The 52,764-nt window shown below is 71.8% G+C and carries 46 protein-coding genes, 2 tRNA genes, 1 pseudogene and 1 riboswitch (1 of these 50 running past the window's edge); of the genes and pseudogenes, 39 read left to right on the top strand and 10 right to left on the bottom strand.

The features are described 5' to 3' along the window. Positions 1-158: 158 nt before the first annotated feature. The 4 genes from ACVCAG_RS19045 to ACVCAG_RS19030 all read left to right on the top strand — a co-directional run bounded on the left by ACVCAG_RS19045 (position 159) and on the right by ACVCAG_RS19030 (position 5,256). On the top strand, positions 159-944 hold the full coding sequence (locus ACVCAG_RS19045; protein ID WP_440084217.1) for a TIM barrel protein: 786 nt from the start codon (positions 159-161) through the stop codon (positions 942-944). A 141-nt stretch (positions 945-1,085) separates the two neighbouring features. Beyond that, positions 1,086-1,955 carry a 2-hydroxy-3-oxopropionate reductase gene (locus ACVCAG_RS19040; RefSeq protein ID WP_440084219.1) on the top strand — a complete coding sequence of 290 codons (870 nt, stop codon included), beginning with the start codon at positions 1,086-1,088 and terminating at the stop codon, positions 1,953-1,955. Continuing rightward, positions 1,952-3,682 (top strand): glyoxylate carboligase, encoded by a 1,731-nt coding sequence (gene gcl / locus ACVCAG_RS19035; protein ID WP_440084220.1) that lies wholly within the window; start codon positions 1,952-1,954, stop codon positions 3,680-3,682. The genes ACVCAG_RS19040 and gcl overlap by 4 nt, the downstream gene beginning before the upstream one ends. Before the next feature lie 29 nt (positions 3,683-3,711). Continuing rightward, positions 3,712-5,256, top strand: a complete 1,545-nt coding sequence (locus ACVCAG_RS19030) for an aldehyde dehydrogenase family protein (protein WP_447190092.1) — start codon at positions 3,712-3,714, stop codon at positions 5,254-5,256. 63 nt (positions 5,257-5,319) lie between these two features. Here ACVCAG_RS19030 and ACVCAG_RS19025 read toward each other — a convergent pair whose 3' ends face one another. Next, positions 5,320-5,709: a DUF6703 family protein gene (locus ACVCAG_RS19025; protein WP_362846538.1), complete on the bottom strand. Its 390-nt coding sequence runs from the start codon at positions 5,707-5,709 to the stop codon at positions 5,320-5,322. A 234-nt stretch (positions 5,710-5,943) separates the two neighbouring features. Between ACVCAG_RS19025 and ACVCAG_RS19020 the strand changes: the two genes are divergently transcribed. The 11 genes from ACVCAG_RS19020 to ACVCAG_RS18970 all read left to right on the top strand — a co-directional run bounded on the left by ACVCAG_RS19020 (position 5,944) and on the right by ACVCAG_RS18970 (position 18,352). Next, entirely contained in the window at positions 5,944-6,222 is a 279-nt protein-coding gene (locus tag ACVCAG_RS19020; protein ID WP_344748919.1) for an antibiotic biosynthesis monooxygenase family protein, read from the top strand. Positions 6,223-6,377: 155 nt separating this feature from the next. Continuing rightward, positions 6,378-7,763, top strand: a complete 1,386-nt coding sequence (locus ACVCAG_RS19015) for a glycine--tRNA ligase (protein WP_447190091.1) — start codon at positions 6,378-6,380, stop codon at positions 7,761-7,763. 196 nt (positions 7,764-7,959) lie between these two features. Further along, entirely contained in the window at positions 7,960-8,133 is a 174-nt protein-coding gene (locus ACVCAG_RS19010; RefSeq protein ID WP_329092155.1) for a hypothetical protein, read from the top strand. A 35-nt stretch (positions 8,134-8,168) separates the two neighbouring features. Beyond that, entirely contained in the window at positions 8,169-9,191 is a 1,023-nt protein-coding gene (locus ACVCAG_RS19005; RefSeq protein ID WP_440084436.1) for an AAA family ATPase, read from the top strand. After that, a complete protein-coding gene (locus tag ACVCAG_RS19000; RefSeq protein ID WP_440084224.1) occupies positions 9,191-10,120 on the top strand; it encodes a DUF58 domain-containing protein in 930 nt (309 codons plus the stop codon). Before ACVCAG_RS19005 ends, ACVCAG_RS19000 begins: the two co-directional genes overlap by 1 nt. Beyond that, positions 10,117-11,064 (top strand): VWA domain-containing protein, encoded by a 948-nt coding sequence (locus tag ACVCAG_RS18995; protein ID WP_440084226.1) that lies wholly within the window; start codon positions 10,117-10,119, stop codon positions 11,062-11,064. Before ACVCAG_RS19000 ends, ACVCAG_RS18995 begins: the two co-directional genes overlap by 4 nt. A gap of 10 nt (positions 11,065-11,074) precedes the next feature. Then, positions 11,075-11,965, top strand: a complete 891-nt coding sequence (locus ACVCAG_RS18990; protein WP_447190090.1) for a S1C family serine protease — start codon at positions 11,075-11,077, stop codon at positions 11,963-11,965. 131 nt (positions 11,966-12,096) lie between these two features. Further along, positions 12,097-12,768 (top strand): response regulator, encoded by a 672-nt coding sequence (locus ACVCAG_RS18985; RefSeq protein ID WP_440084229.1) that lies wholly within the window; start codon positions 12,097-12,099, stop codon positions 12,766-12,768. After that, a complete protein-coding gene (locus ACVCAG_RS18980) occupies positions 12,765-13,976 on the top strand; it encodes an ATP-binding protein (protein ID WP_440084230.1) in 1,212 nt (403 codons plus the stop codon). The genes ACVCAG_RS18985 and ACVCAG_RS18980 overlap by 4 nt, the downstream gene beginning before the upstream one ends. 245 nt (positions 13,977-14,221) lie before the next feature. After that, positions 14,222-16,864: a pyruvate, phosphate dikinase gene (ppdK, locus tag ACVCAG_RS18975; protein WP_447190089.1), complete on the top strand. Its 2,643-nt coding sequence runs from the start codon at positions 14,222-14,224 to the stop codon at positions 16,862-16,864. A gap of 255 nt (positions 16,865-17,119) precedes the next feature. Next, on the top strand, positions 17,120-18,352 hold the full coding sequence (locus ACVCAG_RS18970) for a deoxyguanosinetriphosphate triphosphohydrolase (RefSeq protein WP_440084234.1): 1,233 nt from the start codon (positions 17,120-17,122) through the stop codon (positions 18,350-18,352). A 102-nt stretch (positions 18,353-18,454) separates the two neighbouring features. Here the strand turns inward: ACVCAG_RS18970 and ACVCAG_RS18965 are convergent, their stop codons facing one another. Beyond that, the gene (locus ACVCAG_RS18965; protein WP_440084235.1) at positions 18,455-19,309 is read right to left on the bottom strand and encodes a peptidoglycan DD-metalloendopeptidase family protein; all 855 of its coding nucleotides are present in this window, start codon (positions 19,307-19,309) and stop codon (positions 18,455-18,457) included. A 235-nt stretch (positions 19,310-19,544) separates the two neighbouring features. On the opposite strand from ACVCAG_RS18965, the gene dnaG reads away from it, so the two are divergent. The 4 genes from dnaG to ACVCAG_RS18945 all read left to right on the top strand — a co-directional run bounded on the left by dnaG (position 19,545) and on the right by ACVCAG_RS18945 (position 24,652). Continuing rightward, positions 19,545-21,398: a DNA primase gene (dnaG, locus tag ACVCAG_RS18960; RefSeq protein ID WP_447190088.1), complete on the top strand. Its 1,854-nt coding sequence runs from the start codon at positions 19,545-19,547 to the stop codon at positions 21,396-21,398. 152 nt (positions 21,399-21,550) lie between these two features. After that, on the top strand, positions 21,551-22,687 hold the full coding sequence (rpoD, locus tag ACVCAG_RS18955) for an RNA polymerase sigma factor RpoD (protein WP_362677942.1): 1,137 nt from the start codon (positions 21,551-21,553) through the stop codon (positions 22,685-22,687). A 205-nt stretch (positions 22,688-22,892) separates the two neighbouring features. Beyond that, complete coding sequence (locus tag ACVCAG_RS18950; RefSeq protein ID WP_447190087.1) at positions 22,893-24,194, top strand: MGH1-like glycoside hydrolase domain-containing protein; 1,302 nt, start codon at positions 22,893-22,895, stop codon at positions 24,192-24,194. Continuing rightward, the gene (locus tag ACVCAG_RS18945) at positions 24,191-24,652 is read left to right on the top strand and encodes a hypothetical protein (RefSeq protein WP_440084238.1); all 462 of its coding nucleotides are present in this window, start codon (positions 24,191-24,193) and stop codon (positions 24,650-24,652) included. The genes ACVCAG_RS18950 and ACVCAG_RS18945 overlap by 4 nt, the downstream gene beginning before the upstream one ends. A gap of 265 nt (positions 24,653-24,917) precedes the next feature. Here the strand turns inward: ACVCAG_RS18945 and ACVCAG_RS18940 are convergent, their stop codons facing one another. Continuing rightward, positions 24,918-25,229 (bottom strand): YtxH domain-containing protein, encoded by a 312-nt coding sequence (locus ACVCAG_RS18940; RefSeq protein ID WP_440084239.1) that lies wholly within the window; start codon positions 25,227-25,229, stop codon positions 24,918-24,920. 170 nt (positions 25,230-25,399) lie between these two features. On the opposite strand from ACVCAG_RS18940, the gene ACVCAG_RS18935 reads away from it, so the two are divergent. The 7 genes from ACVCAG_RS18935 (at position 25,400) to ACVCAG_RS18905 (ending at position 32,250) form a co-directional block, all read left to right on the top strand. Then, positions 25,400-25,475 (top strand) — tRNA-Asn (locus ACVCAG_RS18935). 273 nt (positions 25,476-25,748) lie between these two features. Beyond that, entirely contained in the window at positions 25,749-26,978 is a 1,230-nt protein-coding gene (locus tag ACVCAG_RS18930; RefSeq protein WP_447190086.1) for a nitric oxide synthase oxygenase, read from the top strand. A gap of 235 nt (positions 26,979-27,213) precedes the next feature. Then, positions 27,214-28,389, top strand: a complete 1,176-nt coding sequence (locus ACVCAG_RS18925) for an agmatinase family protein (RefSeq protein ID WP_362846562.1) — start codon at positions 27,214-27,216, stop codon at positions 28,387-28,389. Then, complete coding sequence (locus ACVCAG_RS18920; RefSeq protein ID WP_447190085.1) at positions 28,389-29,519, top strand: ABC transporter substrate-binding protein; 1,131 nt, start codon at positions 28,389-28,391, stop codon at positions 29,517-29,519. Before ACVCAG_RS18925 ends, ACVCAG_RS18920 begins: the two co-directional genes overlap by 1 nt. Before the next feature lie 49 nt (positions 29,520-29,568). Further along, positions 29,569-30,603, top strand: a complete 1,035-nt coding sequence (locus ACVCAG_RS18915) for an ABC transporter permease (RefSeq protein ID WP_447190084.1) — start codon at positions 29,569-29,571, stop codon at positions 30,601-30,603. Between the two features lie 46 nt (positions 30,604-30,649). Further along, the gene (locus tag ACVCAG_RS18910; RefSeq protein ID WP_440084243.1) at positions 30,650-31,417 is read left to right on the top strand and encodes an ATP-binding cassette domain-containing protein; all 768 of its coding nucleotides are present in this window, start codon (positions 30,650-30,652) and stop codon (positions 31,415-31,417) included. A 59-nt stretch (positions 31,418-31,476) separates the two neighbouring features. Next, positions 31,477-32,250, top strand: a complete 774-nt coding sequence (locus tag ACVCAG_RS18905; protein WP_440084244.1) for an enoyl-CoA hydratase-related protein — start codon at positions 31,477-31,479, stop codon at positions 32,248-32,250. 152 nt (positions 32,251-32,402) lie between these two features. On the opposite strand, the gene ACVCAG_RS18900 is transcribed toward ACVCAG_RS18905, so the two are convergent. After that, positions 32,403-33,140: a TetR/AcrR family transcriptional regulator C-terminal domain-containing protein gene (locus ACVCAG_RS18900; protein WP_440084245.1), complete on the bottom strand. Its 738-nt coding sequence runs from the start codon at positions 33,138-33,140 to the stop codon at positions 32,403-32,405. A 100-nt stretch (positions 33,141-33,240) separates the two neighbouring features. Here ACVCAG_RS18900 and ACVCAG_RS18895 point away from each other — a divergent pair, with 100 nt between their 5' ends. Beyond that, complete coding sequence (locus ACVCAG_RS18895; RefSeq protein ID WP_440084246.1) at positions 33,241-34,179, top strand: ATP-binding cassette domain-containing protein; 939 nt, start codon at positions 33,241-33,243, stop codon at positions 34,177-34,179. After that, positions 34,172-34,924 (top strand): ABC transporter permease, encoded by a 753-nt coding sequence (locus tag ACVCAG_RS18890; RefSeq protein ID WP_440084247.1) that lies wholly within the window; start codon positions 34,172-34,174, stop codon positions 34,922-34,924. Before ACVCAG_RS18895 ends, ACVCAG_RS18890 begins: the two co-directional genes overlap by 8 nt. Positions 34,925-34,981: 57 nt before the next feature. Here ACVCAG_RS18890 and ACVCAG_RS18885 read toward each other — a convergent pair whose 3' ends face one another. Next, the gene (locus ACVCAG_RS18885) at positions 34,982-35,503 is read right to left on the bottom strand and encodes a DUF402 domain-containing protein (RefSeq protein ID WP_440084248.1); all 522 of its coding nucleotides are present in this window, start codon (positions 35,501-35,503) and stop codon (positions 34,982-34,984) included. Positions 35,504-35,555: 52 nt separating this feature from the next. Continuing rightward, positions 35,556-35,668, top strand: a riboswitch (SAM riboswitch). 39 nt (positions 35,669-35,707) lie between these two features. Between ACVCAG_RS18885 and ACVCAG_RS18880 the strand changes: the two genes are divergently transcribed. The 6 genes from ACVCAG_RS18880 (at position 35,708) to ACVCAG_RS18855 (ending at position 43,789) form a co-directional block, all read left to right on the top strand. Then, entirely contained in the window at positions 35,708-36,643 is a 936-nt protein-coding gene (locus ACVCAG_RS18880; protein WP_447190083.1) for a glutathione S-transferase C-terminal domain-containing protein, read from the top strand. After that, positions 36,640-38,397, top strand: a complete 1,758-nt coding sequence (locus ACVCAG_RS18875) for an FAD/NAD(P)-binding protein (protein ID WP_447190082.1) — start codon at positions 36,640-36,642, stop codon at positions 38,395-38,397. Before ACVCAG_RS18880 ends, ACVCAG_RS18875 begins: the two co-directional genes overlap by 4 nt. Then, the gene (locus ACVCAG_RS18870) at positions 38,394-40,169 is read left to right on the top strand and encodes an ABC transporter substrate-binding protein (protein ID WP_447190081.1); all 1,776 of its coding nucleotides are present in this window, start codon (positions 38,394-38,396) and stop codon (positions 40,167-40,169) included. Before ACVCAG_RS18875 ends, ACVCAG_RS18870 begins: the two co-directional genes overlap by 4 nt. Continuing rightward, positions 40,166-41,137: an ABC transporter permease gene (locus ACVCAG_RS18865; protein ID WP_447190080.1), complete on the top strand. Its 972-nt coding sequence runs from the start codon at positions 40,166-40,168 to the stop codon at positions 41,135-41,137. The genes ACVCAG_RS18870 and ACVCAG_RS18865 overlap by 4 nt, the downstream gene beginning before the upstream one ends. Before the next feature lie 76 nt (positions 41,138-41,213). Next, positions 41,214-42,074, top strand: coding sequence for an ABC transporter permease (locus ACVCAG_RS18860; RefSeq protein WP_447190079.1), 861 nt, complete (start codon positions 41,214-41,216; stop codon positions 42,072-42,074). After that, positions 42,071-43,789 (top strand): dipeptide ABC transporter ATP-binding protein, encoded by a 1,719-nt coding sequence (locus ACVCAG_RS18855; RefSeq protein ID WP_447190078.1) that lies wholly within the window; start codon positions 42,071-42,073, stop codon positions 43,787-43,789. Before ACVCAG_RS18860 ends, ACVCAG_RS18855 begins: the two co-directional genes overlap by 4 nt. Here the strand turns inward: ACVCAG_RS18855 and ACVCAG_RS18850 are convergent. After that, positions 43,735-44,991 (bottom strand): MFS transporter, encoded by a 1,257-nt coding sequence (locus ACVCAG_RS18850; RefSeq protein WP_447190077.1) that lies wholly within the window; start codon positions 44,989-44,991, stop codon positions 43,735-43,737. The two genes, ACVCAG_RS18855 and ACVCAG_RS18850, sit on opposite strands and share 55 nt — an antisense overlap. A gap of 98 nt (positions 44,992-45,089) precedes the next feature. Between ACVCAG_RS18850 and ACVCAG_RS18845 the strand changes: the two genes are divergently transcribed. Then, positions 45,090-45,728, top strand: a complete 639-nt coding sequence (locus tag ACVCAG_RS18845) for a MarR family transcriptional regulator (protein WP_440084256.1) — start codon at positions 45,090-45,092, stop codon at positions 45,726-45,728. 100 nt (positions 45,729-45,828) lie between these two features. Here the strand turns inward: ACVCAG_RS18845 and galK are convergent. Continuing rightward, positions 45,829-46,940: pseudogene (gene galK / locus ACVCAG_RS18840) on the bottom strand (galactokinase). Positions 46,941-47,089: 149 nt separating this feature from the next. Between galK and ACVCAG_RS18835 the strand changes: the two are divergent. Continuing rightward, positions 47,090-47,163: transfer RNA gene (locus ACVCAG_RS18835), tRNA-Ile, on the top strand. Between the two features lie 176 nt (positions 47,164-47,339). On the opposite strand, the gene ACVCAG_RS18830 is transcribed toward ACVCAG_RS18835, so the two are convergent. Both ACVCAG_RS18830 and ACVCAG_RS18825 read right to left on the bottom strand, forming a co-directional pair. Next, on the bottom strand, positions 47,340-48,107 hold the full coding sequence (locus tag ACVCAG_RS18830; protein WP_440084257.1) for a TSUP family transporter: 768 nt from the start codon (positions 48,105-48,107) through the stop codon (positions 47,340-47,342). A gap of 149 nt (positions 48,108-48,256) precedes the next feature. Continuing rightward, positions 48,257-48,829 carry an NADAR domain-containing protein gene (locus ACVCAG_RS18825; protein ID WP_440084258.1) on the bottom strand — a complete coding sequence of 191 codons (573 nt, stop codon included), beginning with the start codon at positions 48,827-48,829 and terminating at the stop codon, positions 48,257-48,259. A 168-nt stretch (positions 48,830-48,997) separates the two neighbouring features. Here ACVCAG_RS18825 and ACVCAG_RS18820 point away from each other — a divergent pair, with 168 nt between their 5' ends. The 3 genes from ACVCAG_RS18820 to ACVCAG_RS18810 all read left to right on the top strand — a co-directional run bounded on the left by ACVCAG_RS18820 (position 48,998) and on the right by ACVCAG_RS18810 (position 52,352). Then, positions 48,998-49,774 (top strand): DUF4184 family protein, encoded by a 777-nt coding sequence (locus tag ACVCAG_RS18820; RefSeq protein WP_440084259.1) that lies wholly within the window; start codon positions 48,998-49,000, stop codon positions 49,772-49,774. Between the two features lie 193 nt (positions 49,775-49,967). Further along, positions 49,968-51,398, top strand: coding sequence for a glutamate decarboxylase (locus tag ACVCAG_RS18815; protein WP_440084260.1), 1,431 nt, complete (start codon positions 49,968-49,970; stop codon positions 51,396-51,398). 84 nt (positions 51,399-51,482) lie between these two features. Next, a complete protein-coding gene (locus ACVCAG_RS18810; protein WP_440084261.1) occupies positions 51,483-52,352 on the top strand; it encodes a class II glutamine amidotransferase in 870 nt (289 codons plus the stop codon). A gap of 277 nt (positions 52,353-52,629) precedes the next feature. Here ACVCAG_RS18810 and ACVCAG_RS18805 read toward each other — a convergent pair whose 3' ends face one another. Then, a protein-coding gene (locus tag ACVCAG_RS18805; protein WP_440084262.1) for an SAV_915 family protein crosses the window boundary here: on the bottom strand, positions 52,630-52,764 show its 3' portion. 129 nt of this gene lie beyond the right edge of the window; the window shows 135 of its 264 coding nt (coding positions 130-264); the start codon falls outside the window, past its right edge — the gene reads right to left on this strand; its stop codon occupies positions 52,630-52,632.

The raw sequence follows: 52,764 nt of genomic DNA, 5'->3' as shown, positions 1-52,764 counted from the left end.
CAGGCCAAGAAGGACGCCCTGGAGAAGGTCGGCGTCCGCGTCGGCAGGACCCCGAGCGAGACCGCCCGCCTGATGCGGTCGGTGCTGGCCGCGCTGGGTACGCCGCCCGTGCCGCCCGTGCCGCCCGTGAAGGTCTCCCTGGGAGCGGGGGAGGCGCCGTGAAGTTCGACGTCAACCTCTCCATCCTCTTCACCGAGCTGCCGCTGCTGGAGCGCCCCGCCGCGGCGGCCAAGGCGGGCTTCGACGCGGTCGAGCTCTGGTGGCCCTTCGCCGTCCCCTGCCCGGCCGACCGCGAGATCGACGCCCTGCGGCGGGCGATCGAGGAGGCCGGGGTGCGCCTGGTCGGCCTCAACTTCGACGCCGGGGACATGGCGGCGGGGGAGCGGGGCCTGCTGTCGCGGCCCGACGGCTCGGCCAGGTTCCAGGCCAACGTCGAGGTCGCGGCGGGCCTGGCCGGAGCGCTCGGCTGCCGGGTGCTCAACGCCCTCTACGGCAACAGCGTGGCGGGGCTGACCCCGCGGGCCCAGCGCGAGCTGGCGCTGTCCAACCTGTCCCTGGCGGCGAGGGCGGCGGCCGGGGTCGGCGCCACGGTCGTGGTTGAGGCGCTCAACTCCTACGAGAGCCCCGACTACCCGATCACCTCCTCGGCCGCGGCCTTCGAGGTGATCGACCAGGTGGACGCGGGCAACGTGGCCTTCCTCGCCGACCTCTACCACCTGCACCGGATGGGCGAGGACGTGCTCACCCTCATCGACACGAGCGTCCACCGGTTCGGCCACGTCCAGATCGCCGACGCCCCCGGCCGGGGGCAGCCGGGCTCCGGCGCCATGCCGTACGACCAGATCCTCGAGCGCCTGGAGACCTCGGGATACCGGGGCCACATCGGGCTCGAGTACCGCCCCACCGGCCCCAGCGCCGAGAGCTTCGGCTGGAGGGACGCTTGACCTCCCGCACGGGCCGTACGGGGCACACCACCGGATCGCGCGCGGTGACCGGCCGCGCCCCCACCCCCGGGCCGAGGCCCGGGGTCTCCACCTTGGAGGTATTCGATGAACGCTGAGCGAGGGAGGAGCGGTGAGCCGCTCATGAACATCGGATTCATCGGCCTGGGGATCATGGGCAGTCCGATGGCGGCGAACCTGGTCAGGGCCGGGCACACCGTCGTCGGCTACGACATGAGCGCCGAGCGGATGGACGCCCTCGCCGTGGCCGGCGGCAAGTCCGCGGGCAGCGTGGCGGAGGCCGTCGCGCAGGCGGAGGTCGTGATCACCATGCTGCCCGACTCGCCCCAGGTGGAGGAGGTGGCCTTCGGCGACGACGGGCTGCTCCAGCAGGGCAGGCGGGGCCTGATCCACATCGACATGAGCACCGTGCGGCCCGAGACCTCCCGCAGGGTCGCGCAGGCCGCTGCCGTCAAGGGCATCAGGGCACTGGACGCCCCGGTGAGCGGCGGTGAGCGCGGCGCGGTCGACGGCACCCTCTCGATCATGGTCGGTGGCGCCGCCGCCGACTTCGCGGCCGTACGCCCGCTCCTGGCGGTCGTCGGCACGACGATCGTGCACGTGGGTCCCGCCGGGGCGGGGCAGACCGTGAAGGCCGCCAACCAGCTCGTCGTCGGGGGCATCTACGGCCTGGTCGCCGAGGCGATCGTGCTGCTCGAAGCCTCGGGGGTCGACCCCGCGGGCGGACTCGACGTCCTGGCCGGCGGGCTGGCGGGCTCCCGCATCCTCGACCTCAAGCGGCACTCCATGATCAGGCGCGAGTTCGCGCCGGGGTTCCGGATCGACCTGCACCACAAGGACATGGGCATCGCCATCGCCGCGGCGCGGGAGGCGGGCGTCTCGCTCCCGCTCACCGGGCTGGTCGCCCAGCTCGTCGCCGCGGCCCGTGCCCAGGGGCACGGCTCCCTCGACCACTCCGCCCTGCTCAAGGTGATCGAAAGGATCAACCAGTGAAGCGGATCCCCTGCATGGAGGCCGTGGTGGCCGTCCTGGAGTCCGAAGGCGTCGACACCGTCTTCGGCATCCCGGGCGCGGCGATCCTCCCTCTCTACGCGGCGCTCCAGCACAGCGACATACGCAACGTCACCGTCCGCCACGAGGAGGGCGGCACGCACGCCGCCGACGGCTGGGCCCGGGTCACCGGCAACGTCGGCGTCTGCATCGGCACCTCTGGCCCGGCCGGCACCAACATGATCACCGGCCTCTACACCGCCCTCGCCGACTCCATCCCCATGATCTGCATCACCGGGCAGGCGGCGCGCGACAAGCTCCACCAGGAGGCGTTCCAGGCGGTCGACATCGTGGAGATCGCCAAGCCCGTCACCAAGTGGGCGGTCCAGCTGAAGGAGCCGGCCCAGGCCCCCTGGGTGTTCAGGGAGGCCTTCAGGATCGCCAGGTCCGGCCGGCCGGGCCCCGTCCTGATCGACCTGCCGATCGACGTGCAGCGCGGCACCTGCCTGTACGACGCGGAGATCGACACCCCGCTCCCCATCGACGTCCCGCAGCCCACGGCCCCGGCGGTCCGGGCGGCGATCGACATGCTCATGGGCGCCCGGCGGCCCCTCATCCTGGCCGGCGGCGGGGTGGTCATCGCCGACGCCGCCGCCGAGCTGCGCGCGCTCGCCGAGCACCTGCAGGTTCCCGTCCAGGTGACGCTGATGGGCAAGGGGGCCTTCCCCGAGGACCACCCCCTGTTCGCCGGCATGGCGGGCATCCAGACCCAGACGCGCTGGGGCAACGCGGCGCTGCTGGAGAGCGACCTGGTGCTGGCGGTGGGCGCCAGGTTCGGCGACCGGCACACCGGCGACCTCGACACCTACCGCCGGGGGCGCAGATTCATCCACGTCGACATCGAGCCCACCCAGATCGGCAAGGTCTTCGAGCCCGACCTGGGCGTGGTCGGCCACGCCCGGCCCACGCTGGCGGCCCTGGCGAAGGAGGCGCGCGGCCGTACCGAGGCCCGCCGTCCCGGACGGTGGCCCGCGCGGGTCACCGAGCTGCGCAGCACGCTGCTGCGGCGCGACGACTTCGACGACGTGCCGATCAAGCCGCCGAGGGTCTTCCGGGAGCTGAACGACTTCTACGGGCCCGACACGACGTTCGTCACCGCGATCGGCCTCTACCAGATCTGGTCGGGACAGTTCCAGAAGACCTACCTCCCGCGCCGATACCTCGTCTGCGGGCAGGCCGGGCCGCTGGGCTGGGAGGTGCCCGCCGCGATGGGCGTCAAGTGCGCCTACCCGGAGCGGCAGGTGGTGGCCGTGGCGGGCGACTACTCCTTCCAGTTCCTGATGGAGGAGATCGCGGTCGCCGCCCAGTACCGTATCCCGTTCGTCATCGTGATGATCAACAACGAGTATCTCGGGCTGATCCGCCAGGCCGAGATCCCCTACGACATGAACTACGCCGTCGACCTCCACTACGGCGAGGGCGGTGTCGACCACGTGAAGCTCATGGAGGCGTTCGGCTGCCCGGCCCGGCGCGTCGAGCTGCCCGGTGAGATCGGCGACGCGCTGGCCTGGGCGAGCGCGGAGTCGGACCGCCTGCAGCTCCCGGTGCTGGTCGAGGTCATGGTCGAGAGAGAGGCCAACGCGGCCATGGGCCCCGCACTCGACGCGATCAAGGAGTTCGAGCCGCTGCCCGAGCAGGAGCTCGCCCTGGCCATCGACTGGTCCGACTGAATCGACCGGTCCAACCGAGGAGACCACCCATGTCACTCATGCTCAAGCCGGGGTCGGCCTGGTCCGACGCCTACGACCGGTGCGTGGCGGCGGCGCCCCAGGCCTTTCACGACGACCGGGTGCTCAACCACTGGGGCGGCTTCTGGCAGCGCGACGGCCGCCCGGAGCCGGCCGCCTCGCCGGTGGACGGCACCGCCATCGCCGGGCCGCCCCGCCTCGACAGGGCCACCGCCCTGCGCGCGGTACGGGCCGGTCTCGACGAGCACCGCCTCTGGCGCCACGTGCCGCTCGCCGAGCGCAAGGCCCGCGTCACGGCGGCGCTGGAGGCGATGACCGCCCACCGCGACCTGCTGACCCTGCTGCTGGTCTGGGAGATCGGCAAGCCGTGGAAGCTCGCCGCGGCCGACGTCGACCGGTGCATCGAGGGGGTGCACTGGTACGTCGGCGAGATCGACCGGATGGTCGCCGGCCGCGTCCCCCTGGCCGGCCCGGTCAGCAACATCGCCAGCTGGAACTACCCGATGAGCGTGCTGATGCACGCCATGCTCGTGCAGGCCCTCGCGGGCAACGCGGTCATCGCCAAGGCGCCCACCGACGGCGGGCTCGCCTGCCTCACCCTCGCGACCGCGCTCGCCGCCCAGGAGGGGCTGCCGTTCACCCTTGTCAGCGGGGGAGGCGCCGAGCTCTCCCCGGCGCTGGTGCGCGGCAAGGAACTGGGCTGCGTCTCCTTCGTCGGCGGGCGCGACGCGGGCGGGCAGGTGGCCACCTCGCTCGCCGACCTCGGCCACCGGCACGTCCTGGAGCAGGAGGGGCTCAACTGCTGGGGGGTGTGGGAGTACGGCAACTGGGAGCTGCTGACCGGGCAGATCCGCAAGAGCTTCGACTACGCCAAGCAGCGCTGCACGGCCTACCCGCGCTTCGTGGTGCAGCGCTCGCTGTTCCACGACTTCCTGGCCGCCTACCTGCCGGCGGTCCGGTCGGTGCGCTTCGGCCACCCGCTGGCCGTGCAGGGGCCCGACGACCCGCCGCCCGACCTCGACTTCGGCCCGCTGATCACCAACGCCAAGGTCAAGGAGCTCGCCGACCAGGTGGACGAGGCGGTGGCCAAGGGCGGGGTCCCCCTGTACCGGGGCTCCCTCGACGACGGGCTGTTCCTGCCCGGCCAGGACACCTCGGGCTATCTGGCGCCCGTCGCCGTCCTCGGCCCGCCGCGCTCGTCCCCGCTCTTCCACGCCGAGCCCTTCGGGCCGGTCGACACCATCGTGCTGGTCGACACCGAGGCCGAGTTGCTGGCCGCGATGAACGCCAGCAACGGCGCGCTGGTCGCCACGGTCTCCTGTGACGACGAGGAGACCGTCAGGCGGCTGGCCCCGGAGGTGCGGGCGTTCAAGGTGGGGATCAACGCGCCCCGCTCACGCGGCGACCGGGAGGAGCTGTTCGGCGGGCTCGGCGCCTCCTGGCGGGGTGCCTTCGTCGGTGGCGAGCTGCTCGTCCGGGCCGTCACCCAGGGGCCGGAGACCGAGCGCCTGCCGGGAAACTTCCCCGGCTACACCCTCCTGCCCACCTCCCGCTGAAGGCAGGGGGAGCTGAGGGGGCGTCAGAAGGCGCCGAAGAAAGCCGGGGAGCCGAGGGAGGTGTCAGAAGGCGCCGAAGCGATCGGCGGCGAGCAGGATGAGGAAGGTGAGCAGCGCGACGCGCAGGAGACGCCCCCCGTTTCCCAGGGACGGCCACGACATGTAGGCGAGCCAGCCGACGAACCCGATCACCGGAAGCACGGCGACGCCGCCCCAGAAGGACGGCACCGCGAATCCGGCCAGGAGGAGGACCACCAGCGCCACCGGGGCGATCCACCGGGGGAGCTGGAACAGGAAGACGAGCGGGGCCGCGCTGCGTCGCTCGACCTTCCGCCGCAGCCCGGTCGCCCCCGGCGTGAAGAACTGCTCACCCGGGGGCAGCGGGCGCTTGCCCTGCCTGGGGCGGGGCTGTGCCAGCGGGTGTGCGGGGCGTTCCTGACGCTTGTCGGCCACAGGCCGAGCCTAACGCCACCGCGCCCGCCGCGACATGCCCGGAGCCGGGGACCATCCGCTGCCCGCTGCCCGCTGCCCGTTGCCCGTTGCCCGCTGCCCGCCGCCCATCCCGTACCCGGGAACGGGCGGGGCGGCGCGGCAGCGCCAAGCCCCCAGGGGCTTGGCGTCTCAGGGCACGGCCTCTCAGGGCACGGCGTGGCCGGGACCGGGAGCGGGCTCTGTCATGCTGGGCGGATGCTTGCTCTCATCCGCTACTCGGTGCCGCCGGGCCAGACCGAGGAGTTCACGCTCCGGGCTCACGAGATCGTCGACACCCTGGCCGGACAGCCGGGCTACGTGCGCGGCCGGGTGTCGAGGTCGGTGGACGAGCCGGAGCTGTGGGCGCTGGTCAGCGAGTGGGAGGGCGCGGGGTTCTACCGCAGGGCACTGGGCGCGGCGCGGATGGCGATGTATCCGCTGATGACCCTCATGATCAACGAACCGAGCGCGTTCGAGGACGTCGAGCGCCCCTGACGCCCCGCCCGTCGTCCCGCCGTCATCCCCTGGGAAGCTTTGCCCGGACGAGGCGGGCGTCGTGGTTTATCCGCACGTCCCGGGGGTTCGTCTCCCCTAAGCTGGGAGCTCAATCAATTCCTCGCCGACCTCCAGCCGGATGGAGATTCTCCCTTATGGCACGCCGTACGGACATCATGGACACCATCGTCAGCCTCGCCAAGCGGCGCGGTCTTGTGTATCCCTCCAGCGAGATCTACGGCGGCCTGCGCGCGTCGTGGGACTACGGTCCACTGGGCGTGGAGCTCAAGAACAACGTGAAGCGGCAGTGGTGGAAGACCGTGGTGCAGGGGCGTGACGACGTGGTCGGCCTCGACTCCTCGGTGATCCTGGCTCGCGAGGTGTGGCAGGCCAGTGGCCACGTGGAGACCTTCACGGACCCGTTGACCGAGTGCCAGTCGTGCCACAAGCGCTACCGGGCCGACCACCTCGAAGAGGCCTACACCGAGAAACACGGAAAGCAGCCCGTCAACGGTCTGGTCGACATCACCTGCCCCAACTGCGGCACCAAGGGCGCCTTCACCTCGCCGAAGCAGTTCAGCGGCCTGCTGAAGACCTACCTCGGCGCGGTCGAGGACGAGTCGGGCCTCGCCTACCTGCGTCCCGAGACCGCCCAGGGCATCTTCATCAACTACCTCAACGTGCAGCAGTCGGCGCGCAGGAAGGTCCCGTTCGGCATCGGCCAGATCGGCAAGTCGTTCCGCAACGAGATCACCCCGGGCAACTTCATCTTCCGCACCCGCGAGTTCGAGCAGATGGAGATGGAGTTCTTCGTCAAGCCGGGCAGCGACGAGGAGTGGCACCAGTACTGGATCGACGAGCGGTTCCGCTGGTACACCGACCTGGGCATCAACAAGGACAACCTGCGCATCTACGAGCACCCGAAGGACAAGCTCTCCCACTACTCCAAGCGGACCGTCGACATCGAGTACCGCTTCAACTTCACCGGCACCGAGTGGGGCGAGCTCGAGGGCATCGCCAACCGCACCGACTTCGACCTGACCGCGCACGGCAAGGCCTCCGGCACCGACCTGAGCTTCTTCGAGCAGGACACCGGCGAGCGCTACGTCCCGTACGTGATCGAGCCGGCCGCCGGTGTCGACCGGGCCACGCTCACCTTCCTGATCGACGCCTACACCGAGGACGAGGCGCCCAACGCCAAGGGCGTCATGGAGAAGCGCACGGTCATGCGCCTCGACCACCGGCTCGCGCCGGTCAAGGTCGCGGTGCTCCCGCTGTCGCGCAACGCCGACCTGTCGCCCAAGGCCAAGGACCTGGCGGCCCAGCTCCGCCGCCGGTGGAACGTCGAGTTCGACGACGCGGGCGCGATCGGCCGCCGCTACCGCCGTCAGGACGAGATCGGCACGCCGTTCTGCATCACCGTCGACTTCGACACGCTCGACGACCAGGCGGTGACCATCCGCGAGCGCGACTCGATGGCCCAGGAGCGGGTGGCTCTCGACCAGGTCGACGCCTACCTCCGCCGGCACCTCAACGACTGAGGTACGCCCCGCCCGACCGGTCACGGCCGGCGCCCCCCGCACCCGGGGGTCGCCGGCCGTCGCTGTTCTCCCAGCCTCGGCGGTCCCTCCACCGGGCGGCCCGGGGCGAAAGACGAGATAAAAAGCAGGCTTACGGCGGTTTTCGGAGGCTTTTGATGACATCAGGGTGATCGTTCGTTCAACGAAGGGGAGAACGATGGCACGCGTATCACCTTGGAAGGCCGTTCCGGGGGTCGTGGCCCTCGGCGGGGTCGTCTTCCTGCTCACGGGAAGTGCGGCTCACGCCGATCCGCGACCCGCCCACGACGCGATCGAGCTGCGGCTGCTCGTCGACGACTGCCCGGCCTCGACCTCCGCGATCGCCCCGTGAACGAGTACACCGAGCACGTCGAGCACACGGACCACGTGAGGGAGATCCCGTCAGGTACGGACGGCGGGGCGGAGAGAGCGCCGGAGAGTGCCGTGCTCGGGCGGGCGCTGTTCGAGGTCAAGCGGGTGATCGTCGGCCAGGACCGCATGGTCGAGCGCCTGCTCGTCGCGGTCCTCGCCCGGGGGCACTGCCTGCTCGAGGGGGTTCCCGGCATCGCCAAGACGCTGGCCGCCGAGACGCTCGCGGGTGTCGTGGGCGGCTCGTTCGCCCGGATCCAGTTCACTCCCGACCTGGTGCCCGCCGACATCGTCGGCACCCGCCTCTACCGGCCGTCCACGGAGAGCTTCGACATCGAGCTGGGCCCGGTGATGGCCAACTTCGTGCTCGCCGACGAGATCAACAGGGCTCCGGCCAAGGTCCAGTCGGCGCTGCTGGAGGTGATGGCCGAGCGCCAGGTGAGCATCGGCGGGCGCACCCACCCGGTGCCCGCTCCGTTCCTGGTCCTGGCGACCCAGAACCCGATCGAGTCGGAGGGCGTCTACCACCTGCCCGAGGCCCAGCGGGACCGCTTCCTGATGAAGATCGACGTGGGGTATCCGAGCGAGTCGGAGGAACTCGCGATCCTCTACCGGATGAGCACCGGCCGGCCGGTCTCCCGGCGGGTGCTCGACTCCCGGCGGCTGCTGGCGCTCCAGTCGGCCGCGGACGACGTCTTCGTCCACCACGCCGTCGCCGAGTACGCGGTCCGGCTGGTGTACGCGACCCGGGAGCCCGCGCGGTTCGGGCTGGAGGAGGTCGCCCCTCTGCTGGCCTTCGGCGCGAGTCCGCGGGCGACGCTCGGCCTGGTCGCCGCGGCCCGTGCGCTGGCGTTGCTGCGCGGGCGCGACTACGTGCTGCCCGAGGACGTCGCGGACCTGGCCGGTGACGTGATCGCGCACCGGCTGGTGCCGTCGTTCGACGCGCTGGCCGACGACGTCTCCCCCCGGCGGATCGTGGACCGGGTGGCCGCGGCGATCCCGATGCCCAGGATCGCCCCCGGCCAGGGAGAGGCGGCCTGATGCGGCACCTGCTGTCCGAGCGGGTGCTCCGGCGGCTGGAGCTGACCGTGGTCAGGCGTCTCGACGGGCTGCTGCAGGGCGACCACCAGGGGCTGACCCCCGGTCCCGGTGGCGAGCTCGCCGAGGCGAGGCCGTACACGCCGGGTGACGACGTGCGCCGGATGGACTGGAACGTCACCGCCCGCACGGCGGAGCCGCACGTGCGGGACCTGATCGCCGACCGGGAACTGGAGACCTGGGTGCTGCTCGACGCCAGCGCCAGCATGGACTTCGGCACCGCGCTGATGGAGAAGAGGGAACTCGCGCTCGCCGCCGTCGCGGCGGTCGGTTTCCTCACCGAGCGGACCGGTAACCGCGTCGGGGCGCACATCCTGCACGGCGGCGAGGTCCGGCGGTTCCCCGCCAGGAGCGGGCGCCCGCATCTCATGGCGCTGCTGGGCGCGGTGTTCTCGCTGCCGCGTACCGAGCCGGGTGTCGCGACGCCGCGCGTCGGACCGGCCGCCGACGACCTGCGCCGCGTCGTGCGCCGCCGCGGGCTCGTGGTCGTCGTCTCGGACTTCCTCGATCCCCCGGAGAGCTGGGAGAGGCCGTTGCGCCATCTCGCGCTCCGCCACCAGCTCCTCGCGGTGGAAGTCGTCGACCCCAGGGAGCTGACCCTGCCCGACGTGGGGGTGCTCACCCTCGTCGACCCGGAGACCGGCCGGCGCAGGGAGGTCTCCACGGCCGGCGCCCGTCTCCGCGAGCGCTACGCCGAGGCCGCCGCGGGACGGCGGGCGGCCATCGCGACCGCCCTGCGCCGGTGCGGGGCCGCGCACCTGCGCCTGGACACCGACCGCGACTGGGTCCGCGACCTGGTCCGTCACGTCGTGCTCCAGCGCCGCCTGGCGCGGGCCCGCGGCGCGCAAGGTACGAGAGGCGGTGTGGCGTGACGTTCCTGTCTCCCGTCTGGTTGTGGCTGCTGGTGCCCGCCCTGATGCTCGCGGTTCTCTACGTCGTCATGTATCTGCGGCGCAGCCGGTACGCCCTGCGGTTCACCAATCTGGACCTGCTGGACAAGCTGGCGCCCAAGGGGCCCGGGTGGCGCAGGCACGTGCCCGCCGCGGCGTTCATGGGGATGCTGGTGCTCCTCGTCGTCGGGTTCGCGCGGCCGACGGCCGAGGTGCGGGTCCCGAGAGAGCGGGCGACGATCGTCGTGGCGTTCGACGTCTCCGCGTCGATGCAGGCCACGGATGTGGCGCCCAACCGGTTCGCGGCGGCGCGGGAGGCCGCGCGGCGGTTCGTCGCGGACCTGCCCTCCCGGTTCGACCTGGGCCTGGTCACGTTCTCGTCCTCGGCCTCGGTGAGCGTGCCGCCCACCGCCGACAGGGCGGCGGTGCTGTCCGCGATCGACCGGCTCACCACGGACTCGGGTACGGCCATCGGCGAGGCGGTGTTCTCGTCCCTGGACGCGATCGACGCCCTGGAGGGCGGTGAGCGCGGTGAGCGGCCGCCCGCCCACATCGTGCTGATGTCCGACGGGTCGAGCACCATGGGCCGGACGCCGGAGCTGGCGGCGCGGGAGGCGGCCTCCCGGCGCGTGCCGGTCTCGACCATCGCGTACGGCACGCCGGACGGCACGATCCAGATGGGCGGCAGGGAGACGCGGGTGCCGGTGGACGGCCCGGCGCTGCGCGAGCTGGCGGAGAGCACCGGCGGGGGTTTCTACGAGGCGGCCTCCGGCGGCGAGTTGCGGGCGGTCTACGACGACATCGGCAGCTCGGTGGGCTACCGGACCGAGCGGCAGGAGGTCTGGCCGTGGTTCGTCGGGGTGGCCCTGATCGGCGCGGTCGTGGCGGCCGGAACCTCCCTGTTCTGGTTCTCGAGGATCCTGTGAGGAGGCGGCCATGGTGACGTCACACGATCGGCCCCCGGGGCTCGGGCGGCCCCGCGGGCCGGGTTTCACGCCGGGGGCCCCGCCCGCGGCCGCACCGCGGCGGGAGACCGGCCCGTCACCGGGCACGGTGACCGCCGCGCGGAAGGCGGGGGCGGGACGCGTCCTGGTCGCCGCGGCGCTCGTCGCCATGGTCACCGGTGGAGCAGCGGGCGTCGCGACGGCCCGGCTGGCGGGAGAGGAGCGGGCCGCTCCCGTGGCGCTGCCCCGGTCCACCGCCGTCCCGGCCGTCCCGTCCGGGCCGGCGGGTGTCACGGGCGGCCTGCGCGGCACGGCGGCCAGGGTGCTGCCGAGTGTCGTGTCGGTCGAGTCGGGCCGGGGCTCGGGCTCCGGCTTCGTGATCGACGGCGCCGGGCACCTGCTCACCAACGCGCACGTCCTGGCCGGCGGCGCGGGCGTCACCGTCGTGCTCGGTGACGGGCGGCGGCTGCCCGCCACCGTCGTGGGCACCGACGAGGCGTACGACCTCGCGGTGCTCAGGGTGGACGACGCCCGCGGGCTGGTCCCCGCGGAGCTGGGCAGGTCCGCGGACCTCGCGGTGGGGGACCAGGTGCTCGCCGTCGGCTCCCCGCTGGGACTGGCGGGTACGGTCACCGGCGGCATCGTCAGCGCCCTCGACCGACAGGTGAGGCTGGGCGGGCGCGGGCAGACCGCGTTGCAGACCGACGCCTCCATCAATCCCGGCAACTCCGGAGGCCCGCTGGTCAACGCCCGGGGCGAGGTGATCGGGGTCAACACCGCGATCGCGACGCTCTCGCGGCGCGGGGCCGGATCGATCGGCATCGGTTTCGCGATCCCGATCGACAGGGCGGCGCCCGTCGCCGAACGGATCATCCGGGAGTGAACGGAGGCGGACGGACCTTCTGGGAGCGGATGGAAGCGGACGGAAGTGGAGGGAAGGGAATGCAGGGGAACAGGGGCGCGGTATGGCGGTGGCATCCGCGTTTCCGGCCGCACACGACCTAGGTTCGTACCATGCGACTGCTCGTTGTCGAAGATGAGGAAGACCTGGTCGACGCCCTGCGCGTGGGGCTCGTCCGGGCCGGATACGCGGTGGACGTCGCCTGCGACGTGGCCCAGGCGCGGGAGAAGCTCCAGGTCAACTCGTACGACCTGGTCCTTCTCGACCTCAACCTGCCCGGAGGGGACGGCTTCGAGGTCTGCCGGGCACTGCGCGGGACCGACCAGGGCCAGGCCGTGCGGATCATCATGGTGACCGCGCGGGACCGGCTGGACGACCGGGTCAGGGGGCTGGACGAGGGCGCCGACGACTACCTGGTCAAACCGTTCGCCTTCCCCGAGCTCCTGGCCCGGGTCCGCGCGCTGCTCCGCAGGGAGCCGGGCGGCGGTACCGCGATCCTGCAGGTCGGCTCGCTGCGGCTGGACACCTCCCGGGTGGAGGCCCACTCGACCGGGCGCGAGCTGGGGCTGACCCCCAAGGAGTTCGGTGTCCTGCACTACCTGATGACCCGCCCCGGGCACGTCGTCTCCGCCGAGGAGCTTCTGGAGCACGTCTGGGACGAGCACACCGACCCGTTCACCAACACCGTGCGGGTGACGGTGGGGAACCTGCGGCGCAAGCTCGGCGCCGACGCCGTGATCGAGACCGTGGTCAGCAAGGGCTACCGGCTGCGGGAGGACGTGTGAGGTTCTCCTTCGTGCAGACGATCCGCTTCCGGCTGACCGTGCTCTACTCCAGCCTGCTGTTCCTGCTCTCCGCGCTGGTCGTCGGCCTGCTGTACGTCGCGGTGGCCAGGAGCGCCGAGGAGCGGCCCTACACCGTCCAGCAGGCCAAGCTCTACAGCGTCGACACCGAGCGCTACGTCGGCAAGGCTCCCGTCGTCGAGCTCGCCGAGGTCGAGAACGCGGTCAACCTGCTCACCCTGCGGACCCTGCGCGACTACTCGCTCCTCACCCTGGGCGGGCTCTTCCTGGCGAGCTTCGGCATCGGCTGGGTCCTCTCGGGCCGGGTGCTGCGTCCGGTGCGCTCGATCACCAGGGCCGCCGCCGAGATCCAGGGCACCGACCTGTCGCGGCGGATCCTGCTCACCGGCCCGAAGGACGAGCTGCGCGACCTCGCCGACACCGTCGACACCATGCTCGGCCGCCTGGAAGGAGCCTTCCTGGCGCAGCGGCAGCTGATCGACGACGCCTCCCACGAGCTGCGCAGCCCGCTGGCCATCATCCGGGCCAACGTGGACGCCGTCCTCGCCTCGCCCGACAGCACCGAGGAGGAGCGGATGCGCGCGGTGGCCATCGTGGACCGGGCCACCACCCGGATGACCCGCCTGGTCGAGGACCTGCTGGCGACCGCGCGCCGGTCCGCGCCCGCGCTGGCCGACGCCGAGGTGGACGTGGGGACGCTGGCCGCCGAGGCGGCCGAGGAGTTCACCGCGCTCGCGGCCGGGCGCGGGCTGTCGATCCGCAGGGCGCTGCCCGCCGGGCTGCGCGGGGTGGGGGACCACGACGCGCTGCGCCGGGCGGTGGGCAACCTGCTCTCCAACGCGGTGCGGCTCGCGCCGGGCGGGAGCGAGGTCGTGGTGGCGGCGGGCCGTACCGGGGGCTGGATCTGGGTGGCGGTGCGCGACGCCGGGCCCGGGGTGCCCGAGGACGACCACGCGCGGGTGTTCGACCGGTTCTGGCGCGGCCAGACCAGCCGCCGCGACCGGCACAGCGGGCTGGGCCTGGCGATCGTCCGCCAGATCGTGGAGTCGCACGGCGGGCACGTGCGCCTGTTCTCCCGGCTGGGCGAGGGAAGCGTGTTCGTGCTGTGGCTGCCGTCCGGCGAGGGCCCGGCGGAGGGGGAGGTTCCCGACCTGAACCCTCTCGCCGGAGCCGGCCTGGCGGGTCGCTGAACCGGTCGTGAACGGGTTTGAATGGGCGGGAAATTGGTTTATACCAATTGGTGTAAACCAATTTTTGAGGTGATCGATATCCTCGCGTATTTGATCTGGATTTGAATTGGATTAGACCGGTTTGCCTGCTTTGAGCTGCGATGATGCTGTTCTGTGTGGTGAGTGCCGTTTCATCGTCTTGTTCGTCGGTAGAGTCCGGAGAGAGGCGGAACCAGACGCCGATTGAAGTCGCAGAAGGAGCAACCGTGCCGAAGTACGTTTACGACTTCACCGAGGGCAACAAAGATCTCAGGGACCTGCTCGGCGGCAAGGGAGCGAACCTCGCCGAGATGACCAACCTCGGGCTGCCGGTGCCCCCCGGCTTCACCATCACCACCGAGGCGTGCCGGAGCTTCCTCGCCGACGGGGTCCTTCCCGAGGGGATGCAGGAGGAGGTCTCCGAGCACCTGTCCGCCCTGGAGGCCGCGATGGGCCGACGGCTGGGCCAGGCCGACGACCCGCTCCTGGTGAGCGTGCGCTCCGGAGCCGCGTTCTCCATGCCCGGCATGATGGAGACCGTCCTCAACATCGGGCTCAACGACGACTCGGTCCACGGGCTGGCCAAGCAGGCGGGCGGCAACGAGCGCTTCGCCTGGGACTCCTACCGGCGCCTCATCCAGATGTTCGGCAAGACCGTCCAGGACATCGACGGCGAGCTCTTCGACAACGCCCTGGAGGAGCTCAAGGACGGCCGCGACGACCTGGAGCTGGAGGCGGCCGACTTCAGGCGCCTGGTCGCGACGTACAAGGAGATCGTGCGCGCCAAGACGGGCGAGGACTTCCCCGCCGACCCGTACCGGCAGATGCGCATGGCGGTGGAGGCCGTGTTCGCGTCGTGGAACGCCCCGCGCGCGGTCCTGTACCGCCGCCAGGAGCGCATCCCGGCCGACCTGGGCACGGCGGTCAGCGTCTGCTCGATGGTCTTCGGCAACTGCGGCATGGACTCCGGCACCGGGGTGGCCTTCACCCGCGACCCCGGCACCGGCCAGCAGGGCGTGTACGGCGACTACCTGCAGAACGCCCAGGGCGAGGACGTGGTCGCGGGCATCCGCAACACCATGCGGCTGCAGGAGCTGGAGGGCATCGACAAGCCCGTCTACGACGAGCTCATGCGGACCATGAAGACGCTGGAGGACCACTACCGCGACCTGTGCGACATCGAGTTCACGGTCGAGCGCGGCAAGCTCTGGATGCTCCAGACCCGGGTGGGCAAGCGGACCCCGGGCGCCGCGTTCCGTATCGCCGTGCAGCTCGTCGACCAGGGCGTGATCGACCTCGACGAGGCCGTGACCCGGGTGACCGGCGACCAGCTCGCCCAGCTCATGTTCCCCAGGTTCGCCGAGGACGCCGGCAGCAAGGTGATCGCCAGGGGGATGAACGCCTCGCCGGGCGCGGCCGTCGGCAAGGCCGTCTTCTCCACGCCCAGGGCCGTCGAGCTCGCCGAAAGCGGAGAGGCCGTCATCCTGGTCCGCCGCGAGACCAACCCCGACGACCTGGCCGGGATGATCGCCGCCCAGGGCGTGCTGACGAGCCGCGGGGGCAAGACCTCGCACGCCGCCGTGGTCGCCAGGGGCATGGGCAAGACCTGTGTCTGCGGCGCCGAGGAGCTGGAGGTCTCCGCCGCGGACCGCGCGTTCACCACGGCCTCCGGCCTCGTGGTCTCCGAGGGCGACGTCATCTCCATCGACGGCACCAGCGGAGCCGTATATCTCGGCGAGGTGCCCGTGGTCCCCTCCCCGGTCGTGGAGTACTTCGAGGGCTCGGGCGACCGGGACGACGAGCTCGTCCGCGCCGTGCACCGGATCATGTCCCACGCCGACGGGGTACGCCGGATGGCCGTGCGCGCCAACGCCGACACCGCCGAGGACTCCGCCAGGGCGCGCAGGTTCGGCGCCCAGGGCATCGGGCTCTGCCGCACCGAGCACATGTTCCTCGGCGACCGTCGCGGCCTGGTCGAGGACCTGGTGCTGGCCACCTCCGCCGAGGAGCGCGAGCGGGCGCTGGCCGCGCTGGAGCCGCTGCAGCGGGCGGACTTCACGAAGATCTTCCAGGCGATGGAGGGCATGCCCGTCACGATCCGCCTGATCGACCCGCCGCTGCACGAGTTCCTGCCCGACTACACCGAACTGTCGGTGCGGGTCGCCCTCGCCGGTGACGCGGCGGAGGAGAAGGACCGCAGGCTCCTGGTCGCGCTCAAGCGGCTCCACGAGGAGAACCCGATGCTGGGCCTGCGCGGCGTCCGGCTCGGCCTGGTCATCCCCGGCGTGTTCGCCATGCAGGTCCGGGCGATCGCGGCGGCGGCCAAGGCGGTGCCCGGCAGCCGTCCGGAGATCATGATCCCGCTGGTGGCCGCCGTCCAGGAGCTGGAGCACGTCAAGGACGAGGCGCGGCGGATCCTGGAGGAGACCGGCGTCGACGCGCTGATCGGCACGATGATCGAGGTGCCCCGCGCGGCGCTGACCGCCGGGCAGATCGCCGAGGCCGCCCAGTTCTTCTCCTTCGGCACCAACGACCTGACCCAGATGACCTGGGGCTTCTCCAGGGACGACGTCGAGGCGGCCTTCTTCGCCAAGTATCTGGAGCTCGGCGTCTTCGGCGTCTCTCCGTTCGAGACCCTGGACCGCGACGGCGTCGGCAGGCTCGTCGAGATCGCCGTCGAGCAGGGCCGCGCGACCCGTCCCGACCTGAAGCTGGGCATCTGCGGCGAGCACGGCGGCGACCCGGACTCGATCCACTTCTGTCACCAGGCCGGTCTCGACTACGTGTCCTGCTCGCCGTTCCGCATCCCGGTCGCCCGGCTGGAGGCCGCCCGCGCCACCCTGGTGTGCGGCGGTTCCGACACCCGCTGACCCCCGCCCACTTCGCGAGGCGCTCCGGCACCACCGGAGACGACGCCCCGCGGAGCCGGTCCCCGCGGCCCGCCCCACCCTCACCGGGGCGGCCGCGGGCCCGGTACGCGCCACGCCAGCGCGGTCGCGCTCCTGGCGGGCCTCCCCCGACGGGCCGCTCGTACGGGTGGGGAACGGCGGCACGCGCCCGGTGACCAGGTGTTTTCCCGCCGTTCGGCATGGCAGGGCCCTTTCGCGGATAAAATCAGTGCACTTATGCATGGCTATGACGAACACGATCAGGCCAGGTGGGTGCCGGAACCGCCCGGCAACCCCGGCCGAAGCCCGTTCGAGCGCGATCGGGCACGGGTGCTGCACAGCGCCGGGCTCCGCAGGCTCGCCGCCAAGACCCAGGTCGTCGGCCCGGGGGAGACCTTCGGCAGTGGCCAGCACATCCCCCGCACCCGCCTGACCCACTCCCTGGAGTGCGCGCAGATCGGCCGCGAGATGGGGGAGACCCTCGGCCGCAACCCCGACCTGGTGGAGACCGCCTGCCTGGCCCACGACCTCGGCCACCCGCCGTTCGGCCACAACGGGGAGACGGCGCTCAACGAGCTCGCCGCCGGGTGCGGAGGCTTCGAGGGCAACGCGCAGAGCCTGCGCCTGCTGACCCGGCTGGAGGCCAAGGTCGTCACCGAGGACGGCCGCAGTGCCGGGCTCAACCTCACCCGCGCCTCCCTGGACGCCGCCGTCAAATACCCGTGGACCCGCGAGAGAGGCGCCAAGTACTGCGTCTACGACGACGACACGACGGTCTTCGAGTGGATCAGGGAGGGCGCGCCGGAGGGACAGGTCAGCTTCGAGGCCCAGATCATGGACTGGGCCGACGACGTCGCCTACTCCGTACACGACCTGGAGGACGCCCTGCACTCCGGCGGCGTGGTCCTGGAGGCGATGCGCGATCCCGCCGAGCGCCGCGACGTCTGCGCGACCACCCGCGAGTGGTACGCCCCCGACGCCGAGCCCGGCGAGCTGGAGGACCTCTTCGGACGCCTGATCACCCAGCCGCTCTGGCCCCGCCACTTCGACCGCTCACTCGCCGACCTCGCCGCGATCAAGGGGCTGACCAGCTCGCTCATCGGCCACTTCTGCAAGTCCGCGGAGGTCGCCACCCGCGAGGCGTACGGGCCGGCGGCCGGCCGCTACAGCGCCGACCTGATCGTGCCCAGGGCCACCCGGCTGGAGTGCGCGCTGCTCAAGGGGGTCACGGCCCACTACGTGATGGCGAGCGACGCGCACAACGCCAACCAGGCCAGGCAGCGCGAGCTGATCCACGACCTGGCCCACCACATCATGCTGGGCGCCCCCGGCACCCTGGAGCCCGCGTTCAGGCCCGCCTTCGCCAGGGCCGGCGGCGACGGCGGCCGGCTCCGTGTGGTCGTCGACCAGATCGCCTCGCTCACCGACACCTCCGCCGTCGCCTGGCACCGCGCCCTGGCGGCCCGCTGACCGGGCCGTGTCACGTTCCCTGGGCCGGCCCGGCGCCCCTCCACGAGGCCCGGTGCCCCGTACCGGGCGGTGTCGTGGACGAGCCCGTCGCGGGCCGCCGTGTCACGTTCCCGGGGCCAGGGTGCCGGTGCCGCCCAGCGGGATCTGCTCCGGCTCCGGCGGCTTCGGCTTCCTGGTGGGCTTCTTCGTCGGCTGCGGTTTCGACGCGCACAGGGTGAAGCACCGGGGAGCCGCGCCGGTCTGGTTCATCACGGCCTGCATCTCCTCCCTGGGGGAGAGCGTGGGGTTGCCCTTCAGCCAGGCGTCCAGGTAGTTCCAGGGCTTGACCATGCCCCGGCGCACCCACCACATCGAGGGGGAGGTCTTCCAGGAGATCGCGAAGTAGAGGTTGCTGGCGGTCGAGCGGGCGTTGCCCGAGTTGCCGATCTGGCCCAGGACCTGACCGGCGCTGACGCGCAGTCCCGGCCTGATCCCCAGGGCGACCTTGTCCAGGTGGCCGCCGAGGTAGCGCACGCCGTCGTCGCCGATGACCGTGACGAACCGGCCCTCCCGGTCGGCGCCGCGGTCGGTGGAGGGCTTCCACCGGTTCTTGGTGTTGACCTCGTCGACCACGCCGTTCACCGGCGAGACGAACGAGCAGCCCTTGCCGGCCCAGATCGTGGTCTTGGGCAGCACCAGGAGCCTGCTCTCGTAGGTGACCGAGCAGCCCTTCACCGGGAAGGCGTAGGTGTGCTTGGAGACCTTCGGCGGCGGGACCCGAACCGGCGGGTCGGCCTTGGGGCGGTCGACCGCGGTCCGGGGGGCCGGGGTCGGGGTCGCCTCGGGTATGGTCGCGGTGACCGACGAGGCCGGTGACCCGGCCGCGGACTCCGTCCCGGGGGTCGGAGCCGCCGTGCCGATGCCCGCAACCCCGCCGGGCGACGCGCAGGCTCCGGTGACGAGCACCGCGCCGGTCACAGCGGCCAATCGTGCTATATGCCCCGATCGCATGATCTCCACCCGCGTACATTATCGAGAATCCGCCTTTACCTTTGTAACCGACGTCCTGGTTGGTCACGACCACTTCGGGAAAGTCATCGTTCCTCCTGTCCCTCCCGTCTCGGCAGTAGCGCCCCGGCCTGCCGGAAGATCGCGGCGAGGGCGGGCGCACTCGTCGCCCCGACCTGTCGGGGGGCCGGACTAGACTCGCGGCGTGGCAGGCCGGATCAGTGATGAGGACATCGCGCTCGTACGGGAGCGCTCGCCGATCGCCGACATCGTGGGCGAGCACATCCAGCTCCGCAACGCGGGCGGCGGCAACCTGAAAGGGCTCTGCCCCTTCCACGAGGAGAAGAGCCCGTCCTTCAACGTGACCCCCACCCGGGGTTACTGGTACTGCTTCGGCTGCGCCGAGGGCGGTGACGTCATCACCTTCGTCCGGCGCCTGGAGCATCTGTCGTTCGGCGAGGCGGTCGAGCGGCTGGCCAACCGGGCCGGCGTCCAGCTCCGCTACGAGCAGGGCGGCTACGTCCCCGGGCGAGAGCAGGGCGAGCGCATCCGCCTGATCGAGGCCCACCGGGCGGCGGCGGAGTTCTACGTCTCGAAACTGTCCGCCCCCGACGCCGCGATCGGGCGCAGGTTCCTGTCGGAGCGCGGGTTCGAGCGGGTCGACGCCGAGCGCTTCGGCGTCGGATACGCCCCGGCCGAGTGGGAGGCCCTCTCACGGCACCTGATGGCGCGGGGCTTCACCACCGCGGAGCTGATCAAGGGCGGGTTGGCCAAGGAGGGGCGGCGCGGCCCCATCGACCGCTTCAGGGGACGGCTGGTCTGGCCCATCCGCGACATAACCGGCGACGTCATCGGTTTCGGCGCACGGAAATTGAACGATGCCGAAGACGGGCCTAAATACCTGAACACCCCGGAAAGTCCGCTCTACAAGAAGAGCGAGGTCCTCTACGGCGTCGACCTGGCCAAGCGCGAGATCTCCAAGCGCTCCCAGGCCGTGATCGTCGAGGGCTACACCGACGTGATGGCCTGCCACCTGTCGGGCGTGCCGACGGCGGTGGCCACCTGCGGCACCGCGTTCGGCGAGGAGCACATCAAGGTGCTCCGGCGGCTGCTGCTCGACCAGTCGGGGTCGCGCGGCGAGGTGATCTTCACCTTCGACGGTGACGCCGCGGGCCAGAAGGCGGCCCTGCGCGCCTTCGCCGACGAGCAGAAGTTCGTCACCCAGACCTTCGTCGCCGTGCAGGCCGACGGCCTCGACCCGTGCGACCTGCGCATCAGGCACGGCGAGGCGGCCGTGCGCGACCTGATCGCCGGTCGGGAGCCGCTGTTCGCGTTCGCCATCCGCAGCGTGATCTCCCGCTACGACGCGAGCACCAACGAGGGGCGGCTCTCCGCCCTCGACGCCGCCGCCCCGATCGTGGCCGGCATCAAGGACAGGTCCCTGCGCCGGCTGTACGCCGTCGACCTCGACCGGTGGCTGGGCTTCAACAACGAGCAGTTCGTCCTCGACCGGATCACCGAGGTCTCCGCGGCGGCCCAGCCGCGCGCCCAGCAGCGCCCCGCGGGGCCCCGCAAGGTCGCCGACCTCACCGATCCCGGCGTACGGACCGAGGCGGAGGTGCTGCGGCTGGCCGTGCAGCGTCCCGCGCTGCTCGGCCCGGCCTTCGAGGCGCTGGGAGCGGAGGCGTTCACGCTTCCCGAGCACGCGGCCCTCTACCGGCTGATCGTCGGCTCCGGCGGCACCGCCACGGCGGGGCAGGGCGGGCGAGAGTGGGTCGACCTGCTGCTCGGCGGGGCCGAGGACTCCCTGCGCGGGGTCGTCACCCGGTTCGCCGTGGAGGAGCTGCGCGCCGACCTGGCGAGCGAGGAGCGCTACGCCTCGGCCATGCTGGCGGCCCTGGAGCTCGTCTCGGTGGCGCGGGCCATCGAGCGGCTCAAGTCGAGGATGGAGCGGACGAACCCGGTCGACGAGCAGCAGGAGTACAACCGGCTGTTCGGAGAACTGGTCGCGCTGGAACAGCAGCGGCGGGTGCTCAGGGATCGTGCCGCCGGGAGCTGACGGCGTAATTGGCATTAATATCCGCGGGATGTTTCCACCAAACCCGAATAAGGTCTCGATCCGATAATGATCGCGGCCTTACCTCCGGTGACAAAAATAGGTCTGCCATTTAGGGGACCCAATACAGCAGACTGTCTCCCGTGGGTGCATCGGTGCTGCCAAGTGGGCCGCCATCGGTAGACCAGGTGGCCGACCTCGTTACGAAGGGAAGGGAGCGCGGAAGCGTCACGGTCGATGACGTGGCCGCCGCTCTCGACAAGTCCGAGCTGCCGTCCGACGCGCTCGAACGCGTCGTCCGCATGCTCGCCGAGCACGGAGTGGAGGTCCTCGAGCCCCAGGGCGACGAGGAGCCCGTCCGGCCCGATGAGGAGGATGTCGGGAAAAGGGCCCCGACCAGCGATCTTGTCCGCATCTACCTGCGGGAGATCGGTCGCGTGCCCCTGCTCACGGCCGAGGAGGAGGTGGAGCTCGCCAAGTCCATCGAAGCGGGCCTGTTCGCCGAGGACAAGCTGACCAGCGTCGTCTCGCGTCTGGTCTTCCCGGAGTTCAAGGAGCTCGCCTGGCAGGGCACGCGGGCCAAGCAGCGGCTGATCGAGGCCAATCTGCGGCTGGTCGTGTCAATCGCCAAAAGATATGTGGGACGCGGGATGCTGTTCCTGGATCTCATCCAGGAGGGCAACCTCGGCCTCATCCGGGCGGTCGAGAAATTCGACTACACCAAGGGCTACAAGTTCTCCACATATGCCACCTGGTGGATTCGCCAGGCGATCACCAGGGCCATCGCGGACCAGGCGCGCACCATTCGGATTCCGGTGCACATGGTCGAGACGATCAACAAGCTGGTACGGGTCCAGCGCCAGCTCCACCAGGACCTCGGCCGCGAGCCCGCGCCCGAGGAGATCGCGATGGAGATGGACCTGCCGATCGATCGGGTGATCGAGATCCAGCGGATCGCCCAGGAGCCGGTCTCCCTCCAGTCGCCGATCGGCGAGGAGGACTCCGACCTCGGAGACTTCATCGAGGACGCGGACGCGGTGGTGCCGATGGAGGCGGCGGCCTTCATCATGCTGCAGGACCAGCTCGACGACATCCTCGCGACCCTCTCCGATCGCGAGCAGCGCATCATCCAGCTGCGCTTCGGGCTCGCGGACGGGCATCCCCGGACCCTGGAGGAGGTCGGCAGGGAGTTCGGCGTGACGCGCGAGCGCATCCGGCAGATCGAGTCGAAGACCCTCGCCAAGCTCAGGCACCCGACGAGGGCGCAGATGCTTCGCGACTACCTCGACTGAGGAGCCACACGGCGCGGGGCCTGTTGTGATCGTCGTGGAACCTCCGTTCCCGGGGCCCGCGCCGTTGCGCGGGGCCTGTTGTGATCGTCGTGGAACCTCCGTTCCCGGGGCCCGCGCCGTTCCGGGGGCCGTGCCGCGCCCCTCTTCGGCGCATTCGAGGCAGGCCGGGCTGTTCTCCTGACCGATACAGGCGCAGACTGGGCGAATGGAGTCGCGAGCGGCGGTCGACGACGCCGCGCTCGGGCGCGAGGCGTGGTCCGTGCTCGACGCGAACTGGACGGGGTCCGCGACCGTCCCCGCGCCCGGCCTCTACCCCCACCAGTGGAACTGGGACTCCACCTTCGTCGCGATGGGCCTGGCCCGCTGGGACACCCGCAGGGCCGGAACCGAGCTGATCAGCCTGCTGGCGGGGCAGTGGGGCACCGGGATGGTGCCGCACATCGTCTTCCGCCCCGTCCGCGCGGAGGGTTACTTCCCCGGCCCCTCGGTCTGGCGCTCCCCGGACCATCCGGCCTCTCCCAACGCCGTGTGCACCTCCGGGCTGACGCAGCCGCCGCTGCACGCGCTGGCCCTGTGGTGGATATGGCGGCACGCGGCCGACCGGGACACGGCCGTCGCCCTCGTACGGCGGATCTACCCGATGCTGGCCGCCCAGCACGACTACCTCGCCGCGTCCAGGGACCTCGGCGGGGGAGGGCTGGCCGCGATCGTGCACCCGTGGGAGTCCGGGATGGACGACAGTCCCGCCTGGGACGCGCCGCTGGAGGCGCTGCCCCCGGTGCGCCACGCCTACCACCGGCGCGAGGAGCCCCCCGAGTGGCATCCCGACAGCCGCCACGACCGCTACATGGCCCTCGTCCTGGGCTACCGGGACTCCGGCTACGATCCGGCCTACCTGCGGGACGAGCACCCGTTCGCGGTCGAGGACCCGATGTTCAACGGGATCTGGCTCGCCTCCTGCCAGGCCCTCGCCGAGCTGGCCCCGGTGGCGGGCGCGGACGCGGGCCCGTACCGGGAGGCGGCGGAGCGGATCCGTGCGGCGCTGCTGGAACGCCTCTGGGACGACGGCGTCTTCCGCGCCCGCGACCTGCGCGGCGGGCGGCTCAGCCCCGTCTGCACGGTCGGCTGTTTCGGGCCGATGCTCGACCGGGAGATGCCCGCCGACCGGGTCGCGGAGCTGGTGAGGGTGCTGGAGTCGGCTCGCTTCATGGGAGCCGCCGGATACCCGGTGCCGAGCTGCGAGATCCGCGCCCAGCAGTTCGACCGGTCCTGCTACTGGCGCGGGCCGTCCTGGGTGAACACCAACTGGCTGTTGCGGCGGGCGGCGGGCGCGCACGATCTGCCGGGACTGGTGCGGCTGCTCGGCTCGGGCACCCTGCGCCTCGTGCGGCAGGCGGGCTTCCGCGAGTGCTTCGACCCCTTCGACGGCAGCGGGCGGGGCAGCAGGGACTTCTCCTGGTCGGCCGCGCTCACCCTCGACCTGCTGGCGGATACCGTGGAACGGTGAAGCTCTTCAATCGCATGCCCTCCGAGGTCCGCGCGGCCCTCGCTCCGGGTGACCGGGTGCTCGTCTACGCCGAGGGGCCCGACGGCTACGTGATCGCCGCGGACAAGGCCCTCTACCTGGGCGGTGAACGCCTGCCCTGGTTCCAGGTGGATCGCGGGGTGTGGGACGAGGAGGGGCTGACGGTCGGCACCACCGACGGGCGGTCGCACCGGGCGCTGCTGCCCGAGCCCGGCCGGATCCCCGAGGCCGTGCGGGAGCGGGTGACCGCCTCGATCGTGGTCAACCAGTACGTTCCGCTGGACGCGCGAGGAGGGGTGCGGCTGGTGGCGAGGAAGACCGACGCCGACCGGCTGATCTGGGAGTTCGTCTTCGACGCCGGTCTCGATCCGGAAGATCCCGGCCTGCGCGCCCTCGCGGAGCAGGCGCTCGAGGAGACACGCCGGAGCTTCGGCGTCTGAGACGCCGGAGCCGGGCCGCCCGGGGCCGATCGGCTGAACCGGCTGAAACTTCCCGTTCCGGTATGAGGACCTACGTTCCGGTACGGGCCGGGTTTCCGGGTGAGCCGGGCTCCCGTACGAACCGGTTTCTCGGAGGAGCCGGGTTTCCGGGTGGGCCCGGGAGTGGGTGAAGATCGGCCCCGGACACGCGAAAGGCCCCTGGAGGGGCCTTTCGCACCGGCGGGCCGTTCCCGGCCCGTGAGTGCCGACGGGGCGGCTGGAAAGATCAGTAGGGCGCGTTGGTCCTCTGGTTTTCCGGCCAGCCGGTGCCCGTGTCGTCGTGCTCGTCGCCGTGCCAGCCGTTGGCGGAGCGCAGGAACGGCAACCGGTTCCTGGCCACGTCGCTCACCTTGGTCCTGGCCACGCCCGTCGCCTTGGAGACCTTGGCGCCCATCAGGCCGGCCGTCTCCTGCACGGTGGGGTTGTCGGAGATCCGCTGGGCCAGCCCCTTGATCTGTTCGTAACGTTCCCGGCCGGCACGGCTCCCCAGGACGTAGCCGACCGCGAATCCCAGCCCGAGCATCAGTCGATAACGCATGTCCACCTCCACAAGCATGTTCCGCGGACCCTGTCCTGTGATCACTCGCGGATCGCCTCGTCTCGCACCTACCCCGGAGTATCGATGCGACACACACCCATGGAGTGCGCTAATCTATTCCTGCGCCGCAAGGAACGGGGAACACCCGGTCCGACCAGCGCAAAGCGCAATCCCGTGTAGCTCAATCGGCAGAGCAGCCGGCTGTTAACCGGCAGGTTATAGGTTCGAGTCCTATCGCGGGAGCCAGTCGAAAGGCCCCGGAAGCCCCGCTTCCGGGGCCTTCGTCGTCTCTCGTTCCGATTCAGGTGGCCTCTCGCGTCGCGATTCGCCGGACAAACCACGGTGAATCACAGAAAATGAGGAACGCCGCGCCCGGTGCCGCCCTGATCGCGGCGAGTGAGCCGATGCGCGGTTGCCGCGGACAACAGCGATCGCAGCGGGGAAGGGCCGCCGCGTTCAGGGCACCGCGCCGCCCGGAACGGTCGTCGTGCCCGTGAGCCACAATTGGTGGTTTTTTCTGTGCTGACCTGGCGAAGGTCCCGGCGGCGTGCGCCGGATCCGATCTATGACGTCCCCGGCGTCCCTGACGTCCTCGGGGTCCCCGGGATCCTCGGTGGTGTCCCCGAGGTGCCCCCGGTCGACGTGGCGGCGGCCGAGGACTACCTCGAGCTGTTCCACACGGAGAATCCCGGGGCGGGAGTACTGCGGGAGCGCCTGCGCGAGGTCCGGCAGGAGATCGCCAGGACCGGGACGTACACGCACACTCCCGGCGAGCTGATCTTCGGCGCCAGGGTGGCCTGGCGCAACAGCGGCAGGTGCATCGGACGCCTGTACTGGCGCTCGCTGCGGGTGCGCGACCGGCGGCACGTCACCACGGCCGAGGGGGTCGCCGTCGAGTGCGTGAACCACCTGCGGGACGCGGCGCCGAGTCGCCGGATCCGCCCGACGATCACCGTTTTCCCGCAGGACCGGCCGGGGGCCCCGGGGCCGCGGATCTGGAACGAGCAGCTCATCCGCTACGCCGGGTACGCGATGGAGGACGGCTCTGTCGTCGGTGACCCCCGCTACACCGATTTCACCGCGATGCTGCGCGAGTTCGGCTGGCCCGGCGGTCCCGGAAGTCCCTTCGACGTTCTCCCGCTGGCGGTCTCGGTGGGGGACGGGCCGCCGCTGCTGTCCACGATCCCCGGCGACGCCGTGCTGGAGGTCGCGCTCTCGCACCCCACCCACCCGTGGTTCGAGCAGCTGGGACTGCGCTGGCACGCGGTGCCGGTCATCTCGAACATGTGCCTGGAGATCGGCGGGATCTGCTACCGGGCGGCCCCGTTCAACGGCTGGTACATGGGTACCGAGATCGGCGCCCGCAACCTGGCCGACACCGACCGCTACGACCTGATGCCGCTGATCGCCCGGCGCATGGGACTGGACACCGAAAGCGACCGCTCGCTCTGGCGGGACCACGCGCTGGTGGAACTGAACGTGGCCGTCCTGCACTCCTTCGAGCGGGCGGGGGTGACGATGACGGACCACCACACCGAGTCCAGGCACTTCCTGATGCATCTCGAACGCGAGGAGAGGGAGGGACGGGTCTGCCCGGCCGACTGGACCTGGATCGTTCCCCCCATGTCCTCCTCGGCCACGCCGGTCTTCCACCGCTACTACGAGGACCGGCTGCTGTCGCCGAACTTCGTCCACCATCCGGACTCCATGGAGCGTGCACTCGGTCACCGGACTGCAACGGGGGGTTAATCCGGAGGAAACGTACCGGCGATGCACTTGCAGTGACCCACCTCATGGTGGGGCGCACCTAGGGTTCCGCCGCCGCCGACGCCGCGCGCCACGATCGTGAGGTCGTACGGCGTCGGCGCGGGACTGGTCCGAGAGGTGCAGGCGGCCACGCGGCCGTTCCACGGCGGGACAAAAGCCCGGGAGGCCGGCCGATCCCGGCTGCCCTCCGGCCGGGTTCCGAGCTGATCGGAGCTCCATGCACTGGCACCCGTCCGCTTCCGACCCCGCCCGCCAGGGTCCTTCCGGCGCGGCCCCCTCGGGGCCCGGCCGGTACGGCCCCGAGGCCCGCTTCGCCGTCGAGCGCGAGGCCGAACTGCCCACCACCAACTGGGAACGCGAGGTCGCCTGGGCCCTGGAGGTGGGTCTGCAGGGCGCCGACTCCATCGTCGACCGGCGCATCCCGACCTTCTCCCGGGGAGAGCTGCCGCACTTCGCGGGGATCAACACCTTCCTCAAGGCCCCGTACGTCGAGGACGTGCGGCGCTGCGGGGAGTACGACGTGGCGATCCTGGGCGCGCCGTTCGACGGCGGCACGACCTACCGCTCGGGCACCCGCTTCGGCCCGCAGGGGATCAGGAAGATCTCCGCCCTGTACGGGCCCTACAGCTTCGAGCTGGGGGTGGACCTGCGCGAGTCGATCACGATGGCCGATCTCGGGGACGTGTTCACCATTCCCGGCAACATCGAGAAGACCTTCGACCAGATCTCCAAGGCCGTCTCGCACGTCTACTCCAGCGGGGCCTTCCCGGTCGTCCTGGGCGGCGACCACTCCATCGGGTACCCGACCGTGCGCGGCGTGGCCGAGCATCTGTCGGGCAATCTCGGGATCATCCACTTCGACCGGCACGTGGACACCCAGGAGACCGACCTCGACGAGCGCATGCACACCACGCCGTGGTTCCACGCGACCGACATCCCCAACGTGCCGCCGCAGAACCTGGTGCAGATCGGCATCGGCGGCTGGCAGGCGCCCCGGCCGGGGGTGAAGGTCGGCCGCGAACGCGGCACCACGATCATGACGGTCACCGACTGCGTGGAGATGGGCATCGAGGCGGCGGCCGAGCGCGCGCTGGAGGTCGCCTGGAAGGACGCCGAGGCCGTGTGGCTCTCCTTCGACGTCGACTGCCTGGACGCCGCGTTCGTCCCCGGCACCGGCTGGCCGGAACCCGGAGGCTTCCTGCCGCGCGAGGTCCTGAAGTTCATCCAGATCATCGCCGACGCGGCGCCGCTGGCCGGGATCGAGGTCGTGGAGTGCTCGCCGCCCTACGACAACGCGGAGATCACCTCGTTGATCGCCACCCGCGTCATCTGCGACACCCTCGGCTGCCTGGTCCGTTCCGGGCACCTGCCCGCGAGGAAGGGAGCCTCCTGATGCTCCGCCGCCCGCTCGTCACCCTCCGCTCACTCGGCCTGTTCGGTTCGCGGCGTTCGTCCCGTGCGCTCGGCCCGCTCGGTTCGTTCCCCTCGTTCCCCCGGCCTCGGTCGCCCCGGTCGCCGCTCTCGCTTCGCCTGCTCGTCCCGCTCTGCCTGCTCGTGGCCTGCGCGGCGTGCGCGTCCACCCCGGGAGGGGCCGCCGAGCCCGCCGCCCCCGGCGGGAAGAAGACCCTCACGCTGGGCTTCTCCGCCTGGCCCGGCTGGTTTCCCTGGCAGGTCGCCCAGGAGAAGGGGTTGTTCGCCAAGAACGGCCTCGAGGTCGAGCTGAAGTACTTCGACAGCTACACCGACAGCCTGACCGCGCTGGCCACCGGCAACGTCGACGCCAACAGCCAGACGCTCAACGACACCATCGCCTCGGTGTCCGGCGGGGCGAAGCAGACGATCGTGCTGGTCAACGACAACTCCACCGGCAACGACCAGATCATCGCCAGGTCCGGCGTCTCCACGGTGGCCGACCTGAAGGGGAAGACCGTCGCGGCCGAACAGGGGACGGTCGACCACTACCTGCTGCTGCTCGCGTTGCGGAAGGCGGGGCTGACCGAGAAGGACGTCACCTTCAAGCCGCTGCCGACCGACGCCGCCGCCGCGGCCTTCAAAGCGGGCCAGGTGGACGCGGTCGGCGTGTTCGCACCCTTCACCACCACCGCCCTGGAGCTGCCCGGTTCGACGGCGATCGCCACCTCCAAGGACTTCCCCGGGGCCGTCCCCGACCATCTGGTGGTGGCGACCTCACTGGTCGCCGAGCGGCCGCAGGAGGTGCAGGCGCTGGTGAAGACCTGGTTCGAGACCCTGGAGTGGATCGCCGCCAACAAGGCCGACGCCACCGCGATCATGGCCAGGCGGGCGGGGGTGAGCGAGGCCGACTACGCGAGCTACGACGCGGGGACCACGATCTTCTCCCTGGAGGACAACCTCGCCGCCTTCGAACCGGGTGACACCGGCGATCGCCTCGGCCACCAGGCCGCCCTGATCGCGAAGTTCCTCGTCGACTCGGGCCTGGCCGACACCGAGCCCTCGCTGGACGGCCTGTTCGAGCCGAAGTTCGTCAGGAGTCTCAAGCCGTGATCCGTCAGGAGCCGCAAGCCGTGAGAGCTGCGAGAGCGGGAGCGTCGACATGGAGACGACGCCGGGCGACGACCGGTTGTTGCCAGGGCGGGTCCGGCTCGCCCTGCTCGCCACCCGGAAGGTCGAGGCCCTCATGAGCGCGCGGACCACGGAGCCCGTCGCGTCTCCCGGCGCGGGGCGGCAGGACTGGGAGCCGCTGCCCCGGCGCCCGGTCCGGCCGGGACGCCTTCGGGGACGGCGCCCCGGCTCTGGTTCCGGCCTGTCCGGCGGGAAAGACCGGTCCGCCGCGAAAGGCCGATTCCCCGGGAAAGGCCGATCCGGCGGGCAGGGCCTGTCCGTCCGGGCCCGCTGGGGCCTGCGGGCGGCCTCGGTGCTGTTCCCGCTCGCCCTCTGGGCCGCCGTCAGCACGGCGGACCTGGTGGATCCCACCTTTCTGCCCTCCCCGCTGGCCGTCCTGGAGGCGTTCGCGGAGATGCTGGGCACCGGACAGCTGGTCGACGACACCCTCGCCAGCCTCGGCAGGGTCGGTGCCGGGTTCGGGCTGGCGGTGCTGATCTCGGTGCCGCTGGGCGTCGCCATGGGCACCTCGGCCGTGGCGCTGGCGCTGCTGGAACCGGTCGTCGGCCTGCTCCGCTACATGCCGGCCGCCGCCTTCATCCCCCTGCTGATCATCTGGCTGGGCCTCGGCGAGCCCTCCAAGATCGCGATCCTCGTGCTGGGCGTGGTGTTCTTCAACACGCTGATGGTCGCCGACGCCGTACGGCGGGTGCCCGGCGAGCTGGGCCAGGCCGCGGCCACCCTCGGCGCCCGGCGCGGTGAGATCCTCAGGAAGGTGACCTGGCCGTACGCGCTCCCGGCGGTCGTGGACGCGGCGCGGATCAACGCCGCCGCCGCGTGGAACTTCGTGGTGGTGGCCGAGCTCATCGCGGCCGAGTCGGGGCTCGGCTACCGGATCGTCCGGGCCCAGCGGTTCCTGCAGACCGACAAGATCTTCGCGGTGCTCATCGTGATCGGGGTCGTCGGCCTGCTGATCGACGTCGCGCTGCGCGTCCTGCGCGACCGTCTCGGGAGGTGGGTGGTGTGAGGTCCACGTCACGAGTGCCGAGCGACCGTTCCGGAAGGTGGGCGGCATGACCCTCGTGCTGAGCGGTGTGGCCAAGGACTACGGCACCACGCGCGTCCTGGACGGCATCGACCTGTCGATGGAGCCGGGCGAGTTCGTGTGCGTGGTCGGGGCGAGCGGCTCCGGCAAGTCGACGCTGCTGTCGTTGATCGCCGGGCTCACCCCGGCGAGCGCGGGATCCATCTCGCTCGACGGGGCACCCGTCACGGGCCCCGGGCCCGAGCGCGGGCTGGTCTTCCAGTCGGGCGCGCTGTTCCCCTTCCTCACCGTCGCCGAGAACGTGGCCTTCGGGCTGCGGCTGCTGCCGATCTCCCGGGCGGACAGGGAGCGGCGGGTCCGCTGGTATCTCGGCGAGGTCGGGCTGTCGTCCCTGGCGGGCGCGCTGCCCCGGCAGCTGTCCGGCGGGCAGCGCCAGCGGGTGGCGATCGCCAGGGCGCTGGCGTGCGAGCCGGCCGTGCTGCTGCTGGACGAGCCCTTCGGGGCGCTGGACGTACAGACCAAGGAGGACATGCAGCTCTTCCTGCGCGAGGTGTGGCGCGACACGGGCACGACGGTGCTGATGGTCACCCACGACGTGGAGGAGGCCGTCCTGCTCGCCCAGCGGGTGCTCGTCTTCGCCTGCGGTCCCGGCAGGGTCGCCGCCGAGGTCCCGATCGACCTGCCCGCCTACCGGGCCCTCACGGTCAAGCGCACCTCCTCCTTCCTCGGCCTGCGTGCCACGGTCGAGGATCTGGTCCGCTCGCACATGCTGACGCCGGAGAGGGAAAAGGTGTAGAACGATATTCTGTGGCTCTCCGGGCGGAGAGCCCCGACGGGCTTCCGAGGGGATGCGGGATGGTCGATCTGGTGCTGTCGTCGATCGAGCGGGGCGTGCTGACGCTGACGTTCAACCGCCCGGACCGGCTCAACGCCTGGACCGACGAGATGGGCCGCCGCTACTTCGACCAGCTGGCCGAGGCCGAGAAGAACCCCGAGGTCCGGGTGATCGTGGTCACCGGCGCGGGGCGGGGTTTCTGCGCCGGTGCGGACTTCCGGACGCTCACCGCCCTGCAGGACGGCTCCTACGCGGGGCGGCCCGACCCGCGCCCCACCACCTTCCCGACCACGATCCGCAAACCGATCATCGCCGCCGTCAACGGCGCCTGCGCCGGGCTCGGCATGGTCCACGCCCTGCTCTGCGACCTGGTCTTCACCGCCGCCGAGGCCAAGTGGACCACCGCCTTCGCCCGGCGCGGCCTGATCGCCGAGTACGGCATGTCGTGGGTCCTGCCCCGGCTGGCCGGTCAGGCCAGGGCCATGGACCTGCTGCTGTCGGGCCGCACCTTCACCGGCGCCGAGGCGTACGAGCTGGGCCTGGCCGGCCGGTCGGTGCCGGGGGAGAGGCTGATGGAGGAGACGCTGGCCTACGCCCGCGAGCTGGCGACGTACAGTTCCCCGGCCTCGATGGCCGTGATCAAGCGTCAGGTCTGGGGTGACTGGCAGCAGAGCCTGGAGGCGTCGGAGTCGGCCGCGACGCGTCTGATGGCCGAGTCCTTCGGCCGGTCGGACTTCGTCGAGGGCGTCGCCAGCTTCGTCGAGCGCCGCGCGCCCGGCTTCCCGCCCCTGTAGTCCTCCGCGGCCCCTGGGCTTCTTCGCGGGCGAGGCCGGCGGCCTTCCGTTCCGTCGAGCGCCGGACGCCGTCGAGCGCGGGACGCCGCCGGGCCGCCGGGCCGGGGCGGCTTCCGGCGCGAGGGGTGCGAGGGGTGCGAGGCCGTTCCGGATCAGGCGGGCGGTTTTCCGGTCACGAGCACCGCGACGCCGTCGAGGATGCGGTCCATGCCGAAGGCGAACTCGTCGTCGGGACCGCCCGACATGTCGAAGACCCGGGCTTCGAGAAGCTCGTGGATCTCGGGGAAGCGCTCGGCGTCGGTGAGCCTGGCGAGTGACCGGGCGTAGCCGGACAGCGCCTCCTCGTCGGTGACCTGGGAGGCGTCGAAGGCGTCCTGGAGGTCGGCCAGCAGCGCCACCTCGGTCCTGACGAAGCCGTTGACCAGCAGCAGCGCCGCCAGCTTCGTGTCCGGGTCGAGTCCGGTGCCGCGCAGGCAGCGCAGCCCGGCCTCCAGCCAGGCGACGTGGTTGGGCATGATCCCCGGGCCGGTGATGGGGATGCGCAACGACCAGGGGTGCCTCTGCAGGGAGGCGCGCATGGCGGCGGCCCACCGGTGGACGCCCCGGCGCCAGTCGTCGCCCGGCTCCGGAAGCGGGGGAGGAGGGCCGAGCACCGCGTCCGTGATGAGCATGAGCAGGTCGCCCTTGGAGGTGACGTAGCGGTAGAGCGCCATCGTGGAGACGCCGAGCTCGGCGGCGATCTTGCTCATCGAGACCGCGGGGAGTCCCTCCGCGGAGCCCACGCGCAGGGCCGCCTCCACGATGTGCTCCAGGCTCAGGGTGCGTTTGGGCCCCTTGCCGGGCCGCTCGCGCAGCCCCCAGGCGATCTCCACGCTTTCCGGCACTTCCATCGCGCTCCCGGGCTTGACCGTCCTTTCCCGTGAGTGTATACCTTACGCAATACCGCGTATGCCATAAACAGTAGAGCGTACGCCATACGCAGGAGGGGCAGTGGAACCAGCGATAGAGGTCGTCGGCCTCACCAAGTCCTACGGCCGGGTCGCCGTCCTGACCGGTGTCGACCTGCGCGTCGCCAGGGGCAGCGTGTACGCGCTGCTCGGTTCGAACGGCGCGGGCAAGACCACGACCGTGCGCACCCTGGCGACGCTGGTCAGGCCGGACGCGGGGCGGGCCACGGTGGCCGGGTTCGACGTCGTGCGCGACCGCCGCCGGGTCCGCCGCGCCATCAGCCTGACCGGCCAGCACGCGGCGGTCGACGAGCTGCTGACCGGCGAGGAGAACCTGCGGATGATGGGCCGCCTGTCCGGTCTGTCGCGCGCGGCGGCCCGCCGCAGGGCGGCCGAGCTGCTGGAGCGGTTCGACCTGGTCGAGGCGGGGAGGCGGCGGGTCGGCACGTACTCGGGCGGCATGTGGCGACGGCTGGACCTGGCCGCGGGGCTGGTCGGCGCGCCGTCGGTGATCTTTCTCGACGAGCCGACCACCGGTCTCGACGTGCGGAGCAGGCAGGCGATGTGGGAGGTGATCACCCAGCTCACCGGCACGGGTACCACGGTCTTCCTGACCACCCAGTATCTGGAGGAGGCCGACAGCCTGGCCGACAGGATCGCGCTGCTCGACGGCGGGCGGGTGGTGGCGGAGGGCACCGCCGACGAGCTCAAGGCGAGGGTCGCCGCCTGGCGGCTGGACCTCGTCCTGTCCGACGCGCGGTCGTTCGCCGAGGTGACGCGCCTTCTCGGGGCGCGGGCCCTCCACGCCGATCTCGCCACGCTGACCGTCGGGGCGGCCACCGACGGGAGCGCCACGGGGATCCGCGCCCTGCTGGACGAGGTGGACCCGGGGCGTTCGGCGGTCGAGAGGTTCACCGTGCGCGGCGCCACGCTCGACGACGCGTTCCTCGCGCTGACGGACAGGGAGCGGGCCGGTGTCTGAACTCGCCGCCTGGCCGGTGATGACCGGCCGTGCCGTCCGCCTGTCGCTGCGCAACCTCGACGCGCTGCTCACCTCGTTCCTGATGCCCGTCCTGGTCATGCTGCTGTTCGTCTACCTGTTCGGCGGCGCGATACAGACCGGCACCGACTACGTCACCTACGCCGTCCCCGGCATCCTCGTCATGTGCGCCTCCTACGGCGCCTCCCTGACCGCGGTCGCCGTCAGCCACGACATGAGCCGGGGGATCGTCGACAGGTTCAGGTCGATGGACGTCGGCGGCGGGGCGTTCCTGGGCGGGCACGTGGCCGCGAGCACCGTGCGCAACCTCACCTCGCTCGCCATCGTGTTCGCCGTCGCGTTCCTGCTCGGCTTCCGGGCGGACGCGGGCCTGTCCGGCTGGGCCGCGGCGGTGGGCGTCCTGGTGGTGTTCGTCCTGGCCATGTCCGCCGTCTCGGCCCTGGTCGGCCTGCTGGCCAGGACGCCGGAGGCCGCGGGCGCCTTCACCTTCCTGGTGATGTTCCTGCCCTACCCGAGCAGCGCCTTCGTCCCGGTGCACACCATGCCCGCGTGGTTGCACGGGTTCGCGGAGAACCAGCCGGCCACGCCGATCATCGAGTCCGTACGCGGCCTGCTGCTCGACCGGCCCGTGGGGGGCGACCCGTGGAAGGCGCTGGCCTGGTGCGGCGGTTTCCTGCTGGTCTCGGCGGTCCTCTCCGCCAGGATGTTCCGCCACCGCGCCCGCTGAGGTCGCGGGGGTGCCGGGGCGGTGGGGGTCGCCACCCCCGGCACCCCCGCCCATGGTTCAGCCGACCAGGGTGAGCCAGCGCGGCGCGTCCCCGAAGGGGGCGGTGCGGGAGGTGACGGCCTCCATCAGCCAGGCGGCCGAGGCTCGGGCGTTCTCGACCACGTCGGTCGGGTAGGCGTACTTGACCCGGTGCTCCTCGAACTCGTCCTCGTCGTCCAGGAAGACCCTGCTCGGGCGGCCCTTCAGCAGGTTCCGGCGGGTCCGGATCACGTCGAGGTCCAGGTCGACCATGGTGACCTCGCCGTCTCTCCACTCCGGCACCGTGGAGACGTCGCAGTAGATCTCGTGCTTGTGCGGGGCGGCGTTGAAGGCGGCCGTCCACCAGGCGTCGCGCGGGAAGAGCATCACGAACGGATGCGGCCAGGGGACCGCGGGACCGTCGCCCTTGTGGCCACTGGAGTCGGCCACGCAGCCCGTCCACACCCCGTGCTCGTCCTCGCCGAGCAGCAGGCCGCGGTGATGCCAGTGCAGTGATCCGTCGTACTTGCGGTAGACCACGTTCACGCTCTCATAGGACATTCCACGACACTAAGCCTTGACAGAGATCTATGTATTTCCTACCTTCTAAATAGGTTAAGAGCGTCAGTGAGAAGCCCCGGCTGGCTGACCGGCAACCCTCGCACCGCGGCGGGGTGCCTCCGGGGGAGACCTGGCGGCACGGTGGGCGTGCCGCAAGCGCGGACCCCCTCAACCAGGGTCACCGAGACATGCCGGGAGCGCCACATGTCGAAGACCAGCACACTGAACCACGCGAGCCCCGTCGACCTCGACACCCACGGCCACTACCGGCCCGGTGGCAGGCCCGGCCCGCGCTACCCCTTCCAGGGGCGGATCGGCACACCCGCCTTCCCCACCGAGCCCGGGCGCTACCACCTCTACGTCGCGGCCGTCTGTCCGTACGCGCAGCGCGCGTCCATCGTGCGCTCCCTCAAGGGACTCCAGGACGTGGTCTCGCTCTCCTACGTCGACGACGAGCGCGACGGGCGCGGGTGGGCGTTCCGCGAGCGGCGCGGGGCCGACCCGGTCAACGGGTTCACCATCCTTCGGCAGGCGTACGAGGTGACCGAGCCCGGCTTCGACGGGCACGTCTCGGTGCCGGTCCTGTGGGACAGGACGACCGGCCGCATCGTCAGCAACAACTTCCCCGACATCACGATCGACCTGGCCACCCGGTTCGGCGGCGACCCCGAGGCCGACCTCTACCCCGAGGAGCTCAGGCCGGAGATCGACGAGCTCAACACGAGGATCTACGAGATCGTCAACACGGCGGCGGGCCGCGTGGCGGCGACCACCACCGAGGCCGCGTACACCGAGGCGCGCGGGGCCGTGGTCGCCTTCCTGGACGAGCTGGACGCCCGCCTGGCCGACCGCAGGTTCCTGTTCGGCTCGGGGATCACCGAGGCGGACGTGCGGCTCTGGCCGACCCTGCTCCGCTTCGACCTGAGCGACAACCCGGCGGCGAGGATCAGCGAGCGCCCGCTGACCGCCTTCCCCAACCTGTGGGCCTACGCCAGGGACCTGTACGCCCACCCCGCCTTCCGCGAGAACACCGACTTCGCCGTCGTCGCCCGTCCGTCGGGCGAGACCGACGCTTGGCGGATCCCGGTCGAGCCGTCGCACGCCGACTGGGACCAGCCGCACCGCAGAGCCGCCATATGAGCGCCTCGATCGCCGTCGTCGGCGCCGGGCCGACGGGCACCTGCCTGGTGGAGCGCATCTGCGCCAACGCCGCCGACCTGCTCGGCTGGCCGTCGCTGGACGTCCACGTGATCGACCCCCACCCGCCGGGCGGCGGGCGCGTCTGGCGCCACGACCAGCCGGACCTGCTCTGGATGAACTCCGCCGCCGCCGACGTGACGCTCTTCACCGACGAGTCGGTGCGCTGCGAGGGACCGATCCGCCCCGGACCCACGCTGGCCGAGTGGCTCGGCGGCGACCCCGGCAGGTTCGCCTCCCGCCCGGCACAGAACGGCTACCTCTCCCACGTCTTCCGGCAGGCGGTGGCGAACGCCCCGCGCGGCGTCCGGGTGCACGTGCACGCCGCCCGCGCCGTCGACCTCGCCGACGTCCCCGGCGGGCAGGCGGTGACGCTGGACGACGGCCGGACGATCGAGGCCGACGCGGTGATCCTGGCCCAGGGACACGGCGACGTGACGCCGACGAGGGAGGAGGGCGCGCTGGCCGATCTGGCCGCGCGCGGGGGGCTGCGCTACCTGCCCACCGGCTACGCGGCGGACCTCGACCTGGACGGCGTTCCCGCGGGAGAGCCGGTGATCGTGCGGGGGATGGGGCTGGCCTTCGTCGACCTGATGGTGCTGCTCACCTCGGGCCGGGGCGGCCGGTTCGTCCGCGAGTACGACGGGGAGCTGGTCTACCTGCCCAACGGGCGCGAGCCCCTCCTGCGCGTGGGGTCGCGGCGCGGCGTGCCGTACCACTCCAAGACCGGTTACCCCTTCACCGGCGCCCGCCCGCCGGTGCCGCGCTTCCTCACCCGCGAGACGCTGGGGGAGGGACCGTGGAACTTCCGCCGCGACGTGTGGCCGCTGGTCGCCAAGGAGCTGGCCTTCGCGTACTACCACGAGCTCATCACCGCCCACCCCGAGCGCGCCAAACTGGGCTGGGCGCAGTTCGAGGAGGGCTTCGCCGCCGAGGAGTGGCGCAGCCTCGGGATGCGCAGGCTGATCCGCGAGGCCGTGCCCCGGCACCCGGACCGGCTCGACTTCGACCGGCTCGACCGGCCGCTGGACGGCATCCGGTTCGGCGACCAGGCCGGCCTGCAGAAGTGGATGCGCGGCTATCTCACCGTCGACCTGGAACGACGTTCGGATCCGGCGCACAGCGCCGACCACGCCATGATCCTCGGGCTGCTCTCCGTCTACGGTGTCCTCGCCGAGCTGGGCGTCTCCGACCCGTGGTTCGGCGGGTTCTTCAGCTACGTCGCCAGCGGCCCGCCGGGACCCCGGCTGGAGGAGCTGCGCGCCCTGGCCAGGGCGGGGGTGGTCACCTTCCTCGGCGCGGACCTCAAGGTCGACCACCACGACGGGCGCTGGCGGGCACAGAGTCCCACCGTGCCCGGCGGCGTGACGGCCACCACCCTCGTCGAGGCCAGGCTGCCCGCGCCCAGCGTGAGCCGGGCCGTCGACCCGCTCATCGCCGCGCTCCGCGACCGGGGCGAGCTCGACGAGGAGTCGGGTCTGGTGAGCGTACGGCCCGCCGACCGCCGCCTGCTCGACAGGTCCGGCACCCCGCACCCCCGCAGGTTCGCCTTCGGCCCCTGGGTCGTCGGCGGCCGGGCCACCGGCGGCTTCGCCAGGCCGCACCTCAACGCCCCGCTCTTCCGCCACGCCGACGCCCTCGCCCGGATCGTGCTGTCCGAGGCCGCCGGAACCCAGATACGACGGCACGTCGCATGAACCGCCCCGATCACCCCGATCACGCCGGTCGTCCCGGCCGGCGCCTCACCGAGCCGTCCGAGCCCGCCGCGCAGCAGCACGCCGTACAGAGGCATGTCGTACCGAAGCACGAGGAGAAGAACGTGAAGTTGCGATGGGGCGCCCTGGCGCTCGCCGGGGTGCTGGCGCTCACGGCGTGCGGAGCCGAGAGCGGGGCCCCGAGCGCGGCGGCCGGCGGTGAGGGCGGCGGTGGTGACGGTGGTGACGGCGGGTCGCTCGTGTGGGCGGTGGAGACACAGCCGATCACCTTCAACCCGCACCAGTGGGGTCAGAACAAGGCCCGCCTGCTGGTCCACAACCAGTTCGACGCCCTGATCGCCCGGGGGCGGAACGGCGAGTTCCTGCCGTGGCTGGCCACGTCCTGGAAGGTCTCCGAGGACGGGCTGACCTACACCTTCGAGCTCCGCGACGACGTCACCTTCCACGACGGCGAGAAGTTCGACGCCGCCTCGGTGAAGGCCAACCTCGACCAGCTCGTCTCGCCCGGCTACAACGCCGCGGTCAGCGCCGTCCAGCTGCGCAACTTCGACAGGGCGGAGGCGACCGCGCCGCACACCCTGAAGGTCACGCTGAAGGCCCCCGACGGGTTGTTCCTGGACTTCCTCTCCTCCCCGTACGCGGGCCAGGTCTCCCCGAAGTCGCTGAAGAGCGCCAAGGACCTCAAGGCGGGCGGCGTCGACGTGGTCGGCACCGGGCCGTTCGTCCTCGACCGGTTCGTCCCCGGCCAGGAGGTCCACTACAGGCGCAACCCGAACTACAACTGGCCGCCCACCGGCTCCGCCCACCAAGGGCCGGCGCACCTGGCCGACATCACGTACCGCTTCCTGCCCGAGGCGGCGGTACGGGTCGGCGCGCTCACCTCCGGGCAGGTGCAGGTGATCGAGGGCGTGCCCGCCACCGAGATCGGCCTCATCAAGGGCGACCCCGAGCTGAGGTTGGAGACCAGCCTCAACTCCGGAAGCGCGTTCTCCTACTACTTCAACGTCTCCCGCCCCCCGTTCGACGACAGGCGGGTCCGCGAGGCCTTCCGCGACGCCGTCGACGTGGACGCGGTGCTCACCTCCGTCTACCAGGGCACCGCCAAGCGGGCCTGGAGCGTCATCGGCCAGGGCAGCCCGCAGTTCTACGACCCCTCGCTGGAGAAGACCTTCGGCGACGACCCGGCGCGGGCCAACCGGCTGCTCGACGAGGCGGGCTGGAAGGAGCGCGACGCCGAGGGCTTCCGGGTCAAGGACGGCAAGAGGCTGACCGTGCGCACCGTCAACGCCGCGCCGTTCGTCCGCGACCGCCGCGACGTCCTCGCCCAGGCCGTCCAGGCGGCCGTCAAGCAGAGCGCGGGGATCGACTTCCAAGTCAAGATCGTGGACCAGGGCACCGCGCAGAAGGCCGTCGACGACAACGAGTACGAGATCTTCGAGAACTCGCGCGGCGACACCGACGCCGGGGCGGCGCTCAACCTGATCCTGGTGAAGGACGCCGCGATCAACCGCACGAAGTTCGGGAACGCCGAGCTGGACGAGCTGCTCGCCGACGCGTCGGCCACCTCCGACCTCGCCGAGCGCAAGGAGCTCTACGCGAAGGTGCAGAAGACCGTCGTCACCGACGAGGCGCTCCTGCTCCCGCTCTACGTTCCCGCCGACCAGATCGCCCACCGCGCCTCGGTCACCGGGATCACCTTCGAGCCGGTCTCCGGCACTCCCGACAGTGCTTACGACGTCCGGACAGGGACGTGAGCACTCTCACACTCACCCGGCGGCGGGGGCTGGCCGCCGCCGGGTGGCTCGGCCCGGTGGTCCGGCGGCTCGGAGCGGGCGTCGCCGTGCTCTGGGCCGCCGCCACCGCGGCCTACCTCGCCCTGATGTTCGCCCCCGGCGACACGGTCGACGTGCTCGTCGGCGACGGCCTCGACACCCCCGAGCGGCGGGCGCAGATCATCGCCGAGTGGGGGCTGGACCGCTCCCCGCTCCAGCAGTACGGCGACTATCTGCTCCGCCTGCTGCGGGGAGACCTGGGCCGCTCCTACATCCTGCAGCGTGGCGTCGGCGACGTCCTGGCCTCGCAGATCTGGCCGACGATCCAGCTCGCGCTCACCGCCGCGCTCTTCGGGGTCGTCCTGGCCCTGGTGCTCGCCCTGACCACCGCCGGCCGCCGCCCCTGGCTCGGCGGCCTGGTCGGGCTGGCGGAGCTGGTCGTCGTCTCGGTCCCGCCGTTCCTCATCGGCATCCTGCTGCTCGCCGTCTTCTCCTTCACCCTCGGCTGGTTCCCCGTCGCCGGGGACAGGGGACTCGTCTCCCTCGTGCTGCCGGGGCTCGCGCTCGGGCTGCCGATCGCGGGGGTGCTCGGCCAGGTGCTCCGCGAGGGCCTGGAACGGGCGCTGGAGGAGCCGTTCGCGGTGACCGCCCGCTCGCGCGGCATCACCGAGTGGCGGCTCGTCGCCCGGCACGCGCTGCGCCACGCGCTGCTCCCCGCCGTCACCCTCACCGGCTGGTTCGTCGGCTTCCTGCTCGGCGGCGCGATCATCGTGGAGGCCGTGTTCGGCCGCCCGGGACTCGGCCAGGTCACCGTCGGCGCGGTGAACGGCAAGGACATGCCCCTGGTGATGGCCGTCGTGCTGGTATCCGCCCTCGCCTACGTGACGGTCAGCACGATCGTCGACCTCGCCTACCTCGCGATCGACCCCCGCCTCAGGAGGAGCCGATGACGGTCCCGTCGCGCAAGGAGCCGGCGGTGGTCCCGCCGGGAGGGACGCCCTCGCCGTACGACCCGAGGAGAAGCCGATGACGACGATCACGGAGGTCCCCGGTGTCGCGGCCGTCGCCCCGGCTCCGGCCGGGCGCGGGTACGGCTTCAGCGCGCCGCTGGTCGCGCCGCTGCTGTTCCTGGCGGTCGCCGCCCTGGCGCCCGGCCTGCTGACCGATGCCGACCCGCTGGCCGCTGACCCGCTGCACGCGCTCGCCGGGCCGAGTGCCGAGCACTGGTTCGGCACCGACCACCTCGGCCGTGACGTGCTGTCGCGCGTCGTCCACGGCGCCGGGCACTCGCTGAGCATCGGCGCCGCCGCAGTCCTGCTCGCCGCCGGGGCCGGTGCCCTGCTGGGAGTCCTGGCCGGGCTGTCCCCCCGCCACGTCGACGAGCTGCTCAGCCGCCTGTTCGACGTCGTGGCGACCTTCCCCGAACTGCTGCTCGCCCTGCTGGTCATCGCCATCACCGGTCCCGGCACCGGCAACGTGATCCTCGCGATCGGCATCGCGCAGATCCCCAACTACGCCCGGGTGATCCGCGCCCAGACGTTCGTGGTGCGCCGCTCCGGCTACGTCGAACAGGCGGTCACCCTCGGGCTGGCCAGGCCGGTACTGGTCGCCCGCCACGTGCTGCCCAACGTGCTGGGCCCGCTGCCGGTGCTCGCCACGATCGGCATGGGCACCGCCGTCATCGCCACCTCCGGGCTCAGCTTCCTCGGCATGGGCCCGCAGCCGCCCAGCCCGGAGTGGGGCTCGATGCTGTCGGAGGCCCGCGACTACCTGCGCGTCGCCTGGTGGACCGTGCTCTTCCCCGGTCTCTCCGTCACCCTGACCGTCATCAGCCTGACGCTCGTCGGGCGCCGCCTGCAGCGCCGTTTCGAGGGGAGAAACCGGTGAGCCTCATCGACGTCGAGGACCTGCGGGTCGGCTTCCCCCGGGCGGGGGTGCGGGCCGTACGGGGAGTGAGCCTGTCGATTGAGGCGGGCGAGTGCGTGGCGATCGTCGGGGAGTCCGGCTCCGGCAAGAGCGTCACGGCCAGGACGCTGGTCGGGCTGACCGGCACGGGCGCCGAGGTCGCCGAGGTCGCCGAGGTCGCCGAGGTCACGGCCTCCCGGTTCGCGGTGAACGGCCGGGACGCGCTCCGGTTCGGCGCCCGTGACTGGCGACGGCTGCGCGGGCGGTTCGCGGGGCTGGTGTTCCAGGACGCGCTGACGTCGCTCGACCCGCTCCGTACCGTCGGCGACGAGATCGCCGAGGTGCTCGCCACCCACGACGTCGTACCCCGCGCCGCCCGGAGGGAAAGGGTGATCGAGCTGCTGGAGGCGGTCGGGGTGCCGGAACCGGAGGTGCGGGCCAGGCAGTACGCCCACCAGCTGTCCGGGGGACTGCGCCAGCGCGCCCTGATCGCCTCCGCCATCGCCGCGGGCCCGCCCCTGATCATCGCCGACGAGCCGACGACCGCACTCGACGTCACCGTGCAGGCCCAGATCCTGCGGCTGCTCGCCGCCCGCAAGGCCGAGGGCACCGCGCTGCTCATGATCAGTCACGACCTCGCCGTGGTCTCCGCGGTCGCCGACCGCGTACTGGTCATGAAGGACGGGGTGATCGTCGAGGAGGGGCCGACGGGACGCGTGCTGTCCGCGCCCCGGCACGACTACACCAGGCTGCTGCTCGCCGCCGTCCCCTCCGCCGTCTCGCGCGGCACCCGCCTGTCCGCCATCGCGGCAGGGGGGATCGCGCTGCGCACCCCGCTGCCGGAGCGGACCGTGGACCACACCGCGCCGATCCTGGAGGTCTCGGGGGTGTCGGCCGCGTACGGCTCGCGCACGGTGGTCGACGACGTGTCCTTCGAGGTCTACCCCGGTGAGACGCTCGGCATCGTGGGAGAGTCGGGTTCGGGGAAGACCACGGTCGCCCGGCTCGTCCTCGGACTGCTCGAACCCGCCTCGGGTGAGGTCCGGCTGGGCGGCGAGCCCTGGTCGGGGATCCGCGAGCGCAGGCGGCGTTCCCGCAGGTCCCGCATCCAGGTGATCTCCCAGAATCCGCTCGACTCCTTCGATCCCCGCTACACGGTGGGCCGCCTGGTGGCCGAACCCCTCCTCGGCGCCTCCTTCGAGCGCGGCTTTCCGCACGGCGTCTCCTCCGGGAGCGCGTCTTCGGGCGGCGCCCCTTTCGAGCGCGGTTCCTCGCGCGGCGTTCTCCTCGACCGGGTGGCCGAGCTGCTGGACCGGGTCGGCCTCCCGGCGGACGTCGCCGGCCGGCACCCCCGGCGCCTGTCCGGCGGCCAGCGCCAGCGCGTGGCCATCGCCAGGGCCCTCGCCACCCGTCCCGACGTGCTCGTCTGCGACGAGCCGGTCTCCGCGCTGGACGTGTCGATCCAGGCTCAGGTGCTCGACCTGCTCGCGGAGATCCAGGCCGCCGACGGGACCGCGCTGATCTTCATCTCCCACGACCTCGGGGTGGTCCACCACGTCGCCGACCGGGTGCTGGTCATGCGCGGAGGGAGGGTCGTGGAGGAGGGACACGTGGACGAGGTGTTCTTCCTGCCCCGGCACGACTACACCCGCGAGCTGCTCGGCGCGGTGCCCAAGCTGGTGCCGGCCGAGCCCTGACGAAGGCCACGGATGTCGGGCAGGGCCAGCACCCCCAGGCAGGAGACCGCCAGCAGCGCCGCCGCCCCGTACAGGGTGGGGGCCGTGCCCACCGCCCCGGCCAGCGGCCCGGCCAGGGCCATGCCGAGGGGGGTCAGCCCGAGGGAGAGCAGCCAGTCGTACGCGGACACCCGTGAGATCGCCTCGGCCGGGATGTGCTCCTGCACGGCGGTCTCCCACATGGGGGACATGAAGGCCAGGCCGCCGGTCATCAGCCCGTAGGCCACCGCGACGATCAGCGCGGGCGCCTCGGCGGCGAGCAGGACCAGGGGCAGGGCGCCGAGCGTGAGCGCGACGTTTGCCACGACGAGAGGCCTTCGCGGCCTCGCCCGCAGCGCCAGCAGCGCGCCGCACAGGGCGCCGACCGTGCCACCCTGCACGATCGTGCCCCAGGCGAGCTCGCCACCGAGGCTCGTGACGGCGATCACGGGCCCGATCGTGATCAGGGCGCAGCGGCTGAGGTTCCACAGGGAGTGGCCGACGAGGTTCGTCCAGTACCACCGGTGGCGGCGCAGCTGCGCCCAGCCTTCGGCCAGCTGCCTGACGAACCGCTCGCGCGGCGCGGGCGGGATCGGCGCGAGCCGGAGCCGGCCCAGCAGCACCGCGCTGGCCGTGAACGTCGCGGCGTCCAGGAGCAGTGCCCAGCCGGGCCCGGCGGTCAGCGCGAGGGCGGTGGCGATCCCCGGGCCGAGCAGCATGGACCCGCGCTGGGCGATCGCCATGAGTGCGTTGGCCCGGGGAAGGTGCTCCGCCGTCACGGTGGCGGGCACCAGGCCGGTCGTGGCGGGCAGGAAGAACGCGGAACTGGCTCCCGAGACGGCGGCCAGCGCCGCCAGGTGGACGATGTCGACCGTACCGGTGATCAGCTCGAGGCCCATGGCGGCGTGGGCGAGCCCGCGCACCACGTCCGCGCCCATCATCACGCGGCGGCGCGGGAGCCGGTCGGCCCACACGCCGCCGGGCAGCATCAGCGCCACCGTGGCGATCGACTGGGCGGCCAGGACCACCCCGAGATCGGTGGCCGAGCCCGTCGCGGTGACGATCGCCAGCGCGAGGGCCACGACGGTGATGGAGTCGCCGACGTGCGAGAGGGTCTGGCCGGTCCACAGCAGGCGGAAGCGAGGATCCCGCAGGGGAGCCCATGAGTCGCGCAAGGGGGTCATGAACGGAAATTTACTACGAAAACATAATATATGCATCCGTATTAAAGGCGGCGCGATGTCGACGACGACTCGGCGGAGTGCGGCGTTACCCTTTGGGGATGCCAGAGCCTGATTCCATCGACCGGCACATCGCGCACTGGTCCCGGGAGCTGTCCGACCTGGATCCGCAGGTCGAGGGGATCATCACGCGCATGCAGGCGCTCGTGCGGCTGCTCAAGCGGAGCAAGGACGCCTGGCTGAGCGAGGGAGGGCTCAAGCCCTGGGAGTTCGACGTCCTCCACCACCTGGTCGCGGCCGGGCCGCCCTACCGGGTGACCCCTTCCGTGCTGGCCGGGTGGCTCGACACCCACCCGGCAACGCTGACCAACCGGCTCGACCGGCTGGAACAGGCCGGATACGTCGACCGCGTGCACGATCCCGGCGACCGCCGCCGCCTGCTCGTCGCCCTGACCCCCGCCGGGCGCGCTGTCTGGCAGGAGCGCATGGATCAGGGCGACCTCTCGGAGCGGGAACTGCTCGGCCCGCTCGACCCCGGGGAGCGCGAGGTCCTCGACGATCTCCTGCGCCGGATGGTCCGGAACGCGGAGCGGGACGGCCCGCCGCTGATGCCCGACTGGCCGTCCGGGCCGGGCCCGGCTCCGGGGGCGGATTCGGGTTCGAGGCCGGGGGCGGGGGTGGACCCGGTGGCGGGGCCGGGTTCCGGCGCGGGTACGGGATCGAGCCGGCCGGCCGGGTGACCTCGGGAGTGGAGACGGCCGGCAGGGTGATCTCGGAACCGGTTCCGAGATCACCCTGCCGGCCGTCGGATGATCCTGTGCGCGGGAGCGGGCGGGGTGGTCAGAGCAACCTGCGGGCTCCCGCGGCCGGGGTCGCCGGGTAGATCTCCGGCGCGGCCCAGCCGCGCTCGGCGTAGGCCCCGGTCACCGACTCCCGTACGGACTCCACCCGGTCGTCGGCGACCAGCGCGATCGCCGACCCGCCGAACCCGCCCCCGGTCATCCGCGCCCCCCGCGCCCCGCCCCTGACCGCCGACTCCACGGCCACGTCCAGCTCGGCGCAGGACACCTCGAACTGGTCGCGCAGCGACAGGTGGGAGGCGTTCAGCAGCGACCCGATCTCCCGTACCGCACCGGCTCGCAGCATCCCGATCACCGCCTCGACCCGGTGGTTCTCCGTCACCACGTGCTGGGTGCGCCTGCGCTCGTCGCCGCTCAGCCGCGCGAGGGCGCCCGCCAGGTCCGTGACGTCGCGCAGCGCGTCGACGCCCAGGTGCTTGGCGGCGTTCTCGCAGTCCTTGCGACGGCGGGCGTACTGCCCGTCGGCGAGCTCGTGGTGCACCCCGGTGTTGATGATCAGCAGCTGCAGGCCGTGACTCGCCAGGTCGAACGGGATGCTCCTGGTCCCGAGGCTCCGGCAGTCCATGAACAGCGCCTTCCCCTCCTCGCCGAAGGCGGAGGCCGCCTGGTCCATGATCCCGCACGGCATGCCCACGAAGTCGTTCTCGGCCTTCTGCGCGGCGAGGGCGATCTCCATCTTGGTCAGGCCGAGCCCGTACAGCTCGTTCAGCGCGGTGCCGACGGCCACCTCCAGCGCCGCGCTCGACGACAGTCCCGCCCCCCGGGGCACGTCCCCGTCGATCACCACATCCGCACCGCCGACCGAGCGCCCCCGGCCCTGTCCCTGCCCCTGCCCCTGCTCCCGCTCCGCTTCGCCGAGTGCCCAGAACACCCCGGCCACGTAGCGGGCCCAGCCCTCGGCCTCGTCCAGCGTCGCCAGCGTCACCGGCCCGCCCGCCTGCAGCGACCGCAGCCTGACCACCCCGTCCTCGCGCGGCGACACCGCCGCGGTCACCCCCCACGGCAGCGCGAACGGTTGACCCGCCCCGGGGCGTGCCACACCCCGGCCGGTTCCGTGCCGTACGAGTCCCTGAAAGCTTCAACAACGCGCATGATCCAACACTCCTCAACAAGGTTCAGCAGTAGGGTAGCGAGTACGCCGGGGCTCGGTTCCACTGAAGGTCACATCTTGAACCCGTCCCGCCCGGCAGGTGTGCGAACAGCGTCTACGTTTGGTTGAATGCCGCGTACGGCGTGCGCGAGGGGCGGTAGCTCAGCCGGTTAGAGCAGGGGACTCATAATCCCTGGGTCGCGGGTTCGAGTCCCGCCCGCCCTACCCTCCGTGACCACCCGGAAAGCGCCCCTGATCTGCGTGTTCGCGGTCGAGGGCGCTTTCGGCGCGTCCGGCTGTCACTGATCGCCTCGGTCCCCGGCGGTTGGCCGTGCCGGACACGTGCCGAAGTTCCGGCAACGGCGCCCGGGACGGGGACCGCGCGGTACGAAGGTCCTGGGTCAGGGGCGCAGCAACTGGACGATGGCGACGGTGCCGACCGCCACGATGAGGCCGCGCAGCACCGCGGGGCTGAGCCGGCGGCCCACCCTGGCCCCGATCGAGCCGCCGAAGGCGGAACCGACCGCGATGAGCGCGACGGCCGTCCAGTCGAAATCCGCGGAGAAGAGGAAGAAGATCGCGGCGGCGGTGTTGACGACGGCGACGAGGACGTTCCTCGCGGCGTTGAGGCGTTGCATGGTCTCGTCGAGGAGCACGCCCATCAGGGACATGTAGATGATCCCTTGGGCGGCGGAGAAGTAGCCGCCGTAGACGCTGGCGAGTGTCAGCCCGGTGAGAAGCAGCGGGCCGCCGTCGGGATGGGCGGTGCCGCTGACGCGTTCGCGGCGTCGCCGTACGCTCCTGCCGATCCAGGGCTGGAAGATGACCAGGACGAGGGCGAGGCCCACCAGGGCCGGCACGATCCTCTCGAACGCCGTGGCGGGCAGGGTCAGCAGAAGCGTGGCCCCCGTGAGGCCGCCGAGCAGGGCGCCGACGCTCATCTTCAGGATGCGCCGACCCTGGCCGCCGAGCTCCGCGCGATAACCGATCGCCCCGCTGATGGAGCCGGGGATCAAGCCGAGAGTGTTGGAGACCGCGGCGGTGACGGGCGGCATCCCGGTGGCGAGCAGAACGGGAAAGGTGATCAGCGACCCGGAGCCGACGACGGTGTTGACGGCGCCGGCGCAGGCGCCCGCCGCGAAGACGGCGAGCATCTCCCACGGCGTCACCCTGTCTCCTCCCTCGAGGAATCGGCGTTCATGCCCGGCCCGGCGACAAACGAGGGCGGTGCCGCACGGCGCACCAGCTTAAACACCCCCGGACCCTCGACCGACGGCCTGGTCGGACTCCGCCTCGATCGAGGCGGGTCCCGGCCCTTTCACGATGAGGCGCCAAGGGCGTCGCGGGCGTCCATGAGGGCGAAGCCGAGCAGGTTCAGGCCTCGCCACGTGGCGGGGGAGGCGGCGCGTTCGTCGTCGGCGGCGAGCCCGATGCCCCAGACCCGGTCGACGGGGCTGGCCTCGACCAGGATGCGGGAGCGGGTGCCGAGCAGGAAGTCCCTCAGCTCGGGGTGCTCGCCGAACTTGGCGATGTTGCCGCGCACCACGATCTCGTAGCGGTGCTCGTCCCACACGGCCTCGTCGAAGCCGCGGACCTCGCGGCCGAGTTTCTTGGCCTCGCCGGGGTGCCCGGCGGCGAGGATCCGCGCGGCGGTCCCGTCGTCACCGAACAGCCATGCCTTGTGCGCCATCATGTAGTGCTCGGCCGACCGGAAGTCGTGCCCCTCCGAGGTGAAGACGGCCTCCCACCACTGGCTGAGGCATCCGGCGCCGACCCCGCCGTCCCGCGGCGGCCGGTGGCCCCAGAAGAACAGGTAACGCAACCGCTCCCCGTCTCGCTCGGCGGCGACGGCTTCGGCGACCGAGCGGGGCGCTCTGATGAGATCGGACACCGGTACACCGTGCCACGGGTGGCCGCCGGACGGCCACCGGGTTACCGGCGCGGACGGGACGACCTCGGCGCCGGCCACGGATGACCGGCCTCCGGCATGATCACCGTCCGCGGATGACCGGCCGTCCGGCATGATCACCGCCCGCGTCGACGACGTCGATAATGGGACATGCCCTTCACCCTGAGCCACGCCGTCGCGATCCTGCCGCTGCGGCGGTGGTTACCCCCTTCGGCGCTGGCCATCGGCGCCATGGTGCCCGACCTGCCGTACTACCTGCCGTTGCCCTTCTCCTCAAGGACCACCCACGGCTGGCCGGGCGCGTTGCTGGTGGATCTGCCCGTGGGAGTGGCGGTGCTCGTCGTCTTCAACCTGTTGCTGCGCGCGCCGTTGACGGCGCTCGCCCCGGACGGGTTGCGCGCGCGGCTGCCCGACCCGGCGCCGTCCGGGCGCGGGATCGCGGTGGTGGCCGCGCTGCTGGCAGGCGTCGCCACGCACCTGGTGTGGGACGGGTTCACCCAGGTGGGAGGCTTCGCCGTGGTGCACTGGCCGGCGATGCGCGTCTCGGTCGTCGGGGCGCACCGGGTGTTCAACGTGGTGATGTACGTCAGTTCGCTGGGTGGGCTCGTGGTCCTGGCCTGCTGGTTCGTCCTGTGGTATCGGCGCGCCGCCGTACGGCCGGGACGCCTGCCCGGCGTGACGGGGCGGTCGCGCGGGTGGGTCCTGGCCGCCGGGGCGGGCGCCGCGACCGTCGGCGCGGTCGTGCTGGGGAGCGGCGACCGTGCCGCGGTGAGCCTGTACGACCTGGTGCGGTGCGTGATCCTGGGCGGGATGATCGGGAGCGGCGTCGTCCTGGCCGGCTACGTGGTCGCGTGGCACGTGTGGCCGGCGGCGCGCTCCCGGCGGGGCACGCCGCGACCGGATCGAACCGAGGAGCACGCTCGTTGACGGTACCGAGCCGTCCGCACGCGGCAACCGGGGTGGTCGGGAGGGGGCGAACATCGGTGAGCCGGCCGCCGCGACCGGACGGTCCCGGGCCCCACCCGTCTCAAGGTGGTGTCGCGCGGCGGTGGCGGGGTACCCCGTTCAGGGGGAAAACTCCAGCTCACGATGCTTGGTCGGCTCGGGAAGGACATGGACGATGCCTTTGCGGCAGCCCGGTCACCCCGGGCGCGGAAGCCGGGATCTGGAGATCAACCCGATCTTCAGCCGGGAGCCCCTCCGGGTCCCGCGCCACGCCATGCCGGACGGGGAGATGGAGCCGGACACGGCCTACCAGCTGGTGCACGACGAGTTGATGCTGGACGGCAACGCGCGGCTGAACCTCGCGACGTTCGTCACCACCTGGGCGGAGCCGCAGGCGCTGAGGCTGATGGCCGAGTGCGTCGAGAAGAACATGATCGACAAGGACGAGTATCCGCAGACCGCGGAGCTGGAGAAGCGATGCGTGGACATCCTCGCCCGGCTCTGGCACGCCGAGGACCCCCACCGCGCGACAGGCTGCTCGACGACCGGGTCGAGCGAGGCGGCGATGCTGGGCGGTCTGGCGCTCAAACGGCGCTGGCGGCACCGGCGCCGCGCGAAGGGCCGCCCCGTCGAGCGTCCCAACCTGGTGATGGGCGTCAACGTGCAGATCTGCTGGGAGAAGTTCGCCGACTACTTCGACGTCGAACCCCGGTACGTGCCCATGGAGGGTGATCGATACCACCTGAGCCCCGAGACGGCGGTCGAGGCGTGCGACGAGAACACCATCGGTGTCGTCGCCGTCCTCGGCTCCACGTTCGACGGTAGCTACGAGCCCGTCGCCGACATCGCGGCGGCGCTGGACGAGCTGCAGGCCCGCACCGGCCTCGACGTGCCGATCCACGTGGACGGCGCCTCCGGTGCCATGATCGCCCCTTTCCTCGACCCGGGCCTGCACTGGGACTTCCGGGTGCCGCGGGTGGCGTCGATCAACACCTCCGGGCACAAGTACGGCCTGGTGATGCCCGGAGTGGGCTGGGCGCTGTGGCGCGACTCCCCGGCGCTCCCCGACGACCTGGTCTTCCACGTCAACTACCTCGGCGGGGACATGCCGACCTTCGCGCTGAACTTCTCCCGGCCGGGCGCCCAGGTGGTCGCGCAGTACTACAACTTCCTGAGGCTGGGCTTCGACGGTTACCGCCGGGTGCAGCGGACGTGCCGGGACGTGGCGACCCGCCTGGCCGGGGAGATCGCCGAGCTGGGCCCGTTCGAGCTGATCACCGACGGTGGCCAGATCCCGGTGTTCGCCTTCCGGGTACGGAAGGGGGTCGGCGGCTTCACGGTCTTCGACGTCTCCGCCGCGCTGCGTGAGCGCGGCTGGCTGGTGCCCGCCTACACCTTCCCCCGGAACCGTACGGACCTGGCGGTACTGCGCGTCGTCGTCCGCAACGGCTTCAGCCACGACCTGGCCGATCTGTTGCTGGAGGACCTGCGCAGGGTGCTGCCCCGGCTGGAGGCTCAGGGCGAACCGCGCCGCACCGCCGATGACGCCGGAGGCTTCGCGCACGGTACCGAGGGCAAGAGCCCTCGCCGTCACGGCCACGGCTGAAGGTACGCGGCGACGATCGAAGACGTCCGCGCCGGACGGGGGAGAACCGGCCGGGCGGAGGACGAGGGAGAAGGAGAGATCGGGATGTGCCGTCTGTTTGGCATGAGCAGCGCGCCTCGGCGCACGTGTGCCACCTTCTGGCTTCTGGACGCGCCGGTCAGCATGAGCGAGCAGAGCCGCCGCTATCCCGACGGGACCGGTCTGGGGTACTTCGACACCGACGGCACCCCGGAGGTGCACAAGACGCCCGTCGCCGCCTACCGGGACCAGTGCTTCGCCGAGGAGGCCAAGGAGACGGAATCCGCCACCTTCGTGGCCCACGTGCGTTTCGCCTCCACCGGTGGCCTGGAGAAACGCAACACGCATCCCTTCCTGCAGGACGGGCGGCTCTTCGCCCACAACGGGGTGATCGAGGGCCTGGACGAACTCGACGCGGAGCTGGGCGAGTACCGGGATCTGGTCGAGGGGGAGACCGACTCCGAGCGCTTCTTCGCGCTGATCACCCGTGAGACCAGGGCGCACGGCGGCGACGTCGCCGCCGGTATCGAGGCCGCCGCCCGCTGGGTCGCCGAGAACCTGCCCGTCTACGCCCTCAACCTGGTCCTCAGCACCCCGCGGGATCTGTGGGCGCTGCGTTACCCCGACACCCACCACCTGTACGTGCTCCAGCGTGCCGCGGGCGGGTGCCGCGGCGGACGGCACCTCGACCAGAGCGGCACCGACGGCCGCATCCGCGTCCGTTCCCGCGACCTGATGGATGTCCCCGCCTTCGTGGTCGCCAGCGAGCACATGGACGACCATCCCGACTGGTGCCCGATGGAGCCCGGCGAGCTGCTCCACATCGGACCGGGCCTCGACCCCACCCGCCGGGTCGTGCTGCCCGACGAGCCCGCGCACCGGCTGAGTCTCGCCGACCTGCGCCCCGAGGCCGCCGCCTCGCAGCAGGCCACCTGAGACCGCGTCTCGCGGTGTGCGCGTCGAAGCACCGGTCAGGGACGAGGTGGCACGACATCAGGTCCGGGACCGCCGAGGCGGATGACCGGGGGACGTGCGAGCAGGAACCCGCGCCAGGTCGACGGGTTCGCCGTACGGGCGGACCGTTCCCCCGGTGACGGTGACGGTGACGGGAGGCGATGGGGCGTGCCGACGGTTCCGGCCGTCGGGCGGTGTTCCGGTACGCCTTCCGACGCGGAGGCGGTCTGGTATTCCCGGTCCTGCGTGAGAACGCACATCACGCGGCCTGAGGGGATGTCCGCTGAGCCGTCGTCCCGGCGGGGTCGATCACGATGCCGGTGACGTCCAGATCTTCGATCATGTGCCGGAGCGCGGGCTCGGTGAGCCGGATCCAGCGCTGGCCGGTGCCGAG

The sequence above is a fragment of the Streptosporangium sp. G12 genome (assembly GCF_052983175.1).
Note: the sequence above shows the minus strand (reverse complement) of the source record. Positions and strands in the feature narration are given on the sequence as shown.

Coding starts and splice junctions, on each gene's coding strand:
- ACVCAG_RS18850 (WP_447190077.1), bottom strand. CDS start 44,991: ATGACCCCCTTGCGCGACTCATGGGCTCCCCTGCGGGATCCTCGCTTC.
- ACVCAG_RS19040 (WP_440084219.1), top strand. CDS start 1,086: ATGAACATCGGATTCATCGGCCTGGGGATCATGGGCAGTCCGATGGCG.
- ACVCAG_RS18985 (WP_440084229.1), top strand. CDS start 12,097: ATGCGACTGCTCGTTGTCGAAGATGAGGAAGACCTGGTCGACGCCCTG.
- ACVCAG_RS18815 (WP_440084260.1), top strand. CDS start 49,968: ATGCCTTTGCGGCAGCCCGGTCACCCCGGGCGCGGAAGCCGGGATCTG.
- ACVCAG_RS19000 (WP_440084224.1), top strand. CDS start 9,191: ATGCGGCACCTGCTGTCCGAGCGGGTGCTCCGGCGGCTGGAGCTGACC.
- ACVCAG_RS18950 (WP_447190087.1), top strand. CDS start 22,893: ATGGAGTCGCGAGCGGCGGTCGACGACGCCGCGCTCGGGCGCGAGGCG.
- ACVCAG_RS19030 (WP_447190092.1), top strand. CDS start 3,712: ATGTCACTCATGCTCAAGCCGGGGTCGGCCTGGTCCGACGCCTACGAC.
- ACVCAG_RS18970 (WP_440084234.1), top strand. CDS start 17,120: ATGCATGGCTATGACGAACACGATCAGGCCAGGTGGGTGCCGGAACCG.
- ACVCAG_RS18845 (WP_440084256.1), top strand. CDS start 45,090: ATGCCAGAGCCTGATTCCATCGACCGGCACATCGCGCACTGGTCCCGG.
- ACVCAG_RS18900 (WP_440084245.1), bottom strand. CDS start 33,140: ATGGAAGTGCCGGAAAGCGTGGAGATCGCCTGGGGGCTGCGCGAGCGG.
- ACVCAG_RS18880 (WP_447190083.1), top strand. CDS start 35,708: ATGTCGAAGACCAGCACACTGAACCACGCGAGCCCCGTCGACCTCGAC.
- ACVCAG_RS18925 (WP_362846562.1), top strand. CDS start 27,214: ATGCACTGGCACCCGTCCGCTTCCGACCCCGCCCGCCAGGGTCCTTCC.
- ACVCAG_RS18885 (WP_440084248.1), bottom strand. CDS start 35,503: ATGTCCTATGAGAGCGTGAACGTGGTCTACCGCAAGTACGACGGATCA.
- ACVCAG_RS19020 (WP_344748919.1), top strand. CDS start 5,944: ATGCTTGCTCTCATCCGCTACTCGGTGCCGCCGGGCCAGACCGAGGAG.
- ACVCAG_RS18870 (WP_447190081.1), top strand. CDS start 38,394: ATGAACCGCCCCGATCACCCCGATCACGCCGGTCGTCCCGGCCGGCGC.
- ACVCAG_RS18940 (WP_440084239.1), bottom strand. CDS start 25,229: ATGCGTTATCGACTGATGCTCGGGCTGGGATTCGCGGTCGGCTACGTC.
- ACVCAG_RS18810 (WP_440084261.1), top strand. CDS start 51,483: ATGTGCCGTCTGTTTGGCATGAGCAGCGCGCCTCGGCGCACGTGTGCC.
- ACVCAG_RS18860 (WP_447190079.1), top strand. CDS start 41,214: ATGACGACGATCACGGAGGTCCCCGGTGTCGCGGCCGTCGCCCCGGCT.
- ACVCAG_RS18920 (WP_447190085.1), top strand. CDS start 28,389: ATGCTCCGCCGCCCGCTCGTCACCCTCCGCTCACTCGGCCTGTTCGGT.
- ACVCAG_RS18910 (WP_440084243.1), top strand. CDS start 30,650: ATGACCCTCGTGCTGAGCGGTGTGGCCAAGGACTACGGCACCACGCGC.
- ACVCAG_RS19015 (WP_447190091.1), top strand. CDS start 6,378: ATGGCACGCCGTACGGACATCATGGACACCATCGTCAGCCTCGCCAAG.
- ACVCAG_RS18990 (WP_447190090.1), top strand. CDS start 11,075: ATGGTGACGTCACACGATCGGCCCCCGGGGCTCGGGCGGCCCCGCGGG.
- ACVCAG_RS18820 (WP_440084259.1), top strand. CDS start 48,998: ATGCCCTTCACCCTGAGCCACGCCGTCGCGATCCTGCCGCTGCGGCGG.
- ACVCAG_RS18875 (WP_447190082.1), top strand. CDS start 36,640: ATGAGCGCCTCGATCGCCGTCGTCGGCGCCGGGCCGACGGGCACCTGC.
- ACVCAG_RS18905 (WP_440084244.1), top strand. CDS start 31,477: ATGGTCGATCTGGTGCTGTCGTCGATCGAGCGGGGCGTGCTGACGCTG.
- ACVCAG_RS19010 (WP_329092155.1), top strand. CDS start 7,960: ATGGCACGCGTATCACCTTGGAAGGCCGTTCCGGGGGTCGTGGCCCTC.
- ACVCAG_RS18915 (WP_447190084.1), top strand. CDS start 29,569: ATGGAGACGACGCCGGGCGACGACCGGTTGTTGCCAGGGCGGGTCCGG.